The following is a 56,286-nucleotide window of genomic DNA, read 5'->3' as shown; positions in this document are numbered from 1 at the left end:
GCGTTGCGCAAGGCGTTGATCGCAAGGTTCGTCAGCAACGCGGCATTTATGCCTTCACCCATGCCGTTGCTCACGGTCACGAACAGGTCATCGGCCGACGCCGACCAGTCGAAGCAGTCACCGAAGATGGCGTACGCGGGCTCCAGCTGGGCGCCCAGGCTGTACTCCGGCCGGGCGCACGAGCGGCCGGGCAACAACTGCCACTGCATCTCAGCGGCCAGCGTCAGCCGCTCCGCCCGCCGCGCCTGCAGGAAGAGATCCGTGTCGCGCTCCGCGACGACCACCTCGTGCGCAAGCGCGCCGGCGCACTGCTGCAAGTCCTCCAGCACGGCCGGCGGCGGCTCGTCGCCTTCATCGGCCTGCAGGCTGACGCTGAGGATGCCCAGCCGGTCGCCCCGGACACTGACCGGCAGGTGCACCGTCAGCGTCGACGCCGAACGGTCGTACACACAGAGCGGCTCCTGGGCGCCGAACGCACGGCCCGGAGCGCTGTCGTGCACCGACACCGGTGGCCGGGTGTGCGGCAGCACCCCGACGGGCTGCAACCTCGTCATGGCGTAGTCGGCCAACAACAGATCCACCGCCAGGGCATGATGGCGTCGCACGATCGCGGAGCGGATCACATCGAAGACCTCATGAGGCGCGGCCTCGCGCAGAGAGCGCTCGACCGCGCTGCGTCTGTCCACTGGAACCAGACTCACTTTCTTTAGCAAATCTCCATAAAAGCGACTGTCGGCATCGACCTGCCCAAAGGGCAGGAAAGCCCAGTCTGGAGTGTCACATGCGCGAGGCCCCACACCCTGCCGACCCCTTGCGTCACCAGCCCGACGCCGGCGCCCGCGCAGGACCCGCGCGCCCTCACGTACAAGGTGGAGATCAGCCGCATGAGGGGCGGTCATCAGCGGTCTCCGTCCACAGGTCCGCCACGAGAAACTGCCTCCCCGGCTGAAAGGCCGCCACGGCGTGGCGATCCGGACCGCTGCCTCTGTCAGGAAAATCACGTGTCGGCAGACGACGGCATCCCTCAAGAGATCAGCACATCGGCACGGGCGCATCAGCTGCCGAGGACCAGGAAAGGGCCGAGAACGTCATGGGCCTCGCCACGCCTGCCAACACCCTCTGTTGCCGCATCCCGCCGGCCACACCCCCCTTTCGCCGGCCCCGAGGACGGCGCAGATGCCGTGCCCGTGCGAGGAGGTCCGAGCTGAAGAGGGACGCGGAAGCCGCGCCGGGGTGGCGGGCCGAGCGAACAGACGGGGCGGCGTCACCGACAGTCACGAGGAGAGGGCGTGGGTGTGCCGGTGTGTGCACGGCGAGAATCAACGCTCGGCCAGGAGCATCCGGGCACAGACGCACGCCATCCGCCCCCGCCGCAGCGCGCGGCTTCACCCGACCGCGGCTGTCATGGGCGAGCGTCGTAGGTGGTGTACTGGACTTCCAGCGCCGGAGGCCCTGCCGGCTGCTCGATCTTCTTCGCAAAGTGGACAGCGAACACCCTCACCTCCTGCTCGCCGGCGGAGTCGTCGGTCTCGTCAGTGATGACGCAGTACGTCTTCCCGATCACTTCCGCCACCCGCAAGTGCACGAGCCCCGCCGTATCGCCGGACTGCCCGCTACGGGCTGCGGCAGCGCAGGCCTTCTCATCGGTGGGGAGCGCGGCAGGCATCCCGTAGCCCCGCCGGACGGACAATTGCACACTGGCGATGGCGCAGCCTTCGTACTCGACCTGCGCGGTGTCGAACAGAGCGTAGTCGCGGGCTGTGGCCCCCTTGCCGCTGACAGCCTGCTGCACGGTCCCCTCCGGACCGATCAGATGGACCGTCGCTCTGGTTCCACCCGCGAGCTTTTCGCAGGTGGGGGGCGGCAGCGTCATGGTCTGCAGGCCCGGCACCCTCGTCTGCGGGGCCGCCGGCGCCGCGCTGGGACCGGGCTCCCCGGGCACAGGATCGCCATCCCCGCATCCGCTTGCCAGGAGTGCGGCAGCAACAAGGGCAAGGCAGCGAAGACGCATCAGTTCCCCTCAGGGCGGCAGCAAATTCAGGACCGGAGGACCCTGTCCACACTACTGACTCATCGTCACATGTACGCCAAAACAAGCCACTTACCGCCCTGCCGATAGCGCGGCGCAGTTGGAGGGCGCCTCTTCGTCGTGGTGCCGGACTCGCCCTCCCCCCTTGTACCCGTCAGGAGGCAGGATGAAGATCCGCCGCAACGACGTGACCTACGATGACGCGGTGAAGTTCGTGATGGTGCCAGGCGGCTGGCAAGGCGGATGGGTATTCGACTCGGTTGCTGCTGAGCTTCACCGAGAAGGTCACCACGTCGAGGCGGTGACCCTGGCGGGGCTGGAGTCGGGCGGCCCGGTCGATGCGGATCGTCCACCGAACCTCGACACCCATATCGACCAGGTAGCCGAGACCATTGAACGTGGCGACGGAACGCCCGTCGCGCTGTGCGGGCACAGTTACGGCGGGATGGTGATCGCGGGTGTCGCGGATCGGCTCAGCGACCGCATCGATCATCTCGTCTTCATCGACGCCTACGTCCCGGACGACGGGGATTCGTGTTGGTCCTTGACCAGCGACGGCTTCCGGGAGTTGTTCATAGCTGGTGCCCGCGCCGACGGTCGATGGGTCGCAGTCCCTGAAGGACTCGACCCTCGCGCGCGACCGCACCCACTGGCGAGCTTCGTCCAGTCGATCAAACTGAGCGGCAGCCCCAGCCGCTCACTCGGCCGAACGTTCATCAGCGGTGGCGCGTGGCCGGGCAGCCCGTTCATGACCTTGACCGAGCGGTTGCGCATCGACCCAGGCTGGCGGGTTCACGAGATCCCCGTCGGCCACAACATCGCCCGCCGCGACCCGCATGGCCTCGCAGCCGTTCTCGGCGCATTGCCGCCCGACTCCACCTGACACGCCGCCGCTGCCCCGTCCGGACAACCATTGCAGACAAACCCACACACAACGAGGGCTCGCGAAGGACCGAGGCGAGGGCGAGTGCCCCATCGTGTTGACTGCCCCCGGCAGGCAGTGCTGGAGTCGGCACGTGGACAGCATCCCCGCCAACCGGCGGCTATGGAACCGGATCAGCAGCGCCTACCAGCACAAGCACGACCCGCAAATCGGCGCCACACCCCGGCTGTGGGGCATGTACTCCATCCCCGACGCGCACCTGCACGCCCTGGGCGACGTCACCGGCAAGCGCGTCCTCGAACTCGGCTGCGGCGCCGGCCAGTGGTCCAGGGCGCTCGCCGCCGAGGGCGCCGACGTGGTCGGGCTCGACCTGTCCGAAACCCAACTCGCCGCAGCGGAAAGCGCAATGGGAGCAGCTCGCTACCCGCTGGTGCAGGGCGCCGCCGAACAACTCCCCTTCGCCGCCGACAGCTTCGACTTGGTGTTCTGCGATTTCGGTGGGCTCAGCTGGGCGCCCCCGCACCTGGCCGTCCCCCAGGTCGCACGCGTCCTGGGCCGAGGCGGGCGCCTGGTGTTCAACGTCGCCAGCCCATGGTTCGAAGCCTGCTACGACGAAGCCGCCGGCCGCGTGACCACGACACTCCGACAGGACTACTTCGGGCTGAACACCATCGCCGAAGGCGACGGCGCGACCAGCTACCAGCTCACCTACGGCGACTGGGTCAGGGTCCTGCGCGGCGCGGGTCTCATCATCGACGACCTCATCGAGCCACGGCCCGCACTCGGAACACCCAACGGCTACAACGAAACCGACCCACCCGACTGGGCACACCGCTGGCCGGCGGAACTGCTCTGGGTAGCCCACAAACCGTAAGTTCCCCCGGGCCGAGACGTGAAGGCATCCCTTCGCCACCGGCCCAGGCCTGCCCGGCTCATCGCGGGCGGAGCCAGAGGCGGATCGAGGCAAAGTGTCACGTCTGTACGGGTCCGGCGCGATGAAATGCGCCGTTGCCGGCCCGGACGGGCGGGGCCGGCCGGGGCTCCGACGCGTGGGCGGCAGATCTTCAGTCGAAACGGGCGGGCAGTGCGGTCAGCCCCCGCAGCAGGGTGCCGGTCCGCCAGTTCAGGTGCGCGGTGTCGGTGGCGAAGGTCATCGCCGGGCGCTGTTCCATGAGCAGACGAAGGGCGATCGCGGCTTCCGCGCGGGCCAGTGGGGCGCCCAGGCAGTGATGCAGGCCGTGGCCGAAGGCGGCGTGGCCCGATGTGCGGCGCGTGATGTCGAAGCGGTCGGGGTCCGGAAAGTGGTGCGGATCGCGGGAAGCCGCGGCGAGGGAGACCTGTACCGCTTCACCGGCGCGGATGTGAGTGCCGGCGAGGTCCAGGGGCTCGGCTGCGAAGCGGAAAGCCGAGGCGTGGACCGGGGAGTTGTATCGCAGCGACTCTTCCACGGCAGCGGGGACCAGACTCAGGTCAGCCTGTAGCAGCGCGAGTTGCTCAGGGTCGGCGAGCAGGGCGTGCAGTGTTCCCGAGATCAGGTTGACCGTCGTCTCGTGGCCGGCGACCAGGAGCAGGAAGGCCATGCCGAGGAGTTCCTCGGCGGTGAGGCCGGACGCGTCGGCCGCGAGGTCGCTGAGCAGGGTGCCGTCCGGGGCGGCGGCCTTACGTGCGGTCAGGTCGGTGAGGTAGCCGGTCAGGCCGGCGGCCGCAGAACCTGCCGCCTGTGACGAGGTGGGCGCTACCAACTCGTTCGACCAGGCGTGGAAGGCGGGGCGATCCGTCGCCGGAACTCCCAGCAGGTCACAGATCACCGTGATGGGCAGCGGCAGCGCATACTCGCTCACCAGGTCGGCAGTCCCCTGCCGGGGCAGCGCTGCAAGCAGCTCCGCAGCGACCGCTTCGATCCCCGGCCGCAGGGCGGCGATCCGTCCCGGCGTGAAGTGTTCCGCCACCAGCCCGCGCAGGCGGGTATGGAGCGGCGGGTCGCTCTGGAGCATGTTGCGGCCGAGGGCGTGGCCACCGTCGGTTCGCCAGGACGAGGAGTGGCGTATGTCGTTGCGCAGCCGCGGGTCCGTGAGCGCGGCCCTGGCGGTGTCACGCGTCACGACCAGCCAGCACTCCCCGCTGCCCGGAACGAGCACGCGGTGCACGGGGCCCATGGCCCGCAGGGCCGCGTAGGCGGGGTACGGGTCCCTCGCCAGGTCGTTGCCGGGGGGCGCCAGTTCTTCCAGGGTGGGTGCCTGCATGCTGTGGCCTTTCGGTGATGTACGTATCCGGGAATCAGCCGTGCCATACGTCCGCCGCGCCGGCTGCCAGCGCCGTTGCGCGGGCGTATCCGGCGCGGGCGGCGGCGGGGACGCGGGCGTTCGCCGTCATGTCGCGGCCCATCGCGCGGCGGTCCGTACGGCTGGGGCACAGCAGGGACACGGCAGTTCCCCCGGCGGCCAGTTCGGCTGCCTGCTGCTGGGCGGTGGGGTGTGGGCCGACGGCATTGGGGATGGGGACGACTGCCAGCACCCGGTCGTATCCGCGGGCCAGTTGGATGTTGGCGGTGGAGCGGCTGCCGCCGTCGATCCAGCGCCGGCCATCGAGCACGGCAGGCGGCCAGACCATGGGTACCGCGCAGCTCGCGGCCACCGCGTCGACGAGGCCGGCCTTCATGTCCGCGTCGAAGGTCCCCACCTCTCCGCTCACCGCGTCGACCGCGGCGATCCGCAGGGCCTGTGCGGGCCAGTCCGTTGCTCCGCACAGCAGGGTCCGCACGGCGTCGTACATCTCGGACGCGGGTGGGGTGGATGCTGCCAGGGCGGCGCGGCCGAGGCGTCGTACGGAGCGCTCGGGATCGCGGGAACCGAGGGCCGCCCAGAGGAAGCGGAGTGTCTGGGCGGTGGTGACGTCGAGATCGATGCGGTCGTCGCCGGCCAGCTGGCGTTCGTACAGCTCGCGGGGCGGCTGGCCGCAGGCGAGACGGGAACCGAAGATCGCGCCCGCCGAGGTACCGATGACCACATCGGCGCGGTGGAGGTCGATGCCCGCATCCGCGAGGCCGGCGAGCACCCCCGTCAGCCATGCACCGCCGACCGGGCCTCCGCCGCCGAGTACGAGTGCGGTCTTGCTACTGCTTCCGCTCACGCCGATCCCTCCCGAGCGCAACGAACGAACGTAATCGGGGGTGGCCCCTCTCCTACAGGGACCCCCGCTAAGTGGGGAGTAGTCCCCACTTCACGGTCAGACGATAGCATCAGTACCGGGGAGAGCTCCCCACTTCCTTCGGAGGGTGATCACCATCGGCACAGGTGAGGCAACGGCCCCGCAGCGACGCGACGCGCGCCGCAACCGGCAGCTCCTGGTGGAGGCGGGCCACGAGGTGTTCACCGAGCAGGGGTTGCAGGCACCGCTGGACGTGATCGCCCGTCGGGCGGGCGTGGGCAACGCGACGCTCTACCGGCACTTCCCCACCCGTGCAGCCCTCGTCGAGGCAGTATTCCGTGACCAGTTGACCGGCACCACGGAGGCGGGCGAGCGGGCCCGGGCGGCCGCGGATGCGTGGGCGGGACTGAACGACTACCTCCGGGCCGTCTTCGACGCGCTCGCCGCCGACCGCGGCACCAACGACCTCATGACCACGCACGTCGAGGGCATCGAGGCGCTGGACGCCGTGCACACGCACAACCGTGAAACGATCGAACTCCTGCTGGAGCGAGGGCGGCAGCAGGGCGCGATCCGCCCGGACGTCACCACCGAGGACGTCCTGTTCGCGCTGGCAGCTCTGGGCCGCGCCGTCCCGGCCCTTACGGCCGCGACCACACCGGACGCCTGGCACCGTCCCCTCGCCCTGCTCCTGGACGGGCTGCGCCCGGCGCCCGTCCCCTTGCCGGCCCCCGCCCTGACCACCGTCCAGCTCGGCGACGTCCTGAGGGAACTGGGACCGCACCGGGCGCCCGTGCAGGGTTCGAACGCCGAGTGAAGGGCTCCGCCCGCCCGGGCAGGTCGGCCCGGCGTCCGAGAACGAATCCCTGGCGCCGTGGTCGAAGGGACGGGAGCTGCGAGTCCTCACCTCCGGCTTCCGCCGGGAACCGCAGACTCCGATGCTGCTTGATGCCGACTCCGGTGTTGCTCGATACGGCGCAAAGCCACGCCTGTCGGCGACGAAGCACTCGGGGCCGCTCGCGGGGCAGCACGGTGAGGTCATGGTCGGCGTCGGAGGAACTGGTTTGGGGAAGGACCCCCGGTTCGACGGCCGCGCGGGTGGTACGTCGCCGTGCGCCGACGGAGATCGTACGTAAGGTTGCGAGCCGGCGGGCGGCGGGCCGACCGGTCTACGCCAAGCCCGCAGGTAAGCACTGACCTGTCCGCTCCGACCGTGCGTACCCGCAGATCCTGAGCGCCTTGGAGGCCGCGTGACCGAGCAGCGCATCTCTACGGCGATCGTCGTCGACGGCGACCGGGTCCTCATGATCAGGCGGCGCCGGCGGGAGGGGAATCTTCTGTGGGCTTTCCCGGGCGGCGCCGTCGAGGCGGGGGAGACACCGGAGCAGGCCGCGGTCCGGGAGATGTCCGAGGAAGTCAGGCTGGAGGTCGAGGCGGTCTGCGTCCTGGGTGAGCGCGTACACCCGCATACGGGCCGGCACATGACGTATGTGGCGTGCGCGCCGGTCTCCGGAACCGCGGGTGTCGGTGACGCCGAGGAGATCGCGGAAATTGCCTGGGTGAGGCACGGGGAGATCGATGCGTTCGTACCGTACGGGCTGTTCGGGCCGGTGCACGCATACCTCGACGCGTCACTCCTGCACTGACACCGAACGCCAGTTGGGGCCCCACCAACTGCGGGGCCCTTGCGCGTTCCGGGCCTGCTACGGGCGCCCTCGGAGCTGCCGCCGCCGGCCCTCGCATCTCGGCAGCCTGCCGCTCCCCCGCTGCCGCGATGCCGGGGCCCATCCGCGGCGCCATGGCCTGCTGGGCTCGGGCTTCGACGGCACGGCGGTACCGTGCGGGTCGTCGCTCCGGCGGTACGGCAGGCTGCGCGAGCGGCCGGCGGCCACCGGGGGCCCTTCGCAGGTGCGGGTGAGAGGACATGCAGACACATGAATGTGCTCTCTCGACACCCGCTCGATGTCGGCCGCAAACAGGTTCGGGGCGCTCCGATGCAGTTGCCTGGACCCTGGGGCGCGGGGCAGCGGCCGGTCAGGCTAGTTTGCTCGTGTGAGTCTCCTTGATGATGTGGCCGAGCGCGATGGCTGGCGCTGCTGGGTGTGCGACGAACCGGTCGACCCCGACATGTCGGTGAACGACCCGAGAGGGCCGAGCGTCGACAGCCGAACCACCGACCGGAAGGCCAAGGTCGCCGAACGGCTCGCGCACCGCGGGTGCAACACCCGCAAGGGCGCGGTCAAAGTGGCCATCGCCTGGCCGGACCATCTGTACGTGGTCGAACCCGCACCGCTGATCACCGTTGCCGAAAGGCTGGAGCGCAAGGGGGGCCGCGAAATGGTGGGCCGTTGCCCGAACAGGAAGGACGCCCGAGAAGCTGCGGATTGGCTCGTGGACCGGTTCTCCCGACTGGTACCGGGCCTGCCGGTGACGGCCGACATCGAGCCGGGGGGCGGACAGTTCCTCGTCATCCTCGCCGCCGGCCGTCGCTGACCGGCAAGACAGCGAGAAGGTGCGATGCACCCCTCGCAGGCACGGGCCGGGGACTTCACGGTTTCCGGCCCCTGCGTTCTCGCCTGCACGCACGGCAGAGTGCCGATCTCCGCCGTCCGGCGGAAAGACGCACGGTCAGGCAACACCGGCGGAGGGCCGGCGGCCGCTGGCTGGGTGTTCCGGGTGAGGATGGCTGGTAGCCACACATGTACGAGGGAGCCGTACGATGCCTCCCGTGGATACCTCACGGGACGACTTGCGATGCGGGCTCTGTGGGCAGGTGGTGAATGCCCTGCACGAGCAGCACCACGAAGAATCGGTCGTCGGCGCGGGGAGGCGTGTGGAGTACGCAGTGATCGGACTGCGCGGCGCCAATGCCCTCTATCACGCTGCCGACGAGCCCTCTCGGACCCGCAAGACCGGTGCCGCCGACCTGGCGAAGGCACTGGGTGTTGAGCTGCCCGATCTTCCTGGCCGTCGTTACACGTGCTGGGAGGTTCCTGGGGAGTACGGCGGCGTCTTCCGGAGCGGCTTCGAGTTGGCCTGACATGGCGGCTACGCACCTGGACAGTCTCTGTCGGATCATCTCGCCGACCAGATGAAAATGGCAGTGAGGTGGAGTCCGGCCAGTGAACGCGATCGCGTCGATCACCTGCCGGTGATCACGCCACCGCCCACCCCGCCGAGGTGCCCGGTCCGGCAGCAACGGCTCGGCCGTCGCCCGCTGGGCGTCAGTCGATGACACACATCTACCAACGATCAGATGATCCGAAGGAAACGGCTTAGCGCGTGCCTCTCCGGTGGGTTGGTCAGTTGATCGGATATGTCTGTCCGATTAGTGATCACCGATGCGATGTGGGACCGGATCGAACCGTTGATGCCGATCGATCCGGCGCGTGGGCGGCGGTGGGCTGACCACCGCGGAGCGCAATGCCGTCGAGCGGTGCATCGCCCGACTCAAGCAGTGGCGTGGCCTGGCCCCGCGGACGGCCAAACTCACCATCGCCTACCAGGCCGCACTTCACATTGCGTCCATCCCTGTCTGGGCGCGTCAGTGACGTGGCTGCGGAAGCCAGCGGCCCAGACTCGAGACGAAGCCCGAGAAGGTAGGTGCCACAACCCGCCACTCGCACAGAAGGGGGTCCCTCCAGAAGTCACTGCCGACGACGCGGGGATCCGAGGGGTCGGGCCGGAAGTCGAGAGCCAAGGCGCCATCATCACCGGGGTTGCGAGTGGTGGCGATCAGCACTGCCTGTTCAATGTCAAGCCAAGGAAGTTCGAGTGGGGCGACGTTCCTGCTTCCGCGTGCCTGGCGAAAGAAGGCGGAGTGCGGATCATCGGCGAACATGTCCATCGATTGGGACGCGTACGCCATCTGCTCGGGGTTCGACACGAAGCCAAGTGGGTCCTTGAACCAAGGAATGGCCTTCGCCAGCACCACATCACCCGGGTGACGCCAGAGGTCGCGATCAATGAGCGACGTCAGCAGGGCGGGCAGAGCAAGTCCACGGACTGTCGAAGGCGCCATGGCGCACAGCTTCGCACGGCGGACAGCACCAAGGAGACACGCTCCAGGCCGCCCCGTGCCTCTGCCACGCCCACGTGCTCGTCGGCCGCCGACGGTGTCAGAGCCTGCGCCTAGGCTGCTGTCGTGGAGATTCGATCAGGGAGTTCGGCAGTGCGAATAGAGCGTCACCAGGTGGGCCGGGCGGTCGTGTCGGCTGCCCGTAAGGACTTCACCGACCGTATCGGGGGCCAGGTGCACTCCATGTCACGGGCCGGACGTATGGCCACCTACGAATGGCAATCCATCGCCGAGGAGTTCCTCGACTACTTGGGGGCGCTTTCCGTCGACACGCCCGACCTCGGTACGGCAGAGGCCCGGTCTGCGCTGAAGAACGCCTCGGAGGCCGCGGCCGGCGCCGTCGCCTACGCGGCGTACCACCCGCACTGCAGCTTTCAGGTCTTCCTGGACTACGTGAACTTCGGCATGTGCTACGACCCAGGTGAGGACGCCCCCGAGGAGGCCGTCACGCCCGGGGATTGGATCGACGCCCTCTGCCTGGCAGTGCTCAGGGACAAGGCCAGGTTTCACGGCGAGGCCTTCCACTTCGCCCGGCAGAAGTTCACCGCACGGGCACACGGCACGCCCGCCGGGGAGCTCGCCACGGGATTGATGGCCGTGGTCCTGGACGACACCGGCAACGACGAGGAGTACCCGCCGAGCGCGCAGGCCAAGGTCGCGGCCGTCGACGCGGCCCTGGACCGCGTCCGTACCCGCGCGGACGAGAGGGGCGAACTCCTCCTGGACCGGCCGGACAGCGCCGCGCTGCGCACGCTGCACGCCCTGGCCGCCGAGGACCGGGAGGCTTTCGACGCCTCGCTCGCCGACCTCTTGGCCCGCCATGCCGCGGCACACGGCCCGGCGGCCTCCCCCAAGTCCCTTCTGCCGCTCGTCCCCCTCGCCCTTGCCGCGTTCGCCTACCGAACTCTGGGCTGGGCACCCGCCGTCGACACCGAGTACCTGCCGCACGCGCTGGTCACCGGATTCGAGACGCGAGGCCCCCGGGTCGCGGGGTTCGGCCGAAACCGCCGGCCGGACGCGGTCACGGCGCTCGCCGCGGGCCCCGTGGTGGTGGAGCGGCCTGCCTGTGAGAGGACCGTGGGCGCGCAGGTCACGGCCGTGTACCAGGAACACCTCGACAAGGCGTTCACCCCGGTCGGCAACGAGCCTCTCGCCCTGTGGCGGCTCGGCAGCGTCATGGGCGACCAGGAGCGCCTCTTCAAGTGGCGCGCCGGGGACCCCGGCTCCGGCGCCGACACGCAGCTCGCGACCCTCAGGCTGGCCTCCCAGGTGGGCGCGGCGCTGTTCCGCATCGGCCTCGCAGAGCCTGGCGCATTGGCCGAGGTGAGCGTCGACGGACGCATGCTCACCTACCCGGCCCAGCGGGGCGAGGAGATCGGTGCCGGCAATTGGCAGCGGGCAGTTTCCTACGCTCTGATCACCGGCGCACGCGAGGACCTCGCGCCTCTCGTCCTCACCGGCCCCGCTTTCGCCCGCCCGGACGGCTCCGCGTTCAGCGCGTACCGCGAGGCCCTCCACGCCTACCTGAGAGGCGCCGATCCAGAAGCGGCCGCGCAGCGGGCCTTGGAGCAGGCCGAACGGGCCAAGGACTGGGGGTTCGCCATGCCGCCGGCCGTCCTGCTCTCGCAACTGGTCGAGGGGGACGAAGAGAGTTTCAACCTGGCTCTCGCCGACGCGCTGGAAGCCCACCGCGACTACTACCGGGTCGCCGACCGCGCCGACGACCCGGATGCCTCGGTCAACCTCGACATCCTCGCGCTGGCCTGCCACGCCCGACGCCGGGGCTGGGCCATCCGCGTCGAATCCCCCTACCTCCCGCAGGACCTGGTGCGGTCCGCCGAACCCTTCTGACGTGTGGGGGAAGAGAGCTGGGATTCTTGTTCACTCCTCACGGGCTGCACAGTTGACCGGGAGACGGGACCGAAGTCCAGCCGGGGGCTGACGCGCCACGAACTGCACGGGTAACCGATGCACGGGCGTCCCACGGCCGGCCGCTACCCCGCCCACGGTGGTACCAGGGGTGGGGTAGCGGCCGGCCCGACGGCTGGGGGGTCAGCCGCCGATTCCCGAGTCCTGCGCGGCAGCAACGATCGCCGCCGCGTCCTCCGGGAGCAGGTATCCGGCGTCGACGGACATCTGCGCTGCCGTGCGTACCTTGCCCACATAGCCGGCGTGGGTCGGGTAGAGCCGGCTGAGCACCGGCTCCGCCGTGGCCGGGAAGGACGGGTCGGACGGATCGCCGTCGTCGTGCCGGTCCCAGCCGTCGGCGTCGCCGTTCCACGGGTCGCGGGCGCCGTACAGACCGCAGAAGACTCCGCTGTCGGTGGTGTCGCGCGACCCTGTGAGCGTACGGGTGGGCACAGTGACGTCCGGCAGGCGGACACCGCCGGTGGCCAGGCCGGTGGCCGGGTCGCGCAGGACGGTGCTCAGTGGCTGGCCGCTCGGCGGCCGCGCGCCTCCTCGCGCCCAGACGGCCAGATGGCGCAGCGCGGCGTTCATCGCCCAGTGGCCCGGCCCGTCGTTGAACGGGGCCGACCCGGCGGCACAGTCGGTCGACGGCGCTGCAGAGCCCGCAGACTTCTGCACCGTCGGGTCGCCGAGGTCGAAGGCCCACTGGTCGCCGTGTGCGGTGCCGGCCAACTCCCAGTGCACGATGCTGGTGGTGTCCGGCTGCCGCGCGGTGGCAGCGCCCGGCACATCGGTCTCCGTGAGCACGACGAACGTCGGCGCTGCCAGGTCGCTTCTGATCCGCGACGGGTTCGGCATCAGCAAGGTGTCGGCGAGCACGCCGCTGATGGGCGAGGCGATCGCGCTGTTGCTGTGCACCATGAAGCCGTCGTAGACCCTGGACACCGGCTGGACAGCGTTGACGTACGTCGTCATGAACCCCGCCGACTGCGACTCGCCGTCGGCGAGCAACGTCCGGACCGTGAGGCCGCCGAGCGGGTTCAGCCCGTTCGGGGCGCGTAGCGCCTGGCCCGCCTGCGAGAAGATGTCGTAGGCGAAGGCATCCCCGGGGTGAACCAGACTGCCGTACCGGGCCGGGTCCCAGCCCTTGAGGCCCTTGATCTCACCACGCCCGCCGTTGACCCCGACGGCCTGTGCCGAGACGCCGACCCAGGCGTAGCCCTCACGCAGCAGCTCGTCCCGCTCGAACCAGTAGTCCGGAGAGAGGTCGAGCTGGCCGCTGACGTTGAGCCACTCCACGACCACCGTGCCGTTGAACTTCGCCGGATCGGCAGGGCGGCGCACCAGCAGGCGAGTCTTGTAGGCAGCGGTGCCCGACGCTCGGACGTTCCACCGGCCGTCCGACGTCCACAGGCCCGACTTGGCGTAGGACGTGGCGGCTCCCGAGATGAAGTACTCGCTCTCGGTGTAGCCGAACGAGCCGAGGTCCTCCGCCGCCGCGAGGAACGGGAAGCCGTGCGTGCCGACGGGCGGAGCAGTGACCGTTGGGCTCGCAGCCGGAGCGGCGGAAGCTGCGGCCGGGGCGGCCGGGGCGGCCGGCGGGGCGACGGCGAGGAGCGCGCCGCACAGCAGCGCCCCCAGCGCGGTGGCGGTGACGGACCTCCGGGATAATCGAGCAAGCATGCGCATGATCGCCTCCGTGAGTGCATGTCCCAATGGGTTGAGACCGCAGTCTCGACCGAGCAGGAGGGGCTGGCATCGGCGAATCCACCAGCGTCCCGATACCGGTGACCGCTCACCGGTCTTCGGTGCATCGTTCTTCGGAGACCTGTCTCCAGCGCACCTCCCTGTACCTCACTGCCTCAACTCTCGTGACTGCCTCAACTCTCGTGCCAGGACCAAGCGATGTGGACACCTGAAGATCTACCGGCCGTCACCCGGGTCCGACACAATCACCCATATGACGATCAGCGCGGGCACGCCGCCCACGAGCGCACCGCCCACAGGCACCACCCCCGGCGCCGTCGTCCTGGGCTTCCTGACGGGTGGAGTGACCGGGACTTCGCTGGCCGCTTTCGTCGTCGGCTGCGTCCTCGAGAACCTGCCACTGTGCCTCACGGGGGTGGGCCTGCCCGCCGCCTACGGCCTGCTCCTCTTCCTCGCCGGTGCGCCGCGGCGCGCACGTGAGGCTGCCGTCGCACCCCGCACTGCGCTCGCGATGATCGAGAGCCTGCACGCCGTCGGGGGTGAGGCGACGAGTGACGTGGCGGTGCGGTTCGACCTCACCGTCGCACCGGACGACGCGTCGGCGCACCGCATCGAGGTCACGCAGAACATCAACCTCGCCGACCTGCCCGACTACCGGCCCCGCGGCATCGTAGTGGTGCAGTACCCCCCGGACCGGCCGTGGCGAGTGAGGATCGTGAAGCGGCCGACACCGGAGTGGGAGGACCGTGCGGCCGGGGCGCGCATCGACTCGGCGCCCGGGCCGGCCCGGGTGAGCGAGCCCTCCAAGGGGTGTGCGGTCGTCCTCGTCGCCCTCCTCGGCCTACTGCTCGGCGCAGCCTGCGTGATCCTGCCGGTCCGCGACGACCTGTTCGACCAGGGCACCACCGCGCGCTCCCCCTCCTCCGTCGCGCCCTCCGTCTCCTCCACGTCGTCGACCACGGTCGTGTCGTCCGGATCCGCCACCGTCACGCTCGGCCCGCACCAGTCGTTCCTCGACGAGAACGACCTGCGCCGGGCCTTCGACTCGCTCACCGAAGGCAAGGACAGGGAGGAACGCCAGGCGCTCACCGTGGTCGTACAGGAACGCGTGCTGTCGGTTGTGTACGCTCCCGCCGGCACCCACGCCTCAGGGTTCGACCTGCGCTCTCTGCCCTATGAACGCTTCCCCGCCCTGGTCCGGACGGCACGAACCACCCTCGGTGTCCACTCCCCACGGACCTGGCAGATCACCGCCGAAGGCCTCACCGGCTCACTCACGATCAGAACCGGCGTGAGCGGCTCCGACGGCGCGGCCTCCTTGGAAGCGGACAGCAAGGGCAAGATCGTGCGACGTACCCCGGCACGCTGACCGTGAGGGCGGGCCGTTCCTCGGACCGTCAGCAGGACCGCAGGCGGCGAAGCGGCAGAACGGCCCTGGGCAAGGCCGCACTTGAAGCGACAGGAGAAGACACGTGGACTGGCTCGATGTTCTGGCGCTGTGGTGCGGGGTGTTCGCGATACTGGCGCTGATCGGGTACGCGCGTTCGCTGGCCGGGGTGACCCGGGCCCAGCGGAAGGTCCGGGTCATGGGACGGATCGAGCGGGTCCAGCAGCCCAGGCACGGAAGCTCCGGGAGGGACGGGATAGGCGTCGTGGTCTCCTTCCAAGATCCTTCCACGGGGCAGGAGTTCACCGTCACGAACGACGGTGAGTGCGGCGAGAGGATCAGCACCGCCTGGACGGGCCGGGACATCGGCGTCCTCTATCCGCCCGGGAGACCTCACGCCGTCGAGTTCACCAGCGATCTCTCGGCAGGCCGCAACGGACTCGCCTGGCCGAACTTCGCGGTCTTCCTGGTCTACGTCGGGCTGGTGGCCGTCGCCGCGATCGAGTGGGGCTGGCCGTGGGCCGTGCTCGGGACCGGCGGGCCCTGGACCGTCCTCGGCGTGTGCTACCTGCCCGGCATCGCGCGCCAGGCGAGCCGCCGAATCGAGGCTCTGACCGCCCTGGACCCCGTTCCGGGCCGGGTCATCGCCGTGCTCAAGGACGTCAGCACCGACGAGGACGGCCACACCAGCACCACCCATACGCCGGTCATCGCCTTCACCACCCACGATGGCAACGCCGTAACCGCCTTCCGCACCTCGGGTCTGCCGGACCCGGTCGGCTCGTACGGCCGCGATGTCACCATCCACTACACACCCGCCGACCCGGCCGTCTTCACCCCGGACCTCTCGGCCGAACACAGGTCCCGGAAATCCGAGATCGCGTCCGGTCTCGTGGCCCTTCTCCTCGGAGTGGCGGCGGTCACCGTGGGGGCGGTCGCACTCACCCCGTGACGTCCGGCAGGCGGTGTCCCTGCTGGGCGCACGGCGCGGAACCGGGCGCGGAGGACGGTCACTTCCGGGGCCAGTGCGGATCTTGATGGACTGTGCCTCACTACGGGCTACCAGGCCGGCGTGGTCATTGCTCCAGCGCGGGGAGCCGGGCGAGGCCGGTGTCGTGCATGATGCGGTCGACAGTGTCCGCCAGGGTGCTGTCGGCGCCGATGACGATCTCGACGCTGCCGGGGAGGAGATCGAGCGGCCGGAACCACTCGCGCAACTGGTCTTCGCTCACCTCGCCCACGATCGGTTTCGTCTCATGCCTGGCCAGGGTTTCCGGGAAGGGAACGTCCAGGTAGTAGCAGTGGGTGTGCCCGCGATGGTCGGCACGCAGTTGCTGGAGCATCTGCCCGTAGCGGTCGGCGTTCAGGATTCCTTCGAGGACGACGTGGTACCCGGCATCGAGGCTGTAGCGGGCGACGGTGTCGATGAGACCGATGTTCGCGCCGCCGGGGCGGTCGCGTTCGCGCAGAACGATCCGGCGGAGGTTGTCCTGGCCGACCAGGGCGAGGCCGCGACCGAAGCGCTCCCGGATACCTGCCGCGACCGACGACTTGCCCGACGCACTGTTCCCGCGCAGGAGAACGAGCCTGGTCTCTGCCGTGCCCACCATCATCCGCACCACGTTACCGGCGGCCACTGGCTCACCCGTCGGCTTCGGCCGAGCCTGCGAGGCGGTAGGCGGCACACGCGCCGGCTGTCAGCACTGCGGGGCCACTGCCTTCGCGCTGCGGTAGGTGGAGATCCCCAGGGCCAGCAGCCAATAGCTGAGGATCGCCCCCATCAGGGCGGTGGTGCCCCAGCCGTTCGCCGCGTAGAAGTGCGCAGGCGTGTTGCCGAAGAACAGGGAGGGCACGAAAGCCAGGTTGACTCCGGCCAGAACGTAGGCCGACCCACTGGTCCAGCGCGGCAGGAGTTTCGTGCGGGAGACGACGTAGCCAAGCGCGGTCAGGAAGAACGCCAGCATCAGGCGGGAAATCGACCCGTAGAGGATGTACGTGCCGCTGACGTCGATCGTCGGGTCGATCGGATGGTCGGCGGCGATGACCGCCCCGGCTTCCAGGCCGCTGGAGACCAGCGTGATCGTCGAGTAGACCAGCCCCGCCGTGAACGCCAGCGAGCCGGCCCACTCGTACTTCGGGCTCACGCTCTTCACCAATTCACGGAACGCAGTCACGAAGACGAGCAGGAACGCCAGCGCGACGATCCCGACCAGCAACCTGGTCAGCACATTGGCGTCCGGCGGCGGTCCCGAATAGATGAAGTACAGGGGCACTTCGACGATGAGAGCGACGGCGGCGGCAATTCCCGCGCCGCCCGTCAGGCGCCTGGCCGACATTTCGTTCATGGGGTCCCCCGGATTCTCCGCGTGGTGGATTCGGTACGCCATGAATCCTGCCGCCGACGACGCTGACGGTCCCTGGGCCTGAACACCGAATCGGGGGTGGCCCTACCGACACCCCCAAAGGGGACACGCGGAGTTCGCGCGACTGCACACCCTGAGGACTGTCCGTCAGGGTGTGCGGCGGATCGCTCCTCGGGGGTCCGCGCTTTAGCCGCGCAAAGAAGTGCGCGTGTCCAGGGGCCCCCACGCAACCGGCTGAATGCCGTTGGGGGTGGCCGGAGCATTTCAGGATCTCGGTTCAGGCACCGGCGCCGCCGTCCACCGGCACGATCGCGCCGGTCACCATCGAGGCACGGTCGCTGAGCAGCCACGCGGCCACCTCGGCCACCTCGCGGGGCTCGAGCATGCGGCCGGCCGGGATCCTTGTCGTCAGCTCGTCGACGATGCCGGGTGTCGCCGCCTCCCAGGCGTTGATCATCTCGGTGGCGGTGCCACCGGGGGTGATCCCGTTCACTCGGATCCCCTCCCGGGCCCAGGTCACGGCTGCGGTCTCGGTGATGCTGTTGAGCGCCCGCTTCATCGCGCCGTACGCGGGCAGCGCGGGGTTCGCGCGACGGCTGCCGATGCTGGAGGTGTTGACGATCGCGCCGCCACCACCTCGGCGCATGAGTGCGGCCTCGGCGGTCATGGCGGTCCAGTGCGAGCGGAAGTTCACGGCGAACTGTTCGTCGATGTCCTCGTCGCTCGTGGTGTCCAGCGGTCCGGGCTGCTGGATCACGGCGCCGTTGTTGAAGGCGCCGTCGAGCCGGCCGTGCAGCTCCTCGACACGGTCTACGGCCGCGCGGATACGCGCGGGGTCGGCGAGGTCCAGGGTGATGGCATCGGCGACGCCTCCGCCGGCGCGGACGTCGCTGACGACACGGTCGAGGGCGTCCGTGCTGCGTGCGGCGAGCACGACGGCGGCGCCCTCGGAGGCGAAGAGCCGGGCTGCGGCCGCCCCGATGCCGCGGCTGGCGCCGGTGATGAACACGACTTTGCCGGTGAGCAGGCCGATGGGTGGGATGGCGATGTCGCTGTTGTTCCTCATGACGTCAGTGTCAGTAGGGCCTGCCGGCGGATACAGGCACAGGCAGTACCAGGATGCGGCGCCGAGCAGCGCGCAGACTGGGGGTATGAACAAGCAGGAGCTCGGGTCGTTCCTCCGCAGCCGTCGCGAGCGGCTCCGGCCGCAGGACGTCGGCCTCCCCTCCGGCCCGCGACGCCGCACACCGGGTCTGCGCCGCGAGGAGGCCGCGGTCCTCGCGCACATCTCCACGGAGTACTACGTCCGGCTCGAGCAGGGGCGGGCGCCGCGGCCGTCGGGAGAAGTTCTCGCCGGGATAGCGGGCGCGCTGCGGCTCACGGATGCCGAGTCCGACCACCTCCACGTCCTCGCGGGAACCGCGCCGACCCGTCGTCGCGCACACCGACGGGACGTACGCCCCAGCGTCCTCGCACTCCTCGAGCGGCTGCCGCAGACGGCCGCTTTCGTGACTTCCGCCGTGTTCGAGGTGCTCGCGTGGAACGACCTCGCGGCCGCGCTCATGGAGAACTTCGCCGGGCTGGCCCCGAAGGACCGCAACCTTGCTCGCCGGGCGTTCCTCGGGACGGATCCTGGGAGTATGCCGCTGTACGGGGTCTCCGATGCCGCGGAATTCCGCCACCACGTCGTCACGGGTTTGCGATCCACCGTCGCCCGGTACCCGTCCGACCCCGCAGTGAGCGAACTCGTCAAGGAACTACGCGACGCCAGCCCCGAGTTCGCCCGGCTCTGGGAGCGGCACGACGTGCAGGGCGCGCCGATGCTCACGAAGACCTTCCACCACCCGGTCGTCGGGGAGGTCACCGTCGACTGCGACACGTTCACGCTCACGGACCGCGACCAGCACCTCGTGCTCTACAGCGCGCCGCCCAGATCCCCCGGCGCCGAGGCACTGGCTCTTCTGCAGGTGGTCGGAACCGAGACCGCTGCCCATCTGCGGTGACGCCACAGCCGACGCAGGCAACGCGCCTCGGCGCCTGTGCGCTCGCGTCGCGACGACTGATCCGGCAAGTGGCTCAGCCCACGGATGCGAAGCATTCGTAAGCGCCCTCAGCCCTCGGTGCGGCGGAGGGGCAGCGGGGCGTCTCCTGCTTCCCGCCGGGCAAGTGCGGAGACCGACGCGCGTTCCGGTGGCGCCTTCTCGGGGTGACGGCGTTGCCAGTAGGGGTTGTCGTGAGACAACTTGCTGGAGACGCGGCCGTACATACCGAACGTGGCGATGACCAGCCCCATGACGAAACTGAAGATCACGTTGGTCATGCCGAAGTCGAGGACGTTGGCCGGACGGTCCAGGACGAAGATGTGGGCGAAGCCGCTCAGCACGAAGAGCACGCCGACCGTCATGTTGAGGACGGAGGCGAAGTTTCCGCCGATCACCGCCCCGGCGAGCAGCGCCATACCGACGACGGTGGAGATGGCGCTGAGCGCGACGTTGGTGCTCATGCCGACGATCGTGTCGCCACCCGTATCGAAGGGGCTCAGGGCGTCGGCGAAACCGAGACCTGCGAAGACCAGCAGGACGAGGCCGCAGAAGCCGGCACCGTAGCGGTAGACAGTGGCCAGATGGTGATCGACGGGCAGTTCATCTTTTAGCCTCATGCCCGCATTTCGACTGATGTGCCCGCTATGGATGCACGGTGGTGCAACTGGTCCTCCCGCGTGGCCGGCAGGGCGGGGCCAGTGGCGGGCGACCAATGAAGCGCGGTGGGCGGGCCGGGGTGGCCGTCGAGATGCCGACGCACTTCCGTGCACGTGCCACGTTCCCTGGGCTCCCACCCGCCCGGCTCATGCGCGCCCGGCCGGGCGCTTCACCCGACTGCCCGTACAGCGAATGCCGACGGCTCGCGGGTAACGGCCCGTCCTCTCCGCGGGGCCGCTCGCCCCACGGGGGGCGCCTGCCAGGCAGCTGACGCGAACGGTCCGACCGGTTGTGTGATCGGCAGCCTGTTGGTGCATCCGCCGCAGCTGTTGAGCGTGAAGTAGAGGGTGACGACCAAGCGCGGGTGGCCTGCGCCGCCTGGCCCTGCGGCCAGGAGACGCTCATGAACGATGTGGTGCCGGATCAGGCGTTCGACGCGCCGGAACCGGACGGTTCCCGGCTCCTCGTCACGGTGGCCGGCCACCTCCGCCGCGACGGGCACGGTCATGTCGTGGGGTCCATGATCGGTCGAGAGGGCACGGTGGCGCGGACGAGCCGGGAGAAGGGAATGCGGCGATGAACGGACAACGGAACGGGGAGCCTTTGCTCTGCCTGGTGACCGGCGCGTCCGGGTACATCGGCGGGCGCTTGGTGCCGGAGCTGCTGAGGGCCGGCCATCGGGTGCGGTGTCTGGTCCGCTCCCCCGCCAAACTCCGGGACCAGCCCTGGGCGTCCGACGTCGAAAGCGTCCAGGGGGACGTCACCGACCCGGATTCGGTCGCCCAGGCGATGGGCGGCGTCGACGTCGCCTACTACCTGGTGCACGCCCTCTCATCGGGTGCCGACTTCGAGGACACCGACCGCCGCGCGGCACACATCTTCGCCCGGCAGGCCCACGCGGCAGGCATCCGAAGGATTGTCTACCTCGGCGGTCTCACTCCGCGAAACGTCCCCGAACAGTCGCTCTCCCCGCATCTGCGTTCCCGCGCCGAGGTGGGCCACATCTTCCTCGATTCCCCGGTTCCAGCCACTGTGCTGCGGGCCGCGGTCGTCATCGGCTCGGGGTCCGCCTCGTTCGAGATGCTGCGCTACCTGACCGAACGGCTGCCCGTCATGGTGACGCCCAGTTGGGTGCACACCCGCACCCAGCCCATCGGGGTCCGCGACGTGTTGCGATACCTGGTCGGAGCGGCCACCATGCCGGACGACGTGAACCGGGCGTTCGACGTCGGCGGTCCGGACGTGCTCACCTACCGCGAGATGATGCGCCGATATGCCGCCGTCGCCGGGCTTAGAAAGCGGATCATCGTACCGGTACCGGTGCTCACCCCGAGGTTGTCCAGCCACTGGGTCGGTCTGGTGACTCCCGTCCCGGCCTCCATCGCCCGTCCCCTGACGGAGTCACTTCGTCACGAGGTCGTTTGCCAGGAACACGACATCGCCCAGTACGTCCCCGACCCTCCGGGCCGGCCCCTGCCGTTCGACGAGGCCCTGGCCCTGGCCCTGCGGCGGGTCCGAGAGGCACAGGTCGCCACTCGCTGGTCGTCCGCCTCCGTCCCGGGAGCCCCCAGCGATCCCCTCCCCACCGACCCGGACTGGGCCGGCGGCAGCCTGTACCAGGACGAGAGGCAGCTCTCCGTCAACGCGTCACCCCAAGCGCTGTGGAAGGTGGTGGAGGGAATCGGCGGTGACAACGGCTGGTACTCCCTGCCACTGGCGTGGGCCGTCCGCGGCTGGCTGGACCGGTTCGTCGGCGGTGTCGGTCTGCGCCGCGGACGGCGGGACGCGGAACGCCTGCGGGTCGGCGACTCACTGGATTTCTGGCGAGTCGAGGAGATCGAGCCGGGGCGACTGCTACGACTGCGCGCGGAGATGCGGCTGCCGGGACTGGCCTGGCTGGAGATGTACGTCGAGACGGACGATGCAGGGAGCACCCGATACCGGCAGCGTGCCCTCTTCCACCCGCGCGGACTCCTCGGTCACGCCTACTGGTGGGCCGTCTCCCCCTTCCACGCCGTCGTCTTCGGCGGCATGGCCCGCAACATCACCCAGGCCGCCGCCAAGGGCCTGACCGCCCGCAAGGGTGATCGGCGCATCCGCCGCCGCCACCGCCGACGAAGTGCGCAGCACCAGGCATCCGTTCACGTACCACCGCCAGGAGTGAAGCCATGACCGTCGCGGTCGTCCTGTTCACCTCGGACCTGCGTCTGCACGACCATCCGCCGCTGCACGCGGCGCTCAAGGCGGCGGACGAGGTGGTGCCGTTGTTCGTCCTCGATTCCGGGATCCACGCGGCAGGGTTCGACGCTCCCAACCGGCGGGCCTTCCTCGCCGACTGCCTCAACGACCTCGACGCCTCGCTGCGCCGCCGCGGTGGCCGCCTCGTGGTCCGCGCGGGCCCGGTCGTCCGGGAAGTCCGCGCGGTCGCCGCCGAGTGCGAGGCCGTCGAGGTACACATGGCCGCCGGAGTCACCGCGTACGCCCACCGCCGGGAGGAACAGCTACGCGAAGCCCTCGCCGACACCGGTGTGGCCCTGCGCGTGCACGAGACGGTCGTCACCGTGGTCGCCCCGGGAACGGTGACGCCCTCGGGTTCCGACCACTTCGCTGTCTTCACCCCCTACTCCCGCCGCTGGTCCCAGGAGTCGCTGCGGGCCCCCTTCTCCGCGCCGCGGTCCGTGCGCGTCCCGGACGGGGCACGCGGCGAGCCGCTGCCGGAACGGGCCGATGTGGCCGGCGTCTCGCCCGGGCTTCTGCCTGGAGGAGAGACGTCCGGCCGTGACCGGTTCTCGCGATGGTCGCGTTCGCTGCTGTCCCGGTACGAGGACCGCCATGACGACCTCGCGGGTGACGCCACTTCCAAACTGTCGCCGTATCTCCACTTCGGAGCCCTCTCTCCCGTGGAGCTCGTCCACCGGGCCCGCAAGCACGGCGGTGCCGGTGCGGACGCGTTCGTACGTCAGGTGTGCTGGCGGGACTTCCACCACCAGGTGATGGCGGCCCGGCCCGAGGCATCCGGCAAGGACTACCGCACCCACCACGACCAGTGGCGGAACGAGGACGACGCAGCCGAGGACATCGCCGCATGGCGGGACGGACGTACGGGATACCCGATCGTCGACGCGGCCATGCGACAGCTGCGGCACGAGGGCTGGATGCACAACCGTGCGCGCCTGCTGGCAGCGAGCTTCCTGACCAAGACGCTGTACGTCGACTGGCGGATCGGCGCGCGGCACTTCCTGGACCTCCTCGTGGACGGCGACATCGTCAACAACCAGCTCAACTGGCAGTGGGTCGCCGGCACCGGCACCGACACCCGGCCCCATCGCGTACTCAACCCACTCCTCCAGGCGAAGCGGTTCGATCCGGACGGCACCTACGTACGCCGCTGGGTCCCCGAGCTCACGGACCTGGAGGGTAAGAAGGTGCACGAACCCTGGCGGCTCCCGGCGGAGCAACGCGGTCGACTCGACTACCCGGCCCCACTCATCGACCTGGCCGACGGGCTCGCGCGCTTCAGGCACGCTCGCGGCCGCGACTGAGGAGGCACCCCTCGTGCACTGGCTCTTCGGCGACCAGCTGGGCCCTCACTTCCTCACCCCGGGCGAAGAGGGACCCGGGCGCGACACTCCCCTGCTCATGATCGAGGCGCGCTCCGTCTTCCGGCGGCGCCGGTTCCACCGGGCCAAGGCCCACCTCGTGCTGTCCGCGATGCGCCACCGCGCGGCCGAACTCGGCGACCGCGTCACGTACGTACGTGCCGACACCTACCGGCAGGGGGTGGACCGGGCCGCGCGAGGACGCCCGGTCAGCGTCCACCACCCCACCTCGCACGCCGCCCTCCGCCTGATGCGTACCCTCCCCCAGGTGACGGTGGGCCCCGCCCGCGGTTTCCTCGTACCGACCGCCGATTTCGCCGCCTGGGCCGACGGTCACGGCGGGAAGCGCCTGCGGCAGGAGGACTTCTACCACTGGGTGCGCCGCGAGCACGATCTGCTGATGGACGGCGACCGGCCCGCGGCAGGCCGGTGGAATCTCGACCACGACAACCGGGAGCCGCCGCCCCGCGACACCGCCACCCTCCAGGTCCCCCGCCCCTACCGGCCCCGTGAGGACGACATCGATGAGGAGGTCCGGCACGACCTCGACCGATGGCAGAGTGACGGCGACGTCTCCTTCGTCGGACGGGACGGCCCGCGCCTGTTCCCTGCGACCCGCACGGAGGCACTGCGGGCCCTGCAACGCTTCGTCGAGCACCGGCTCGCCACGTTCGGACCCTACGAGGACGCCGTCCTCGCCTCCGATCCCGTCATGAGCCACAGCCTGCTGTCCTCCTCCCTCAACCTCGGTCTGCTCGACCCCGCCGAATGCGTCGAGCGGGCCGAAGCGGCGTGGCGCGAAGGCCTGGCACCGCTGAACAGCGTGGAAGGTTTCGTGCGCCAGATCGCCGGCTGGCGCGAGTACGTCTGGCAGCTGTACTGGTACTTCGGCGAGGATTACCGGCACTCCAACGAGCTCCGGCACACCGCCTCGCTGCCCGACTGGTGGAACGACCTGGACGCGGATGCCGTCCGGGCCAACTGCCTGCGTACCGTCCTGGCCCAGGTACGCGACACGGGATGGACGCACCACATCCCCCGGCTGATGATCCTCGGAAGTCACGCGCTCCAGCGGGGCTGGGACCCCGCCGCCGTCACGGACTGGTTCCACCGGTGCTTCGTGGACGGCTACGACTGGGTGATGCTCCCCAACGTCGTCGGCATGTCCCAGTACGCCGACGGCGGCCGGATGACGACCAAGCCCTACACATCGGGGGGCGCGTACGTCAATCGCATGAGCGACCTCTGCGGTCCTTGCGTCTACCGGCCGGGCGACCGGACCGGCGAACACGCGTGCCCGTACACCGCCGGCTACTGGGCATTCCTCGACCGGCACCGGAATCTGCTGGCCGGTAACCACCGCGTCGCCCAGCCTGTGCGGCAACTCGACCGGCTCGCCGACCTCGCGGAAGTACGCGAACAGGAGCACGCGCGGGGTGACACACCGCCATGAATCACCCGCCCACGGGCCGCCGAGGCAAATCCACCCGGCGCCGGCGCCGTTTCGGCAGGAGCCGGCGCATCCGCATCGAGGCATCCGGCGGAAGCACAGATGTGCGGATGACCGGGAGTGAGAAGGGGTTGTACATGCTTGGACTGCCGCCGATGGTGGCCCCACCGGCCGAACTCGTCGACGATCCCCTCGCCGCGGCCGCCGGCACGGACGCAGTCGGCAGCGTCCTCAGGCACGTCCTCGACGTACGCCTGCGTCATTCCCGTGCCGTCGATCCCGTCTTCGCCCGCGAGCTCGCCGACCGCCTGGCCGCGCTGGTCGAGCGGGGCGGCAAACGACTGCGCACGGCGTTCACCCAGTGCGGCTGGCGCGCCGGGGGCGGATCCGGTGACACCACCGCGGTCCTGCGCACAGGAGCCGCCCTGGAACTGCTCCAGGCGTGCGCCCTCGTGCACGACGACGTGATGGACGGATCGCTGCAACGCCGAGGTGCCCCGGCCATGCATGTGCAACTCGCCCGCAGGCATTGGGCGGCGGGCATGCACGGTTCCGCGGAGTCGTTCGGGACCTCGGCCGCCGTACTCGTCGGTGACCTGGCGCTGGCCTGGGCGGACGATCTGCTCACCGAGACGGCCCTCGGTACGCCTCACGGTGTGCGCCTGCACGAGGAGTGGCGGGCGATGCGCACCGAGATGGTCGCCGGACAGTACCGCGACCTGCACGCCCAGGCCGCTCGTTCGTCCGGTGTCGACGAGGCCCTGGCCATTGCCACGTTGAAGAGCGCCCTGTACACGGTCGCCCGGCCCCTCGCACTCGGCGCTTCTCTGGCCGGGGCAGATGATCACGTGCTGGACACACTGCGGGCGGCAGGCCGATGCGCCGGGCTGGCCTTCCAGCTCCGAGACGACCTCCTGGGCGCCTTCGGCGACCCCGCGCTGACCGGCAAACCGGCCGACGACGACCTGCGGTCCCGCAAGCTCACCTACCTGCTCGCCGTCGCCGTGCAGCTCGCGGACGCCGCCGACGATCATCAGGCCGCCGCCGCGTTGGCTCCGGACTCGGACCCGAGGTCCGAGTACGCCGTGCGGCAAGTCCGGGCGGCGCTGGAGCGCACCGACGCACGGGACCTGGTGGAGAAGAAGATCGAGGAGCTGACCGCGATGAGTCTCGAGCACTTCGGGCGTACCGGCGCGCACCCGGCCCTGCGCCGCGAGTTCGCCGCGCTGGTCGGAAGCGCGACGGGCGCGCGACCGCGGCGTGCTCAGGAGACGGCGTGAAAAGGCTCCCGGGGCCGACCGACCACGTCGTCGTGGTGGGTGCCGGGCTGTCCGGTCTGGCGTGTGCGCTGCACCTGCTGGGTGCGGGGCGCCGGGTCACCGTCGTCGAACGCGACGACGGCCCCGGCGGCCGGGCCGGCCGGCTGCGCGTCGGCGGATACGAGATGGACACGGGCCCCACGGTGCTGACCATGCCGCATCTGGCCGAGGAGGCGTTCGCCGCCGTCGGTGACAGCCTCCACCGCCGCGTCGAACTGATGGCTCTGGACCCGGCCTACCGGGCCTGCTTCGCGGACGGGTCCTCACTGGACGTGCACACCGACGGCGACGCGATGGAGGCGGAGGTACGGCGGTTCGCCGGACCCGCGGCGGCGGCCGGCTACCGCGATCTGCGGCAGTGGCTGGAGCGGCTGTACCGGGTGCAGATGCGGCGCTTCATCGATACGAACTTCGACTCCCCCTTCCAGTTGCTGCACCCGGATCTGGCCCGGCTGGCGGCGATGGGCGGGTTCGGCCGGCTGGACGGCCGCATCAGCCGCTTCATCGCCGACGACCGCCTGCGTCGCGTCTTCTCCTTCCAGGCGCTGTACGCCGGTGTGGCCCCGGCCCGCGCACTCGCGGCCTATGCCGTGATCGCGTACATGGACACCGTGGCCGGCGTCTGGTTCCCGAAAGGCGGCATGCACGCACTCCCCCGCGCCATGGCCGACGCGGCTGCGGACGCGGGTGCCGAGCTGCGCTGGAGCTCCGAAGTGAGCACGTTGGAGCGCTCGACGGGACGGGTACGCGCCGTTCGCCTGACCTCCGGCGAGCGCATCCCCTGCGATGCTGTGGTGCTGACCTGTGAGCTGCCCACTGCCTACGAGCTGCTGGGACGCCGGCCTCTGCGTCCGGCAGGGCTGCGTCACTCGCCGTCCGCCGTGATCCTGCACGCGGGCACCGACCGCACCTGGCCGCAGCTCGCGCACCACACCATCTCCTTCGGGGGCGCATGGGAGCGTACGTTCGACGAGTTGACCCGTACGGGCGAGCTGATGAGCGACCCCTCTCTGCTGATCACCCGACCGACCACCAACGATCCCTCCCTGGCGCCGCCGGGACGCCATCTCCACTACGTTCTGGCCCCCTGCCCCAACACCACGGTCGGTCCCCCGGCCGCCGCGTGGCGAGACCTCGGCCCGCGCTACCGCGAACGCCTCGTCGGCGAGCTCGAACGCCGTGGGCTGGACGGGTTCGCCGGCAGCGTCCAGGAAGAGGTCCTGGTCACCCCCCTCGACTGGGCGGCTCAGGGCCATGCCGCCGGCAGTCCCTTCTCGGTGTCCCACACCTTCGCCCAGACCGGACCGTTCCGCCCGCGCAACCTCGTACGAGGCGTGGAGAACGTGGTGCTCGCGGGGTGCGGGACCACTCCGGGCGTCGGCGTTCCGACCGTGCTCATCAGCGGCAAACTCGCGGCCGCGCGCGTCACCGGCGGCAGGCCCGGCCCCCGGTCCGCACGACCGCGACCGCTGCCGGCCACGGCCGACGTGTCCACCGTCCCGACCCCGGCAGGTACTGATGACCCGTCATGAACTGGACGCGGCGGGGATCACCGATCCCGCGCTGCGCGCCGCCTACACCCAGTGCCGACGGCTCAACGCCCGCCACGGCAAGACCTACTTCCTGGCCACGCGTCTGCTGCCGCTGGAACGCCGCTCCGCCGTGCACGCTCTGTACGGCTTCGCCCGCTGGGCGGACGACATCGTCGACGACATCGACCGGCACCGGACGCCCGAGGAGCGCGACCGGCTGCTGCACCTTCTGGAGAGGGACCTCGCCGACGGGCTGCGCACCGGCGCCGGCGACGAACCGGTGGTCCGAGCCGTCGCCGACACCGCCGACCGGTACGGCATCGGGCATGTGCTCTTCGCCGATTTCCTGGCCTCGATGCGCGCCGACCTGACCGTCACGGACTATCCGACCTACGCCGATCTGCAGAAATACGTCCACGGTTCGGCGGAGGTGATCGGCCTGCAGATGCTGCCGGTCCTCGGCACGGTCACACCCCGGGAGGAAGCGGCACCGCACGCGGCGGCGCTCGGTGTGGCGTTCCAGCTCACCAACTTCCTGCGGGACGTGGGCGAGGACCTCGACCGAGGCCGTGTCTACCTGCCCGGCGATCTGCTCGCAGCCCACGGTGTGGACCGGCCGCTGCTCGAGTGGAGCCGGCGCACCGGGCACCGGGACGCGCGAGTCCGGGCGGCTCTGGTGGACGCGGCAGCCATGACGCGGGACGTGTACCGCACGGCGGAGCCGGGCATCGCCATGCTCGATCCGCGGGTGCGCCCCTGTATCCGCGTCGCGTTCACCCTCTACGGCGGGATCCTCGACGCGATCGCCGAGCAGGACTACACCGTGCTGCATCGTCGTGCGGTGGTGTGCCGTCGGCGTCGCGCGGCCACCGCCGCGGCCGGTGTGCTGCGCGTGGCCGGTGCCCGGTGGCGCGCACGCGCCCAGCACCGCGCGGCCGGGGAAGGCGCGGTCGGGGCAGGCGGTCAAGCAGTCAAGCGGAAGGGACCGGTGCGGTGAGCGAACCAAGCAACGGGAAGCGCTGGTCACCGCCCTTGCGCCGCAGGCGCTCCGGCCCGGACTGGGCGACGCAGGCCCCGACCTGGCGTCAGGCACGGCCGGCGCTCATCGCCGAGGCGCTGAAACGGGCATCCGCCCGTCCTTCCGGCAACTGGTACGTGGTCGGCGCCTCCCGGGACGTACGTCCGGGCCGACGCCCGTACGGCACGTCGGTCGGTGGTGCGGAGGTGGTGTTGTGGCGCTCGGACGACGGCGAACCGCACGCGGGACCGGGCATCTGCCCGCACCTCGGCGCTCCGCTGCGCGACAGCCGGGTGGTGTGCGGCACGCTGGTGTGCCACTGGCACGGCCTTGCGCTGGACGGTTCCCCCACCGCCGGCTGGCAGCCGTTCCCCGTGCACGACGACGGCGTACTGATCTGGGCACGGCTGGACGATGTGGGCGGGGAGGAGCCCACGGAGCGCCCCCTGGTGCCCCTGCGGCCCTCGACGGGCAGGGGGGTGGACGCGGTGTTCACGGCGGTGGGCCGGTGCGAACCGCAGGACGTGGTGGCCAACCGGCTCGACCCGTGGCACGGCTCGTGGTTCCACCCGTACTCGTTCGTCGACCTGTCGGTGGTGCGGGAGCCGCAGGGCGACGAGGACGACGCGTTCGTCGTCGACGTCTCCTTCCGGGTCGCCGGGCGCATGGTGGTCCCGGTGCGGGCCGAGTTCACCGCTCCGGAGCCTCGCACGGTCGTCATGCGCATCACCGAGGGCGAGGGGACGACGTCCGTGGTGGAAACGCACGCGACGCCACTGACCGGACCGGACCACGAACGTCCGCGCACCGCCGTGGTCGAGGCGACGGTCGCCGCGTCGAACCGCTCCGGCTTCGCCCTCGCCCGGGCCGCCGCTCCGGTACTGCGCCCGCTGATGCGCCGTACGGCCGGGCGCCTGTGGCGTGACGACCTGGCCTACGCCGAACGCCGCTGGGCGCTGCGCAGTACCGGGCGCTTTCCCGGCTGATCGACGACCGCAGGCCTCCCGCGCCCCGGCACGCGGGAGGCCTGCGGTCAAGGGGACGGGCGACGCCCCACGATCGCGCCGAGTGCCCGGAGCGCGGCTGAACGGCCCGCCCTGGGGACCGTCCACAGCACTTGTCCACGAATCCCCCGGTCGGCGAGCAGGGCGTTCGCCGCCAGGAAACCGGTGGTCGCGGCGCGTTCCATGAGGGCGACGGGCAGGTCGCAGCGGATCGCGTCACCCGCCAGGGTCAGCCAGGAGTGGGGAGTGCGCACGGTGGGGCGCCGGCGGTGGGAGCCGATCGCGAAGTGCGGGCAGTCCGAGCGCCACTCGTGCCGGGCATCGACGATGCGCGCCTCCCGGGTCTCCGGGTACACCTCGTGCAGCTGGTCGACGAGCCCGTCCTGCACGTCCTTTCGTTCGGCCGAGGGATCGGCGGCGTAGGCGTGCAGTTCCACGACCGAGCCCCCGGTGCGCGCGGCCCAGCGGGCGGCCTCGCCCTCGTACCGCTCCAGGGTGCTGATGTTGTCCAGCCCGCCGTAGCCGCTGGTGCCGAGGAAGCCGGGCCGGTCGGCGCGGACGGGCCGGTCGAGCCAGAGCCGTGAGACGAGGAAGGGTGGTGCGGTACGCAGGGCCGCGATGCTGTCACGCCAGGCGGATGTGCCCAGGCCGGGTGACGCGGCGACGGTCTGCCGCAGACCACCGGTGTCGAGCGCGAGCACCACGGCCTCGTGGCGGTCGGTTCCGGCCTCGGTACGCACCTCCGCTCCCCCGCCGTCGCGGGGAAGGACCTCGTGGACGGGGGTGCCGGTGCGCACGAGCGCGCCCAGGCGCTGGAGGTAGTCGCCGAGCGGATCCCAGAGTGCCTGGGGGAACGGCTCGCCCGGCACGTCGAAGAGCAGGCCCTCGGACGATCCGAGGAAGTAGATGTGGAACATCAGCAGCAGTTCGGCGGCGGACAGCTCGCGCGGGTCGGCGAAGAAGCTGCGCGAGAACACCTCGAAGGCCAGGTGGTGCGCGGCTTCCGGGAAGCGCACGCTCTCCAGGAAGCCGGTGGCGCTCATGTCGTCGAAGCGTTCGTACACCTCGGGTACGCGCACGTCGAGGAGCGGGAGCGCGGCCCGGGCGTCCATGGCTGCCAGGTCACGCCAGCCGAAAGTGGGGCTGAGGGCGACGAATCCGAGCGCGCTGAAGGGCGGGGTCCTCGGGACGCGGGCGAAACTGTCGGTCAGGCCGCCGCTGTGCCGCAGGGGGTAGTCGGGCAGCGGTGTGAGTCGCGACAGGGCCGGGTCCGTACGGCGGAGCAGGCCGCGAAGGTTGTAGTACTGGCGGAAGAAGGCGTGGAACCCGCGGGTCATGGTGACCGGAGAACCGTCCGTCAGTGTGGTGCGCCGGCCGGAGAGCCTGCCGCCGAGTGCGCCGTCCCTCTCGTACAGGGTCACGCGGGCGCCGCGTTCGGCCAGCAGGGTGGCAGCGGCCAGACCGGCGATTCCGCCACCGATCACGGCGACGGACGGTTCTTCCCCGCGCCGGAAACGCTCCGCGCCGGGTGCGGGGAACAGAATCTCGGCCTTGCGGTCGCGGCCCCGGCCGGCGGCATCGGTCCTGTGGGCTGTCACTGTGTGCGCTCCCTTGTCGTGGTCGAGCCACCGTTGCCTGCGAGAAAGGTGTGCACGATGCCCTTCTGCCATCCGGCGACGGGGACGGTCTGCACGGAGGTCAGGCCGGCTCGCCTCAGCCGGCCGGCGAAGGCGGGGGCGGTGTCGAAGGCGACGACGCTGTGCCAGAGGTGGCGGTACAGGACACGGTCACCGGTCAACGTGCCCGCGGGGATGACGACTCCGTGGCAGACCGCGGTCCACAGCGCCCGGTGCACCCGCGAGCCGCTGAGGCTGTACTCGTGGACGGCCAGACGTCCGCCAGGCCGAAGCAGAGTCCGCACGCTCCGCAGGACCGCGTCCGGGTCGGTGACGTTGCGGAACAGGTAGGCCGCGAAGACCGCGTCGAAGGGGCCCTCGCCGGCCGTCGCGAGTTCCTCGGCGGTCAGGTGGAGGAAGCGCACACGCGCGGGCCACGGCTTGGCCAGTGCGTGGCGCAGCATGCCCGCGGAGGCGTCCACGGCGGTGATCCGGGCCCGGGGCGCAACTCTGAGCAGGGCTCGGGTGGAGGCGCCGGTGCCGCATCCGAGGTCGAGCAGATGCAATCCGGCTCCGCCGTCGGGAAGGCGGAGCCGGCGGGCAGAGCGCAGGAGGCCGGTGCGGTAGCCGGGGTTGAGGGCGGTGAGGCTGTCGTAGGTGCGCGAGGCGTGGTCGAAGGCGCGGGCCAGGTCGTGGTCGCGCAGGAGGCTCATCGGTGGCTCTCTCCGCTTCTTGCGATGGGCCGGGAACGGCGGGGCAGGAAAGGCAGTTCGGCCGCCGTGAGGAGCATCGGCCGCACGGGGGTGCGCAGCCCGATGCCCCACTCCTCCCGCAGGGAGGTGGTGCCGTCGAGGAACCGCAGAAGGCGCTCGGCCGGGACGTTGCGGAACAGGTCGCTGAAGAAGTCCGGGCCGTTGATGCGCCCGGTGTCCAGAGCACGCAGCAGTATCGCGTCCATGGCCAGCGCGCGCCGCCCGTACGGTGCGGGGAAGGTCCCGTGCCCGTCCCGCAGGGCGGCGGCGATGGATCTGCTCTGTCGTTGTGCCGCGGCGAAGGTGTAGCCGGTGGCGGGGCGGGTGGTGCCGCCCGCTGTCCCGATCCGGAACACGCCGGCCCCGGCCCGTCGCGGAAAGCGGGCGTCGGTCATGGGGATGACTCCCTGTTCCGTGTTCTCCGGTGTGAACGCGCCGAGGCCGAGGATGTCGCGGCAGTAGTGACCGAGCGCCGCATCGTAGGCCTCGGTGGTCAGCGTGTTGCGGGAGAACTCGGTGTACTCGACGAGCGCGCGGTCCGGCGCCAGGGGCAGGACGTAGCCGAAGGCGAGCCCGTGGGCCGGCTGGGGAACCCGGAAGTCCATGAGATCCGCCACCGCGGGATCGAACCGGGCGGTGTCGGTGTGTACGAACCAGCCGCGGAAGTGCTGCAGCAACTGCGTGCGAGCCGGCGGCAGGGCGGTCAGCGGCCGCGAGTCGAACACGTGGCGGGCGCGCAGGGTCCGGGACGGGCCCTCGGGCAGCCTGCACCGGACCTCCGCGCCTCCGGCCACGCTGTGCACCGATTCCGCTGTCGCGCGCAGGACACGTCCGCCCTCCGACCGGGCCAGGTGGCCGTGGACCAGGCCTTCGAAATCGGTGGAGCGCACCATGCGGTAGGTGAAGGGGGCGGGTTCGACGGTGATCGGGCGGCCGTCGGCGCCGTACACCCGCACCACCTTCCATGACGCGCTGACGACCCCTTCGAGACCATCGGCTCCCGCGTCCCAGTAGCACCAGGTCCGTTCCGCAGGGCGTAGCGGACCGTCCGGCGGCTCGATCACGGTCACCGTGGCGGAGCTGGTCTCCACCAGCCGGTGCGCAAGGCTGAGACCAGCTGCACCGCCACCGACGACGACCACGTCGGACCTGTCGGCGGAGGAGGACTTCACCGGGATCGCCGTTCCACGACGGGCGTTCCGTCGGGGCGCGTGCGCAGCAGCTCGGCGTCCGCCGCCAGTGCGTCCGCGACGGCAGCGGCCAACTGTCGTGGGTCGCCGCCACCGGGCAGGGGCGGCGCGGTACCCGCTACCGGACGCTGGGCGAAGCCGGTGTCGAGGTGCCCCGGCCGGATCTCCAGCACCCCGACACCCGCGCTCCGCGCTTCGCGGCGTACGGCGTCCAGCCAGGCCCTCAACGCGGCTTTGGAGGCGCTGTAGTCGGCCATCCGGGGCTGCGGCCGCTCGGCCACCACCCCGGTGACGGCGGCGACCACGGAACCGGGACGCAGGATGCCGAGCGCGGCACGGAAGAAGGCCGCGGGCGCGAGGTGGTTGACCGCCATCAGGTGCTCCGCGACCTCGTCGCCGACCTCCTGCGCCGCGCCGAAGGCCACCGTCCCGAACGCGATGACGACGGCGTCCAGCCCCTGGAGGGCGGCCGCCGTGTCATGTACGGCGCGAGCGCACGACGCGGGGTCGTAGGCATCGAAGCGAGCGGTCGGGGCGCCAGGGTAGGACCGGGCTGCATGGGCCAGGCGGCTCGGGTCGCGTCCGGCGAGGGCCACGAGCGCACCCCGGCCTGCGACTTCGGCGGTGATCGCGCCGCCGAGAACTCCGGTGGCACCGGCCACCATGACACGGGCACCGCTCAGTTCCACGCTTCACTCCTGGATACGGATCCGACGAGGTGTTCCGGTCGGTCAGTACTACGGGTCGTGGGCCTTCCACGGATGCGGCCGGCCACGACATGGTCCCGTGTCATCCCTGCCGCCCCGGGCCGACGGGCGCCTCCCGGGCAACCGCTGCTCCAGCGGACCACGTTCCGCCGGCCGATGCCAGGCGCCACGACCAAGTGACCGGGACGACGAGACGTCACCGACCGGTCAGCGACTCCAGGGCGGTGACGGCCTCGGCAAGTCCCACCGGGCGCACCGTGCCGGCCGGCGCCCGACCTGCCCAGCCCGGTCCGAGGGCCAGGACGACCGGCCTGCGTCGGGCCCCGCGCACGCCCCACTCCATACCGGCCACGTGCTGGGCCAGCGGCCGGCTGGCGGTGGTCCGGGACTGTGCCCACAGCCCCACGGCGGCCGGTCCGGTCCTGCGCACTGCGGAGACGAGCGACTCGACGGGCAGCGCGCCCCCGAACATGCGCACCGGCACGCCCCTCTCCGTCAACGCGGCGGACAGCACCTCCAGCGGCAGTGTGTGCATCTCCCCCGGTACGCAGGCGAGCACCGTCGTGGCGCCACGACGGTCGGGAGCCGTATGGGGCGCGGCGCGGCGCAACGCACCGGAAACGTGCCAGGAAAGGAAGTGCTCGACCTCGACGTACTTCTCGCCCGAGGTCTCCCACTTGCGACCGACGGCCTGGAGCGTCGGCATGATCACCTCGGTCCAGGCTGCGACGAGTCCGTGCTCCGTGATCGCCGTGAGCAGCAGCTGGTCCAGTGCGGCGGCGTCGAGGCGCAGGGCGGCCCGGGCCACTCCCTTGCACTCCTGACGCACGTCGCCGAGTCGCAGACCGCTCCCCGCCCGGCTGCGACCACCTTCCGGAGGCTGCGGCGCCCTTGCGGCCGTCCGTCGGGGCGGGGCCGCCGTCAGCGGCTGCTCCGTGCGCGCCAGGTGCGCCGCCTCGGCCGGCGGCAGTCCGGTCGCCGTCCATGCGCACATCCGCTCCAGCCGGGCCACGTCCCGCACGGTCCAGCGCCTGTGCCGGCCGCCGGTGTGCGCCTCGGGGCCGAGCCCGTACCGGCGGTCCCACGTACGGATCGTGGTGGGGGCCACCCCCAGACGCCGGGCCACCTCGCCGGTGGTCAGCCCGCCGACCTCCGGGCCGCCTTCGCCTTCCTGATCCTCACCGCTACCCGTCGTGACGTCCATGCCTCCACTGTACGACGCACAAACGACGCATGTTGCTTGCGTCGTTTGTGCGTCCAAGACTGGAAATCGCACGGCGGCCATGTACGGCCGACCGGCGAACTTGCCGTTCGGCGCAGGACCTTCCGTCCCCGCATCACACACGGCAGGAGGGATCAGGCCATGAACACGAGCACGCGACCGATCACCGTTCCCGTCCCGGCCATGGAGGGGACGCGGTACGAGGAGGACCTGGCCCGGGGCCTCGTCGCCGCCGACGAGGAAGCGTTCGCCGCCATCTACCGGCACTGGGGTTCGCTCGTCCACACCATGGCCGCCCGCTCCCTCGGAGACGCCCACGAGGCCGAGGACGTGACCCAGCAGGTCTTCGTCGGTGCCTGGCGCGGACGGCACGGATTCCGGCCGGAGCGGGGCGCGCTCGGTGCCTGGCTGGTCGGCATCACCCGCCGCAAGATCATCGACGCGCTGGCTGCCAGGACACGGCGCATGGCCGTTGTCGACTCGGCCACGCACGACGCCACCCCCGCCCGCCCTGCCGAGCCCGCACCGGACGCCGTACTGGACCGTGTGCTGCTCGTCGACGCCCTGCACCAACTGCCGCGCACTCAGCGCGAGGTACTGTGCCTGGCCTTCTACGAGGACCTGACACAAGTCCAGATCGCGGAACGCACCGGGGTGCCGCTGGGGACGGTCAAGAGTCACACCCGCCGCGGTCTGCACCGGCTGCGTCTGATGATCGACCAGCCAGGCACGCACGGCACGGCCGCCCTGACGGGAAGCTGAACCCGAGGACCACGGGGCCGGGTACGTCTTCGCCCCGGCGCCCTGCCCCACGCGCCCACCGCTCGCGGCGGCCCTGTCCCAGGTTCCGGCGGCCGTGCCGTTGCCGGTATTCGCGCTCGCCTCGCCGGCGAGGCCCGCGATCCGACCGCGGCCGGGCCGCCACGCCGGGCCGGCAACCCTCCCCCGCAAGGACGCCTGGGGCCGGTAGACCGGGCGGACCGAGGGAAAGGCAGGCGGATGGACGACGACACGACCGGGGCGGCGACGGGCCGTCCCGTGCGACTGCTGCTCGTCTCGGACACCCATGTGCCCCGGCGCGCAAGGCGGCTCCCCGACGAATTGCTGCACGAGGCGGACCTGGCGGACGTCGTCGTCCATGCCGGGGACTGGGTCGACGTGGCCACCCTGGACCTGCTCGAAGGTCGCGCGCGTCGTCTGGTCGGCGTGTACGGCAACAACGACGGCCCGGAACTGCGGGCCCGCCTGCCGGAGGTGGCGCGCTTCCAATTGGACGGCCTGCGGTTCGGCGTCGTCCACGAGACCGGGGCGGCCCGCGGGCGGGAGGAGCGCTGCGCCGCGCTCCATCCGGGCCTGGACGTCCTGGTCTTCGGCCACAGCCACATCCCGTGGAACACCGAGGCGCCGGGCGGCCTGCGCCTGCTGAACCCCGGCTCGCCGACGGACCGCAGACGGCAGCCGTACTGCACGTACATGACCTGCACGGTGGCCGGGGGGATCCTCGGCGACGTCGTCCTCCACCGCCTGCCGAGGCGCTGAGACCCATCCGCCGGGACCAGCGGGAAGAGGGCACCGGCAGGGAGCTCCCCCAGGCGCACCGAGGAGGCCTGTGCTCAGGGTGCCGTCGTGGTGCCCGAACCGCTCCGGGACCAGTGGGCGGCAGGGGCACCGCACCCGGGCTACGATGCGCCTCGCCGTCGGCCGGCGACCGGCCGCGGATCAGCATCTGTCAGAGGCGCGCCCTGATCTCTGGCGATTCACCCGGGGCTGAGAAGGGATTCGTCTGTGTTTGACGAGCGGTTGGAGGAGTTCTGCCGGGAGCGGTTGGGCGGACGCCCCGTGCCGGAGGATCTACGGCTCCTGGCGACAGCACAGTGGGAGGGAAGCGGCCACCCCTTCGAGCAGTTCGGCATCACCGTTCTGGACCCCGGTGCGCAGCACCCGCTGACCGACACCAGCTATCTCAACGAGAAGGAGCGCGCGAACCCTGACGTCATGGCCAATTGTGCGGCGTCCAGGCAGATGGCCAAGTGGCTGGCGGCCGTGGCCCAGGAGGAGGACGGCAGCTTCTACGGGTACTGGCTGCACCCGCAGCAGCGGAGGGACCGGCAGGTGCCTTCGGTCATCAAGGTCGACACGGAGTTGACCTACTGGGATCTGGGCGAGTGCACCCTCTCCGAAGCTTGCTTGTACGACATCGCCTTCGACGATGACGAGCTGTTCGAGCGGGTGGCCGCAGAGCTCGCGCAGCTGCACATTTCCGTTCCTGTCAGGTCCCGCGTGGACCTGGACGTGCTGTCCGCCGTCCCTGACCCGGGAGACATGCACCAGCAGCTCTACTACGCCGAACGGAAGAGACTCAGGATGACGGATCGCCTTGATCCTTGACCGGTGGGGCGGGTTCTTCAGCGGGCAGGAAAGGCGGGTCGCCGAATCTCGCGCCTCGGAATGTCCTCCCCGGCACTGTCGGGGCACGGCATCATCGCCGACATGCTGATCGAACACGAGGGCATCTCGCCCACTGTCCACCCGTCGGCCTATATCGCCCCTACCGCGACCCTGTGCGGTGACGTGCGGGTCGGACCCGGCTGCCGGGTGCTCTTCGGCGCGGTGCTGACCGCCGAGGGCGGGCCGGTCGAGCTGGGCGCCGGCAGCATCGTGATGGAGAACGCCGTGCTGCGCGGAACCCGGCGCGACCCCCTGCACCTGGGGCACCAGGTCCTGGTAGGACCCCAGTCCTACCTCACCGGCTGCACGGTGGAGGACGATGTGTTCCTGGCCACCGGTTGCCGGGTCTTCAACGGCGCCCGCATCGGCGTGCGCGCCGAGGTCCGCATCAACGCGGTCGTGCACCTGCGCACCGTCCTGCCGGCTGACGCGATGGTGCCGATCGGCTGGGTCGCAGTCGGTGACCCGGCCCGAATCCTGCCGCCCGACCAGCACGAGGCCATCTGGGCGGTCCAGAAGGACCTGGACTTCCCCGGCTACGTCTTCGGCCTGGACCGCCCCGCCGACGGTCAAAGCCTCATGCCGGCCCTGACTGAACGCTTCGGCCGCGCGCTGGGCCGTCACGGCGCCGATCGCGCCGCTGAAGAACCCTCAGCGGCAGAGGGTGGGTCCTCGCCGTCATAGGTGGCGGGTGGGCGAACGACTCAGAACGCGCCGTGGGTCACCTTGAGATGCCCGCATCTCGCCCACTGGTCTCCGCCCACACCGCCGTGGTCGGGGAACTCCGTCCGGCAGGGATCCTCGCCACCCGAGCCCCGGTAGCGTCGGCAGCGGCACCAGTGCGGGGTCGGCGGAGGCGACAGCTCTCCGGAACACCTGAATTCGAGCGAGTTCCGCTCCGCGGAGCTCAGCTCCAACCCCGACTCGCGGATCATCGCCGCGGCCTTGTCCTGCGCTTCGATGAGCAGCGCAGCGGCCTCAGCCAGCATCCGCGACTGCGCATCGGTCCTCTCGTTCCGCTTCGACTCGGGCATCTGCGTCCTCCTCATGGGTCAGATCTGGGCGTGCTCGGATTCCGTGTGCTCGCAGGTCCTGGTGGGCGATCCATGGCCGAAGTCCGGGCCGGTGAAGTCGGTCCAGGTGTTCAGGCAGGGTTCTTCGCCGCCCGAGCCGCCGTACTCTCCGCAGCCGCAGAAGTGCGGGGTCGGCGGGGGGTCCAGTGCGGCCATGCAGGGGCGGCCGACCCAGTCGCGTTCCTCGGGGGACAGGTCCGCGCCCGAGGCGCGTACGAGTTCCGCGGCCTTGCGGCGCGCTTCGATGAGCAGGGCCCCGGCCCCGGCCAGGGTCTGGTTCTGCGGTTTCGTTCTGTCGTTCCAGGTCACGGCTGCCGTCCTACCAGGGATCGCGGACCGAACCCTCGTGGCGCGCCCGCGAGGTTCCTCCCGCCCATCCGAAAGGGGGCCAGGAGAACGAACAGCGGGTGGACCGTGCCCTGCTGGTGGCGGTCATACGAGCGGACGAACCTGACGCTGCAACAGCTCGCGTCACTGTGCCGGGTATCCAAGTCAGCGGCGGACCGGAGAGCGAGCGTGAAATCAGCGGCATTCAGCTCGCGACACCAAGGCCCGGCCAACGTCCGTCGTCCCATGCTGCCCGGCAGAACCACGCCGACGAGCGACCCCGAAGGGCCGTCCGGCAGAGGTTCTTAGGCCGTTCCGTCCAAACTTGCCGCCAGAAAGCAACAAAATCTGACGTCATCATTGTGTCGGTTGTGTTCCCTTTCTAGGGTGGGCACGTTTCAACAGGTGTCACCCGTCACACCAGTTGCACGTCCTGGCGCACTAGGAAGGCCCTGTCATGGCCCACCCGAACTCGTCCCCCCACTCTCGCCCCCATCACGGATACGTGAGCCGTCGCCGCCTCCTCGAAGCGAGCGCCGCCGTGCTCGGCGGCCTCGTTCTGGCCGGGGCACCCCCGGTCTCCCGCGCATTCGGCGCCGACGGCGACGTCCCGGCCGCCGGCGACGAGTGGAACGGGCACATCGACCTCTTCCGGCTCGGCACCGAGCCGGCGCACGCCACGCTCATGCCGTACGCGAATCTCAAGCAGGCCCTCACCGCCGACCGCACCACGTCCCCGTGGCGTCGGAGCCTCGACGGGACATGGAAGTTCGCCTATGTGGACCGCCCCGCCGACAAGAAGGCCGACTTCTACCGGACCGACCTCGACGACTCCGCCTGGGAGAACACCCCGGTCCCCTCCGCCTGGCAGTTGCACGGTCACGATTATCCGATCTACGTCAACATCACCTACCCGTGGTGGGGGCCCAACGGCCTCGGCGAGGACGCCCAGCCGCCGGCCGCGCCGACCCGGTACAACCCCGTCGGCCAGTACCGTCGCACCTTCACCGTGCCGAAGGGCTGGGCCGGTCGGCGCACGTTCCTGCACTTCGAGGGAGTCAAGGCGGCCCACTACGTGTGGATCAACGGCCACTTGACCGGCTACCACGAGGACTCGTACACCCCGGCCGAGTACGACATCACCCCGTACCTGAAGGACGGCACCAACCAGATCGCCGTCGAGGTCTACCGCTACTCCGACGGCGACTGGCTCCAGGACCAGGACATGATCCGGCTGAGCGGCATCTTCCGGTCGGTTTACCTGTACTCGACGCCCGGCGTCCACGTGCGGGACTTCAAGATCGACACCCCCCTCGGGGACGGGTTCACGAGTGCCGACCTGTCCGTCACCGCGCATGTACGGGACTACACGGGAAACGCGGACGCAGCGGCCTACTCGGTCGAGACGCAGCTGTACGACGCCGAGGGGCACGCGGTGTGGTCGCGTCCGCTCGCCGGGCGCCCCTCACCGGCCGAGGGCGAGGCCATCAGCAAGGCCGTCAGGTCCGTTCCCTCACCGCGCCTGTGGTCCGCCGAGGACCCGTATCTGTACACCGCCGTCATCCAGCTCCGCGATCCCTCCGGCAGGATCGTGGAGATACTCTCGCACCGGATCGGTCTGCGCGAGTTCGCGCTCACGGACGGGCTGATGCGTATCAACGGCCGGCCGGTCACCTTCCGTGGAACCAACCGTCACGAGATGCATCCGGAGCGCGGTTCAGCTCTCAGCCGCGCCGACCTGGTCGACGACATCACGCTGATCAAGCGGCTGAACATCAACTCGGTCCGCACCTCCCACTACCCCAACAACCCGCTCTGGCTCGAACTCGCCGACGAGTACGGTCTCTATCTCGTCGGCGAGACCAACCTGGAGACGCACGGCATCCGCGACCAGTACCCGGCCGACCGGGCCGACTGGACCGAGGCATGTGTGGACCGTGCGCAGAACATGGTGCACCGCGACAAGAACCATGCCTGCGTCGTCATCTGGTCGTTGGGCAACGAGGCCGGCTCGGGCTCCTCCTTCCGCGCCATGCACGACTGGATCCGCTCCTACGATCCGACCCGCGTCATCCAGTACGAGGGCGACGACGGCCCCGCCACCAGCGACATCCGCTCCAGGATGTACGAATCACCCAGCCGGGTGGAGGCCAGGGCGAAGGACACGTCCGACACCCGGCCCTACGTGATGATCGAGTACGCCCACTCGATGGGGAACTCGACAGGCAACTTCAAGGAGTACTGGGACGTCATCCGCCGCTATGACGTCCTGCAGGGCGGCTGGATCTGGGACTTCGTCGACCAGGCACTCACCTGGCCCACCCCGACGCGCAAGATGCTCATCGAGACCGGTCCGGCGGGCCTGAAGGGCGAGGTCATCAATCCGTCCGGCTCGTTCAGCCATGAGCACGGTGTGAGCGGCGCGACCGTCTTCGCGCGTGACGACCGGCTCGACCTGACCGGCTCGCTCACCCTGGAGGCCTGGCTGACCCCGCGCGTCCGCGGCTTCCACCAGCCGATCCTGGCGAAGGGGGACACCCAGTACGCGCTGAAACAGGCCGACAAGGGCCTGGAGTTCTACATCTACGCGAGCGGGCAGTGGATCGCTGTTTCCTGGACGACTCCGGACGACGGCTGGACGGGCAAGGAACATCACGTCGCGGGCGTCTTCGATGCGGACGCGGGAACGCTGACCCTGTACGTGGATGGTGAGGCCAAGGCCACGAGGAGCACCGCCCAGAGGCCCAGCAGCAATACCGCACCGCTTTCGCTCGCCGGAGAAGTCGACAACCCGACCCGGGAGTTCAGCGGCACGATCCGCCGGGCCCGTGTCTACGCGCGTGCCCTGAAGAGCGCCGAACTCGCTGACGCCGGGCGGGGCCCCGGCGACGACGGCGTGCGCTTCTGGTTCGACGCGCGGACTGTTCGGTACGAGCAGAAGAAGGCCCGGGCGAAGACCTTCCACGCCTACGGTGGCGACTGGGGCGACAACCCCAACGACGGCGCCTTCGCCGGCGATGGCATCGTATTGCCCGACCGCCGCCACACCGGCAAGGCGGCCGAGGTCAAACGGATCTACCAGACCATCCATGCGGCCCGCGCAGACGACGCCGCGCCCGGTGAGATCACCCTCACGAACGAGAACCTCTTCACCAACCTGCGTGCCTACAACGGTACGTGGGAACTGTCCGCCGACGGCGAGACGGTGCGGCAGGGCAGATTCAGCCGGGAGCAACTCGACGTGGCACCGATGACGGAGAAGACCATCACGCTGCCGGTGCGACTGCCCGACAGCGCTGACCCCGGAGTCGAATATTTCCTCCAGTTGTCCTTCACGACGAAGGAACGCACGCCATGGGCCGCCGAGGGCTTCGAGGTGGCACGGGTGCAGCTGCCCCTCGGCGGGGCCGGCCCCAGGACCGCGCCGGTGCCGTCCACCGACGTGCCGGAGCTGGCGTACGCGAGCGGTGACCGCGATGTCACCGTCACCGGCGCCGACTTCGAAGTGGTCATCGACAAGTCGACCGGGATCATCACATCTTACGAGGCAGCCGGTACGAAGCTCCTCGTCTCCGGGCCGGTCCCCAATTTCTGGCGTGCCCCGACCGACAACGACCACGGCAACGGTCAGCACACCCGCAACCAGACCTGGCGGGACGCGGGTGCCCGGCGCAAGGTGACCGATGTGACGGTGCGCGGACTCGATGGACGGGCGGTCGAAATCGCGGTGAGGGGGACGCTGCCGACGAGTACCGCCTCGGCTTACACCACGACCTTCACTGTCTTCGGCAACGGCGAGATCAAGGTCGACAACACCCTCGCCCCGGGCGCGCCGACCCTCCCCTACCTCCCCGAGGTCGGCACGATCCTGCGCCTTCCCGCGGCCCTGGAGCGGCTCGACTACTACGGTCGCGGCCCCGAGGAGAACCATTGGGACCGCAAGGACGGTACGGACGTGGGGCGTTGGTCAGGAACCGTCACCGGGCAGTGGAGCCCGTACCTGCGGCCGCAGGAGAACGGGAACAAGACCGACGTACGCTGGGCGGCGCTCACCGACCGGCATGGTCGCGGCCTGCTCGTCAGCGGCGACGGACTCCTGGAAGTGAACGCCTCCCACTTCACACCGGAGGACCTGTCCGTAGGAGCCCGCCACGACTACCAGCTGACACCCCGTGACGAGGTGATCCTGCGCGTCAACCACCGGCAGATGGGCGTCGGCGGCGACAACAGCTGGGGCGCCCATACGCACGACGCGTACAAGCTGCTCGCCGACCGGGACTACGCGTACACGTACCGGCTGCGCCCCCTCACGGATGTGCGGGACGCTTCGAGCCTGCCCCGCCGGGCCTCGGCAGTGGGCGGGCCGATGCGGTAGGTGCCGGGGCGGAGCCGTCCGCCACCGCCGGGCATCCGCGCCTGCCGCCCCGGCTCCAGGCGCGGATCACCCCGGGTGTGACCCGCCCAGGGGCGTCTCTCCCGCGGCGGTCCGCTCGGCCAGCTTCTGGAACTCACCGAGGTCGTAGTTGGCCAGGACCGAGTCCAGATTGGTGAGGGCACCCAGGTGCTCCACGAATCCCTGGGGGTCGTACTCGATCTGCAGCGTCAGCCGGCTCGTATCGTCGCCCAGCCGGTGGAAGGTGACGACGCCGGCGTGATGGACGCCCTCCGTCGTCTTCCAGGCGATCCGGTCCTGCGCCACGACTTCGGTGAGTTCAGCGACGAAATTCTTGTCGACCCCTGGCAGGGCGAGCTGCCAGGCGAACCGGCGTTCGTCCAGCGGATCGACCCGCTGGACATGGCTCAGGAATTCGGGCCACCGCGTCACATCACTCCACAGTGCCCAGCTGACGGCCACCGGGGCCTTCATATCTACGGTCTCGACGATCGAGGAGGACATGAGGACTCCTTCGTAGGTTCGCGTTCTCTTGATTCGTTCGTAGGTTCTGCGCGGGCTCGGAGAGGCTTGTCCCGCACAGCGTGCCCGGACGCCTACTGCCCGGGGCTCCTGTAGGGGGATCAGCCTGGTGTGGCCAGCGTGAAGGGGTGCCCGGCAGGATCGGAGTAGAGGCGCGCGTCACGGGCGCCCCCGTTGTTCTTCGTGTCCAGGGGACGTGCGCCGAGACCGACGACCTCGCGCTCCGCCTCGTCCATGTCCTCGCGGGCCACCAGAATCCGCAGATGAGCCTGCTGGGAATCATCGGGCCGCGGCCAACTGGGCGGCGCAAAACCGCGATCTCTGCGGATTGCGAGGTGCACCCCTCTGTTGCCGACGACCTCGACCAAGTCTGGCTCGTCACCGATATGGACTTCCGCGTTGAGCAACACGGCGTAGAAGTCGGCGAGTTCCTTCGGCTCCGCGCAGTCCAGGACCAGCACGCTCGTCTTCGGCACCGCCATGGCCATCCTCCTGTGGTTGCGGGCATCCGGGCTCGGGACGTCGTTCGCCTACCCGCGTCCGAAGGCAGCACACCCGGGCCCGGCCGAATGAAGTCGAGGGCCGGTGCGGTGCACCAGTGATCCGGGAGACCGTTTCGCGCCTCAGGAGCAGTTCGTCCGCCTCCACCTGCACCGTTGTGGACGGCAGCCGGTCGCCATGCGGCTGCGCCCAAGGGCTGTCCCGCACTTGCTGGTGGATCAGCGCGCGGCGTCGGATGCGGTGCATCGCAAGGCGGAGAGGCGCCCGCCTGCTGGACGCATTCGGGCGTTCCGACAACGCGGCGAGGTGCCGCAGCTGTCGTCGTGCGCCCGCCAGGAATTGCGGGGCAGCCCTTACAGGCCGAACTCGATGTGTTCTACGTCGGTGTACTGCACCAGGAGCCCGGATGCCCGGCGGCCGCCGTCCTTGAAATAGGTCTCCTGCAGTGCTTCGGCCGCGATGTGCTGGAGTTGCGCCTCGCCGGCCCCCTGGTCGCGTGCTTCGAAGAGGCGGGCGGCGTAGGCGGGAGGGAGGGCGACGGTGAGATGGCGTAGCCGGGCGTCATCGGTGGAGCCGGGGGCTGCGGTGTAGCCGAAGCGTGCACGGGTGTCGATGACGATGCCGTCGGTGGTGGCGGCCTTCCGCTTGGCCTGGGCGCGGATCTGGGGCTGCCATCGTGCGGCGACCTCGCGCTCCAGGCGCGTGGCAAGGTCTCTGCGCGGTGTTCTGATCTGGTCCTTCACGTATCGCTCGACCGTGCGCTGGCTGATCCCCAGCTGCCGGGCTGCGGCTCCGGTGGATTTGAGCTGCCTGACGAGGTAGCGCATGCGTGCCCCGGCCGACTTCGGGATCGGGCGGGTGAACGCTTCGTGGACGGCCTTGTCGAGTCCGTCGGCGAGCTTTCCCATCGGTTACTTCCCGTTGTCGGCGCGGGTGACGTGGCCGTCCTTGACATACCGCGCGATGTTCTCGTTGTGGCCGTGTTCCTCGTGGATGCTCTCGGCCCACAAGGTCGTCTGGGTGCCTTCGTGCTTGACCATGCCGGGACTTACGCCCAGGCGGAAGCCTCCAGGCAGCGGCTTGCCGTCTTCGTAGGGAAGGAAGTCGAGAGGGCTCGGGCCGTCACTGGCATAGACGGCACAGTCGGAGAGGACCGCGATCGGGTACTGGCCCGTGGCGTCGGCGACCTTACGCATCTTGCGGTGCATGTTGATGCGGGCCTTGGAGATGACCGCGGCGCGGATGTCGGGACGCCAGGTGGGCCGGGACAGGGCGCGCCACGGCTGACCGGGTTTCCAGCCCTCGCCCCGGGGGCGCTCGCGAAGCTTTCCGATGCCGCCCTTGACCGTGGCCTTCACCGCGGTCAGGACGATCGCCATCTGCGGGTCGCGCAGGCGGTAGCCGTCCATCGCCGTCAGGAAGTCGGCCGGGGAGAGGTCGGCGGTGACGCCGAGGTCGGCCATCGTCGCGACGTAGGCGTCGCGGAGGCGGTTGTACCAGCCGTCGAGGTAGCGGCCGTTCTCGTAGCGCAGGTAGGCCTCGGCCGGCGTGACCCGGTATCCGAGTTCGACGGCATAGGCGACGGTCGGCGTCGCGTACCACGCGGGCCCGGCGGGGCGTTCACCGCGGGGGGTGAAGGGCGAGGGAAGCCGGTCGCCGAGCTCGATGTGGGAGAGGTCGACGAGCCAGGACCCGGGCAGTTTCGGGTCGAAGGCGGGGCGACGGACGTAGGTGGGTGCTCCCAGGCCCACGGTGGTGCCGTTGGCGGCAGCGGCGAAGGCCATGTTGACGTCGATGCCGACCACGTACCGCCTGGTGCACTCTTCGTCGGTGAGCGGGCGCGCCCAGTCGTAGGCCTCCTCCATCAGCATCTGGTCCGGGGTGCGCTCGTGGAAGCGGGGCAGACCGGCCAGGAGCGGGTGCCCGTCAGGTGCTTCGCACGGGGCGCAGTCCACCGGATCCTTGCCCAGGGAGCCGGGGTTGTGTTCGCTGTGCCGCTTGCCTGCCTCGTCGGGGTCGCCTGCCCTGGTGGGCGGGTGCAGTGCGGTCATCAGCTCCAGACCGGTGACGGCCGTGGATCCGCGAGGTGTGATCACGCGGGTGGCGTAGGTGCCGAGCAGACGTGCGAGCTCGGGGGCCGGAAGCTGCCCGGCATCACCCCAGCTGCGTGCGTCGAGCGCGTTCCATGACGGGATGCACAGCTGGACGCAGGCACGCCTGCCGCCCTGGGCGGGTCGGTAGATACGGGCCCAGGGGCCGAAACCGCGGCGGGTGAGCTGCCAGTTCGCCTTGGACAACTGCTGGATCACCCTGTGGCCGTCCGGGAGCCGCCCTGCCAAGCGTTCCTCGTCACTGAGCTGAAGGGGCAGTCCGTAGCGTTCGCACGCGGCGCCGGTCAGGACGATCAGGGGGTCGGCGTCCTTGCCGTTGCGGCTCAGGCGGGGAGCCCCCAGCTTCGCCTCACGCAGCGCCCACTCGACGAGGGCGGGTACGGACTTGGCCGGCACGTCCAGGACGAGCCCGTCGACGCAGTACGCCGAAATGTGTCCGTCCTCGACGTCGATGACGGCCAGTGGACCGTTCTCGTAGCGCTGATCAGTCCCCGCCTGAGAGGGGGTGGTCCTCGCGGGTACGGAACGTCGTGGAACCGTATGCGTGGCCGTGGTGGGATCAGGGGCGGGCGGAGTGGTGGAGGAGACCGCGGCGCCGATGGCTTCGGCCGTGAGCGCCGCGCCGGAAGCATGGGCGGGAACGGCGGGAGTGGGCGGTCCGGCTGCCGGGGGCTCCAGAACAACCGGTGCCGCGTCGGGTTCGGGGGTGGAAGAAGGGGCGGCCGGGTACAGCTCGGCAAGCTTGTTCACCAGCCGGGCGTAAGCCTCACGTTGCGGCGGGCGGGGCTCCGTCCTGCCGTTCTCCCAGCTCACCACGGTCGCCCGCCGCACGCCCAGTGCGGCGGCGACCTGTTCCTGTGTCAGGCCGTGAGCCTTGCGCAGCCGCTCCCGTTCCTGTGGCGGCGGCAGGGGTGAGTGGTCCGCGATGAGAGCATCGACCGCGTCAAACAGTTCAGACACCAGAAACCTCCCCGATCACCCTTTGACGCTACCCCATAGAATCCACCAAGCGAACTTTCGCCGCACAATGTGCGGCCATTGCGCGTACTCGATCAGGAACGGGCGGCTTGTGGCAGAACACTTGTGCCGGACCCCGCCCTGCACAGGAAGCGCCTGGTGCCTCGGAGGACCGTGGTGCCCCTGATTCATCGGCTCGTGGCGGAGGGCACCACGCCGACCTCTCACTGCGCCGATGACGGGGTGGGCCTGGTGTACCGCGGAACGGACCTGGTGGAGGCGGTGGCAGAGGTCCCGGCCGCCGCCCTTCGTCGACGTCGTAGTGCACCCCGTTGCCGTTGGGCAGAAAATCCGAGAGCGTTCGTGCGCGGGCGCACTACCGGGCCGACGAGTCGGTCGCGCCTCCTCCGACCCAGCAGATGGATCCCGCGCCGACCCCGCTGAGCACGACGCCCTCCTGCCAGGCGACGAGGATGCTCACCGGGCATCATGCCCGCCCGGCCACAACCACCATCGACCTGGACGTCCTCGCTAGAGCGCCGCCGCGAAGGCGTCCACGCCCGTCAGCTCGGCCGACAGGGCCCAAAGGCGCGCGGCCTGCTCGGGGTCGGTCGCGTGTGAGTGCACGCCGCCTTCCGTGCCGTCGCCCGCCGGCTCGGCCACGTCGCAGTCCTCGCAGTACACGCCGCCCATGTCCACCAACTGGGGGGACGTCGCCGCCCATACCTGCGTCGCCGCGCCCTGCCCCGGTCTCTTGAAGGTGGGATCGGCCGGGGCGCCGTTCTCGTCGATCCAGCCCGCGTCGACCATCTCCGCCTTCGCGAGGTGACGCTGCAGAGGGGTGAGAATGCTGCCCGGGTGCACCGCGAACGCTCTCACTCCGGCGTCGCGGCCGAGCGCGTCGAGTTGCACCGCGAACAGCACATTCGCCGCCTTCGCCTGCCCGTACGCCTCCCATCGGTCGTAGCCTCGCTCGAAGTGCAGGTCGTCCCAGCGCACGCCCATGCCATGGGCGCCCGAGGACACGGCGACCACACGTGCGCCACCCCGGACGATCGCCGGCCAGAGGTGATTGATCAGCGCGTAGTGACCGAGGTGGTTGGTGGCGAACTGCGCCTCCCACCCCGGGCCGACCCTCGTCTCGGGGCAGGCCATGATCCCGGCACTGTTGATCACGATGTCGACCTCCCGGCCCGAGGCCAGGAAGCGCTCGGCGAATCCGCGGACGCTTGCGAGATCGGACAGGTCTAGGTCGTCGGTCTCGACGTTGCCGATGTCCTCGATTGCCTTCTGGGCGGCTGCCGGTCGCCGGGCGGGGACGATGACGCGAGCACCGGCAGCTGCCAGGGCACGGGTCGTCTCCAGGCCGAGTCCCGAGTAGCCACCCGTGACGATCGCTGTGCTGCCGGACAGGTCGATCCCGCTCAGGACGTCATCCGTGGTGCTCCGAGCGCCGAAACCCGATCCGATCTTGTGCTGAGGTGTCGTCATGAGGGTGACGCTAGGTGCTGGATCGCGCTCTAAGTCAAGAGCGTTCTGTGCGCTGGTTGTCTCTGCGGCCGGGCCCGGCTCTGCCCGGCAAGCGGGAGCGCGCGGCGGCTCAGCCGAACCAGACCACCATGCGGACGTTCTCGTCCCCGTGCTCAGCCGCCAGCGTGCACATCGATGCCCACACCGGTGCCCAGCTGCCGTCCGGCGGGACAAACATCCCGGCTGTGAGGACCACCGGCCGGTACACGGAGCCGTTCAGGCCGACCTCACCGCCCGGCGGCCAGCCGGACGGGGACAGGTCCTCGCCGAAGAGCTCCTCGGCCGCATCGAGCACTTCGATCGGCGCCCAGACGACGTCGTGCAGGACCATTTCGCCGTCCGGTCCCGGCCGCCACTCGCCCAAGCGGTTGTCGTCGGGGCCGTCGCAGAGCGGCGCGTCCCAGTCGACTGCCGCAACCTCGGCCCACGTCGCGTACGAGTGGCCATGGTTCAGTTCGTCGCATTTCTTCGGCACCTCGTCGCATGCGTCCTCCGGCCACCCCCGCAGGTCGAAGAGCGCCCTCTCCAACCCGAGGCCGGCGCTGTAGCCGAACAAGCACTCGCCGGCGTCTCGCGCCTTGCCGAGGCCGAAGTCGAGCAGATCGACCGCCATCTCCCATTCCCCGCCCGCAGGGCGTATCTCGATCAATCCGTCAAGGTGCGATCCCATGAACGCCGATACTACGGGTGCCCCATCGACGGGAGCGATCAGCTTGTGACGGCCCGCGGCGGGGGCCGCGTGCACATGGGGGGTGACCACTTCCCCGGCCGAGGGAGCGTGGGCGCGGAGTTCGGCTGATCTGTGCCGAGCGCTGCGACATGACACCGGCCGTACCCGAGCGTTCCGTCCGATGCCCTCGGGACCGGTGATCAGTCGTCGGAGAAACAGAGGCAGACCGCGGCAGTTTCGAAGGTCACCTGGTTCTGCGTATGACAATCCCCTTGTCGGGTGGCGACTTCGGCTCCGCAGCCACCGCACACGAGGTTCGTGCCGCCGCTTCCGGCCGGGCCCTGGCAGCAGCCGATCGAGCGCATGGGGTCGGGATGCCGTTCAGTACCGATGGCGTCGGTGGGGTGCACGATGAAGCCAGGTACATCGTCGCTGAACTCGCGCGGCTGCAGATTCGGGGCATAGGTTCCGCGGGCCACGCGCTCCGGACGCGTCCGGACGCCCGGGATGTCCGACATCGGGACCGGCGGCGGCGCTTTCACCTTGGTGACCGGGGCGGTGAGCGGACGTCGGCAATGATCACACAAGATGCGCGGCATGCCGCCTATTGTGCAGATCGAGGGCTCGTGTGACCCGCGCATTCGTCACGCGGATCCGGCGTCGGGCAAGGGCCCTGAACACCTGGCGGGCCGCCGGAGCGTGCTCCGACGGCCCGCGTCACCCTTGAGGTCAGGCGGACGTGATGTTCTCCGCCTGCGGGCCCTTCTGGCCCTGCGTGATGTCGAAGGTCACCGCCTGCCCCTCCTGGAGCTCACGGAAGCCGGTGGCGTTGATGTTCGAGTAGTGCGCGAAGACGTCCGGCCCGCCGCCGTCCTGCTGAATGAAGCCGAAACCCTTTTCGGCGTTGAACCACTTGACGGTTCCGCTGGCCATGCCGGTGCCTTTCGTTCGTTCCAGGATCCGCACCACACGGATCCGCGAATGCCCTGGCCCCGCACAGCAAAGCGCCCGCGGCGGAGCGCGGGCAGCTGGGGAACCACGGCATCTGGAAAAGACGCTACATGCCGAAGCCCGCTGCCACCAGAGATTGACGGAGTGTTGCCGAGGGTCGGGTGGCGGGATCACCGCGACAGCGTCCGGAAATGGGTCCGCCGTAGGGGCCGCGGGGCCGTACCGAGGGAGTCGGCACAGCGAGAACCGGGCGCCGTCGACCGGCTCGTGCTGGGGCGCGGGCGTGGCCTTCGCCGGCGCCTCGGGCGCCGGCGTGCCGCAGTCGGTTCCTGACCCGAAGACGCGGGGCGGGCCTGGGCCGACAGGCCACGTGGCCGGGCGCCGGCCTGGTGCGCGGTCGAGGGGTGGCGACGTCCGGCCCTGGCGGTGCTTGTGCCGCAGCTCTGAAGTACGGCGTCGGCATTCCTCGGGCGAAAACCCGGTGGCTGACCGCTTCCGGCTCTGCGTACGTTCGCACGCATGGCTGACGACTGCTTCGCCCATCCGCGACTCGCCGCACTCTACGATCTGCTCGACCCCGACCGCACGGATCTGGCCGAATACCTCAGGATCGCGGCAGAGGTCGGGGCGCACCGAGTACTGGACATCGGCTGCGGAACAGGGGTGTTCGCACTTCTCCTGGCCGGCCGCGGCGTCGAGGTCATCGGGGTCGATCCGGCCTTGGCATCCCTCGATATCGCCCGGGCCAAACCTGACGGTGAACGGGTGCGATGGATCCATGGTGATGCGACGAGCCTTCCCCCGATGCAGGTCGATCTCGCGACGATGACAGCGAACGTCGCCCAGGCCATCGCGGATCCGCACGCGTGGGAGAGGACGCTCCGAAAGACCTCCGAAGCGCTGCGCCCCGGCGGGCGCCTCGTATTCGAGACCCGGGACCCGGCCGCTCGCGCCTGGGAGGAGTGGACCCGGGAGAACTCCTACCGCGTGACGGAGACCCCGGCCGCCGGCCCGGTCGAGAGCTGGGTCGAGCTGGTCGAGGTCAGTGGGCCGCTGGTGACATTCCGCTGGACCTACGGGTTCCGGGCGGACGGGCAGGTGCTCATGTCGGATTCGACGTTGCGCTTCCGGGAGCGGGAGGAGGTCGAGCGGGACCTGGTCGCGCAGGGGTACGTGGTGGAGGCCGTCCGCGATGCCCCCGACCGGCCGGGACGGGAGTTCGTCTTCCTGGCCCGTCGGCCGTGATCATCGGTGCTGCGCCCCGGTAGTACTGCATCACGCTACCTGAGCTGCGGTTACGCCCCGTGCCCGTACGTAGCGACAGCTTCCTGCGCGACACATCCGCGGAAGGCCTCGCCCCGGACGTAAGAGTGGCGGGTCGACGGTCCGGGGCACGCGTTCGTGGGCCGGGCCATCGGGTGGCCGCGTCTACGAAAGTTCCTTGCGCATCAGCGTGCACATCGTTTCGTAGCGTCGCAGCGATCCGTCCGGCGCCTGTTCGTCCCACGAGTCCGGGCGGCGGTCGTACGCGACATAGCCGAGGCGCTCGTACAGCGATCGGGCCCGGGGATTGCTCTCTTCCACACCGAGCTCGGCGTGCAGCAGACCGCGGCTCCTCATCCGGAGTTCCGCGGCTTCGATGAGGAGTGTCCCGATCCCGCACGACTGCAACGCCGGATGGACTGCCAACTGCCAGAGGGTGCCCACTCCCGCCTTGGCCCGGTAGTCGACGCCCCCCTTTGCCACGGGAATGTCCGCGGGGGTACAGACCGCGAGGTAGTCGACCTCGCCCAGCCGGGCACGCTCCAACTGCTGTGCGACAACGGCCAAATGGTGCCCGGACCCCGACCACCCGCATGCCGCGAGGTCTGCGGGCACCAGATCGCGCACCGCCAGATTCAACACAACGCTGACCATCTTCATCGCCTCCGGCCAGCCAGCATCCATGGCGATCACACCGGATGCAACGCCGTTTCCGCCCGTGCTCGCGCCACAAGGTGCTCCCGGCCCCCTGGTTGTCGGCAGGCACGGCCACTCACCTCCGAGGGCCCGACCGAAATGGTCCACGACCCCGTCTCGGGCTCAAATAGCATGCTCTCGAGACCCTTTGACGTGACCAGCCGACCTCGCGGCCAAGGAGCCAAGAAACGTGACCGTCCTGGATCCTTTCACCGACGCCCTCGACTATCCCCTGTATGTCGTGACCGCCGAAGCAGCCGGTGAGCGAGCCGGATGCCTGGTCGGCTTCGCATCCCAGTGCTCGATCCGGCCGGCGCGGTTCATCGTGTGGCTGTCGAAGGCCAACCGGACCTATCGCGTCGCCGCCCGCGCAGATCGCGTCGCGGTCCACCTGCTGGGCCGTGATCAGGGCCACCTGGCCCGCCTCTTCGGCGGCGAGACCGGCGACAGGACCGACAAGTTCACGCGGACCGCCTGGCACCCGGGCCCGGGTGGGGTGCCGGTCCTCGACGAGGCACCCGCGTGGTTCGTCGGCCGCGTCGAGAGCCGGGTCGACGGCGGTGACCATGTCGGGTTCCTCCTCGTCCCGGAGACGGCGGAGCACCCCGGCGGAGACGACTTCCGCCTTCTGTCTCTGGCTGACGGCCTCGACATCGCTCCGGGGCACCCGGTGGACTGACCGGACGCCCCGGCCGCGTGGAGGGCTTTCGCCCTCGGGACGCTCTCGTTCCAGGTGCATGAGAAGACCCTTGTGCCCGTGCGAGGTGGCATCGACATGGACTTCGGTCTCGTCCGACGTCGGGGTGGTACGAGGCGCCACCCTGTACGCCCCATCCGGGACTCGGACGCCCGGTCCGTTGCGGCCCGGATCCGGCAGGATGGCGGAGCTCTCCCCCTGCAAGAACTTTCACGGGGATGAAAGTTTCCTTCCGGCGACCGGCATCGCCCCAGCTCCACCCTCCCCCGACTGGACTAGACCACAGAGGGCGACTCGTACCCCCTTTACGCGAGCGCCACCCGCGTGCGTCACTCATGACGTGTCCCCATCAAACAGCCTCTTCGTGCCGCATCGCGGCTGCGCCCGGGCTCACCCGAACAGCGCACCGGAGGCTCGCCCTCGGCGCACCGGGCAGCGAGCCTCACCGGGTTCGTAGCTCTGTACCGCAAGGCGTGAGGTCGGCACGCCGAAAACAGGTGCCGCACGGCTCCCCGAATTCTTCTGCGAAACGCGGGAGTATTCCGGAACAGCCGAAAGTTCGCAATCCAGGAACCACGGTGACGGTCGGCCCGCGTTGGCCTGCTACGCGAGTAGACCCACCCCCATCACCCAGGAGGAATGCGTTGTCGTCTCGAATTCACCACTCCAGACCCGCACGGAACAAGCTGATGGTCGCCGGCGTGTTCAGCCTCGTCCTGGCACTCCTCCCCGCGGTTTCGTCGGGCACAGCCGCTGCTGCGCCGAAGCCGCCCGGCAGCACCATTCCCCTCGGGGAGGGCTACATGGGCGCCGGATACCTGACGGACGGAAAGAACTTCGCGCCAGACACACGGCAGATCGAATCCGGCGCCGAGGGCAGCGTATCCACTCAGGCCACCCAGGCCGGCATCGACGTATCTCACTACCAGGGAACGATCAACTGGTCTTCGGTGAAGGCGGCAGGCATCAGTTTCGCCTACATCAAGGCCACGGAGTCGACCACGTACAAGGACCCCACATTCAGCGCCAACTACCTGCACGCCTACAACGCGAAGGTGATCCGCGGCGCCTATCACTTCGCGCGCCCGAGCCTCTCCAGCGGCGCAGCGCAGGCGAACTACTTCGCCGGCAACGGCGGAGCCTGGTCGCGGGACAACCTGACACTGCCCGGCATGCTCGACCTGGAAGGCGGCTGCTCCGGCAAGTCGACCTCGGCGATGCAGTCGTGGATCCTCGACTTCTACAACACGTACAAGGCCAGGACCGGGCGTGACGTCGTCATCTACACCAGCCCGAGCTGGTGGAACACCTGCACCGGCGGCTGGAGCGGCATGTCGGCCCGGAGTCCTCTGTTCGTCGCGCACTGGACCAGTGCGACCAGCCCTTCCATCCCGAGCGGCTTCCCCTACTGGACCTTCTGGCAGTACACCGATTCCGGCTCGGTGAGCGGGATCTCCGGCGCGGTGGACCGCGACCGGTTCAGCGGTGACAGCAGCCGTCTGCTGGCCCTGGCCAACAACACTCCCTGACGGCCTCCGGATTCCGCATCACCTCCCGCAGGAAACGCGGACGTTCCGGGGGGAATGGAGTCAGGAAGCCGGGGCACCTGAGGTCTCGGAGGTTGATACCCATGGTTCCCATCATTCTTGTTCTCCTGCTCGCCCTGCTTCTCTTCGGGGCCGGTTTCGCACTGAAGGCCTTGTGGTGGATAGCCGTCATCGTGCTGGTGGTATGGCTTCTCGGCTTCGTCATACGACCGGCAGCCGGCGGCGGCAAGCGGGGGCGCTGGTATCGCTGGTAGAGACAACTGAACACTCGATGAAATGGGGTGGGGCGCGGCGAATCGCCGTGCCCCACCCCATTTCACGTGCCCCGGCGCCGGGAGAAATGATGTCGGCGGCTCGGGGCATACGAACACAAGGCCGGAGGCGCGGCAGGAACCATGACCTCCAGTGCAGCGCCTCCGGCCCCTGCCGCTCACCGCGATTCACCCGGGTCATGGATGCGTGAGGCACTGGATGCAGGGCAGGCGCACTCTCGAGAGAGCGTCACCGCCACTGCCGGGGACGCCGGCATTCTCCACGGCCGCATCAGTGGAAAATGAAGAAATCTCTATGAAGGAGCCGTTCCATGAGTGACAGCATCTGGGGCTACCAGCCGGCCGCCAACTTCACCGCGGGCACCGACCTGACGGGTTACAGGGTCGAAGCCACCGACGGGAGTATCGGGAAGGTCGACAAGCACTCGGACGAGGTCAACTCCTCGTACCTCGTGGTGGACACCGGCCTCTGGATCTTCGGAAAGCACGTCCTGCTTCCGGCCGGCACCGTGGTCAGCGTCGAACCGGACGAGCGAAGGATCTTCGTCGACCTGACCAAGGACCAGATCAAGCATTCCCCCGAGTTCGACAAGGACAAGCACACAGGCGACGTCGGATATCACGCGCAGGTCGGTGACTACTACAACAGTCACCGCCACGCCTGACGTTCATCGCACCCCAGCGGGAAGTGGCCCGGCCGGAAACTCCCGCCGGGCCC

Annotated in this window: 54 protein-coding genes and 2 pseudogenes (1 of these 56 only partly in view); 30 read left to right on the top strand and 26 right to left on the bottom strand. The window is 70.0% G+C overall.

The annotated features are described in order from the left end of the window. Positions 1-686: the 5' portion of a PP2C family protein-serine/threonine phosphatase gene (locus ABZ434_RS20325; protein ID WP_359138454.1), read on the bottom strand. It extends 505 nt beyond the left edge of the window; only the first 686 of its 1,191 coding nucleotides appear in the window; it begins with the start codon at positions 684-686; its stop codon lies off the left edge, out of view. A 716-nt stretch (positions 687-1,402) separates the two neighbouring features. After that, complete coding sequence (locus ABZ434_RS20320; RefSeq protein WP_359138451.1) at positions 1,403-1,873, bottom strand: hypothetical protein; 471 nt, start codon at positions 1,871-1,873, stop codon at positions 1,403-1,405. Between the two features lie 322 nt (positions 1,874-2,195). On the opposite strand from ABZ434_RS20320, the gene ABZ434_RS20315 reads away from it, so the two are divergent. Further along, on the top strand, positions 2,196-2,912 hold the full coding sequence (locus ABZ434_RS20315) for an alpha/beta hydrolase (protein WP_359138448.1): 717 nt from the start codon (positions 2,196-2,198) through the stop codon (positions 2,910-2,912). Between the two features lie 133 nt (positions 2,913-3,045). Next, the gene (locus ABZ434_RS20310) at positions 3,046-3,786 is read left to right on the top strand and encodes a class I SAM-dependent methyltransferase (protein WP_359138445.1); all 741 of its coding nucleotides are present in this window, start codon (positions 3,046-3,048) and stop codon (positions 3,784-3,786) included. 190 nt (positions 3,787-3,976) lie between these two features. Here the strand turns inward: ABZ434_RS20310 and ABZ434_RS20305 are convergent, their stop codons facing one another. Both ABZ434_RS20305 and ABZ434_RS20300 read right to left on the bottom strand, forming a co-directional pair. Then, on the bottom strand, positions 3,977-5,155 hold the full coding sequence (locus tag ABZ434_RS20305) for a cytochrome P450 (protein WP_359138442.1): 1,179 nt from the start codon (positions 5,153-5,155) through the stop codon (positions 3,977-3,979). Positions 5,156-5,189: 34 nt separating this feature from the next. After that, positions 5,190-6,041 (bottom strand): patatin-like phospholipase family protein, encoded by an 852-nt coding sequence (locus ABZ434_RS20300; RefSeq protein ID WP_359138439.1) that lies wholly within the window; start codon positions 6,039-6,041, stop codon positions 5,190-5,192. Positions 6,042-6,189: 148 nt separating this feature from the next. Here ABZ434_RS20300 and ABZ434_RS20295 point away from each other — a divergent pair, with 148 nt between their 5' ends. The 5 genes and pseudogenes from ABZ434_RS20295 to ABZ434_RS20275 all read left to right on the top strand — a co-directional run. Then, positions 6,190-6,876, top strand: a complete 687-nt coding sequence (locus ABZ434_RS20295) for a TetR family transcriptional regulator (protein WP_359138593.1) — start codon at positions 6,190-6,192, stop codon at positions 6,874-6,876. 433 nt (positions 6,877-7,309) lie between these two features. After that, positions 7,310-7,705 carry an NUDIX domain-containing protein gene (locus tag ABZ434_RS20290; protein WP_359138436.1) on the top strand — a complete coding sequence of 132 codons (396 nt, stop codon included), beginning with the start codon at positions 7,310-7,312 and terminating at the stop codon, positions 7,703-7,705. Between the two features lie 406 nt (positions 7,706-8,111). After that, on the top strand, positions 8,112-8,552 hold the full coding sequence (locus ABZ434_RS20285) for a hypothetical protein (RefSeq protein ID WP_359138433.1): 441 nt from the start codon (positions 8,112-8,114) through the stop codon (positions 8,550-8,552). 235 nt (positions 8,553-8,787) lie between these two features. Next, positions 8,788-9,099 carry a hypothetical protein gene (locus ABZ434_RS20280; RefSeq protein ID WP_359138430.1) on the top strand — a complete coding sequence of 104 codons (312 nt, stop codon included), beginning with the start codon at positions 8,788-8,790 and terminating at the stop codon, positions 9,097-9,099. Positions 9,100-9,375: 276 nt separating this feature from the next. Next, positions 9,376-9,474 (top strand): annotated as a pseudogene (locus tag ABZ434_RS20275) (IS5/IS1182 family transposase); the annotation flags it as partial. A gap of 129 nt (positions 9,475-9,603) precedes the next feature. Here the strand turns inward: ABZ434_RS20275 and ABZ434_RS20270 are convergent. After that, positions 9,604-10,080 (bottom strand): hypothetical protein, encoded by a 477-nt coding sequence (locus tag ABZ434_RS20270; protein WP_359138600.1) that lies wholly within the window; start codon positions 10,078-10,080, stop codon positions 9,604-9,606. A gap of 171 nt (positions 10,081-10,251) precedes the next feature. Between ABZ434_RS20270 and ABZ434_RS20265 the strand changes: the two genes are divergently transcribed. Further along, a complete protein-coding gene (locus ABZ434_RS20265) occupies positions 10,252-11,988 on the top strand; it encodes an Imm49 family immunity protein (protein ID WP_359138591.1) in 1,737 nt (578 codons plus the stop codon). Between the two features lie 201 nt (positions 11,989-12,189). On the opposite strand, the gene ABZ434_RS20260 is transcribed toward ABZ434_RS20265, so the two are convergent. Next, positions 12,190-13,734 carry an alpha/beta hydrolase domain-containing protein gene (locus tag ABZ434_RS20260; protein WP_359138427.1) on the bottom strand — a complete coding sequence of 515 codons (1,545 nt, stop codon included), beginning with the start codon at positions 13,732-13,734 and terminating at the stop codon, positions 12,190-12,192. Between the two features lie 271 nt (positions 13,735-14,005). Here ABZ434_RS20260 and ABZ434_RS20255 point away from each other — a divergent pair, with 271 nt between their 5' ends. Together ABZ434_RS20255 and ABZ434_RS20250 are read left to right on the top strand one after the other, a co-directional pair. Continuing rightward, complete coding sequence (locus ABZ434_RS20255; protein ID WP_359138424.1) at positions 14,006-15,121, top strand: hypothetical protein; 1,116 nt, start codon at positions 14,006-14,008, stop codon at positions 15,119-15,121. Between the two features lie 103 nt (positions 15,122-15,224). After that, positions 15,225-16,091 (top strand): DUF3592 domain-containing protein, encoded by an 867-nt coding sequence (locus ABZ434_RS20250; protein WP_359138421.1) that lies wholly within the window; start codon positions 15,225-15,227, stop codon positions 16,089-16,091. 124 nt (positions 16,092-16,215) lie between these two features. Here the strand turns inward: ABZ434_RS20250 and ABZ434_RS20245 are convergent, their stop codons facing one another. The 3 genes from ABZ434_RS20245 to ABZ434_RS20235 form a co-directional block, all read right to left on the bottom strand. Then, positions 16,216-16,749 (bottom strand): kinase, encoded by a 534-nt coding sequence (locus tag ABZ434_RS20245; protein ID WP_359138588.1) that lies wholly within the window; start codon positions 16,747-16,749, stop codon positions 16,216-16,218. An 87-nt stretch (positions 16,750-16,836) separates the two neighbouring features. Then, positions 16,837-17,484: a hypothetical protein gene (locus ABZ434_RS20240; RefSeq protein WP_359138418.1), complete on the bottom strand. Its 648-nt coding sequence runs from the start codon at positions 17,482-17,484 to the stop codon at positions 16,837-16,839. 295 nt (positions 17,485-17,779) lie between these two features. Further along, positions 17,780-18,568 (bottom strand): SDR family oxidoreductase, encoded by a 789-nt coding sequence (locus tag ABZ434_RS20235; protein ID WP_359138415.1) that lies wholly within the window; start codon positions 18,566-18,568, stop codon positions 17,780-17,782. Positions 18,569-18,653: 85 nt separating this feature from the next. Here ABZ434_RS20235 and ABZ434_RS20230 point away from each other — a divergent pair, with 85 nt between their 5' ends. Continuing rightward, a complete protein-coding gene (locus ABZ434_RS20230) occupies positions 18,654-19,505 on the top strand; it encodes a helix-turn-helix transcriptional regulator (RefSeq protein ID WP_359138412.1) in 852 nt (283 codons plus the stop codon). Positions 19,506-19,612: 107 nt separating this feature from the next. On the opposite strand, the gene ABZ434_RS20225 is transcribed toward ABZ434_RS20230, so the two are convergent. Next, a complete protein-coding gene (locus tag ABZ434_RS20225) occupies positions 19,613-20,161 on the bottom strand; it encodes a DUF4383 domain-containing protein (RefSeq protein WP_359138409.1) in 549 nt (182 codons plus the stop codon). A gap of 443 nt (positions 20,162-20,604) precedes the next feature. Between ABZ434_RS20225 and ABZ434_RS20220 the strand changes: the two genes are divergently transcribed. The 8 genes from ABZ434_RS20220 to ABZ434_RS20185 all read left to right on the top strand — a co-directional run bounded on the left by ABZ434_RS20220 (position 20,605) and on the right by ABZ434_RS20185 (position 30,105). Then, a complete protein-coding gene (locus ABZ434_RS20220; protein ID WP_359138406.1) occupies positions 20,605-20,781 on the top strand; it encodes a hypothetical protein in 177 nt (58 codons plus the stop codon). Further along, positions 20,778-22,373: an SDR family oxidoreductase gene (locus tag ABZ434_RS20215; protein WP_359138403.1), complete on the top strand. Its 1,596-nt coding sequence runs from the start codon at positions 20,778-20,780 to the stop codon at positions 22,371-22,373. Before ABZ434_RS20220 ends, ABZ434_RS20215 begins: the two co-directional genes overlap by 4 nt. Further along, entirely contained in the window at positions 22,370-23,743 is a 1,374-nt protein-coding gene (locus ABZ434_RS20210) for a deoxyribodipyrimidine photo-lyase (RefSeq protein WP_359138400.1), read from the top strand. Before ABZ434_RS20215 ends, ABZ434_RS20210 begins: the two co-directional genes overlap by 4 nt. Positions 23,744-23,756: 13 nt before the next feature. Then, positions 23,757-25,253: a cryptochrome/photolyase family protein gene (locus ABZ434_RS20205; protein WP_359138397.1), complete on the top strand. Its 1,497-nt coding sequence runs from the start codon at positions 23,757-23,759 to the stop codon at positions 25,251-25,253. A 134-nt stretch (positions 25,254-25,387) separates the two neighbouring features. Next, positions 25,388-26,530, top strand: coding sequence for a polyprenyl synthetase family protein (locus tag ABZ434_RS20200; protein ID WP_359138394.1), 1,143 nt, complete (start codon positions 25,388-25,390; stop codon positions 26,528-26,530). After that, complete coding sequence (locus ABZ434_RS20195) at positions 26,527-28,101, top strand: phytoene desaturase (RefSeq protein ID WP_359138391.1); 1,575 nt, start codon at positions 26,527-26,529, stop codon at positions 28,099-28,101. Before ABZ434_RS20200 ends, ABZ434_RS20195 begins: the two co-directional genes overlap by 4 nt. Next, positions 28,088-29,098, top strand: coding sequence for a phytoene/squalene synthase family protein (locus tag ABZ434_RS20190; RefSeq protein ID WP_359138389.1), 1,011 nt, complete (start codon positions 28,088-28,090; stop codon positions 29,096-29,098). The genes ABZ434_RS20195 and ABZ434_RS20190 overlap by 14 nt, the downstream gene beginning before the upstream one ends. Beyond that, complete coding sequence (locus ABZ434_RS20185; protein WP_359138386.1) at positions 29,095-30,105, top strand: DUF5914 domain-containing protein; 1,011 nt, start codon at positions 29,095-29,097, stop codon at positions 30,103-30,105. Before ABZ434_RS20190 ends, ABZ434_RS20185 begins: the two co-directional genes overlap by 4 nt. A gap of 47 nt (positions 30,106-30,152) precedes the next feature. Here the strand turns inward: ABZ434_RS20185 and ABZ434_RS20180 are convergent, their stop codons facing one another. From ABZ434_RS20180 to ABZ434_RS20160, 5 genes are all read right to left on the bottom strand, one after another. Then, positions 30,153-31,721, bottom strand: a complete 1,569-nt coding sequence (locus ABZ434_RS20180; RefSeq protein WP_359138383.1) for an FAD-dependent oxidoreductase — start codon at positions 31,719-31,721, stop codon at positions 30,153-30,155. After that, a complete protein-coding gene (locus tag ABZ434_RS20175; protein ID WP_359138380.1) occupies positions 31,718-32,452 on the bottom strand; it encodes a class I SAM-dependent methyltransferase in 735 nt (244 codons plus the stop codon). The genes ABZ434_RS20180 and ABZ434_RS20175 overlap by 4 nt, the downstream gene beginning before the upstream one ends. Further along, the gene (locus ABZ434_RS20170; protein WP_359138377.1) at positions 32,449-33,663 is read right to left on the bottom strand and encodes a lycopene cyclase family protein; all 1,215 of its coding nucleotides are present in this window, start codon (positions 33,661-33,663) and stop codon (positions 32,449-32,451) included. The genes ABZ434_RS20175 and ABZ434_RS20170 overlap by 4 nt, the downstream gene beginning before the upstream one ends. Then, positions 33,660-34,370 carry an SDR family oxidoreductase gene (locus ABZ434_RS20165; protein ID WP_359138374.1) on the bottom strand — a complete coding sequence of 237 codons (711 nt, stop codon included), beginning with the start codon at positions 34,368-34,370 and terminating at the stop codon, positions 33,660-33,662. Before ABZ434_RS20165 ends, ABZ434_RS20170 begins: the two co-directional genes overlap by 4 nt. Positions 34,371-34,584: 214 nt before the next feature. Next, a complete protein-coding gene (locus ABZ434_RS20160) occupies positions 34,585-35,592 on the bottom strand; it encodes a MerR family transcriptional regulator (RefSeq protein WP_359138371.1) in 1,008 nt (335 codons plus the stop codon). A 159-nt stretch (positions 35,593-35,751) separates the two neighbouring features. Here ABZ434_RS20160 and ABZ434_RS20155 point away from each other — a divergent pair, with 159 nt between their 5' ends. The 4 genes from ABZ434_RS20155 to ABZ434_RS20140 all read left to right on the top strand — a co-directional run bounded on the left by ABZ434_RS20155 (position 35,752) and on the right by ABZ434_RS20140 (position 38,742). After that, positions 35,752-36,372 carry a sigma-70 family RNA polymerase sigma factor gene (locus tag ABZ434_RS20155; RefSeq protein WP_359138368.1) on the top strand — a complete coding sequence of 207 codons (621 nt, stop codon included), beginning with the start codon at positions 35,752-35,754 and terminating at the stop codon, positions 36,370-36,372. Positions 36,373-36,648: 276 nt separating this feature from the next. Further along, positions 36,649-37,149 carry a metallophosphoesterase gene (locus ABZ434_RS20150; RefSeq protein ID WP_359138585.1) on the top strand — a complete coding sequence of 167 codons (501 nt, stop codon included), beginning with the start codon at positions 36,649-36,651 and terminating at the stop codon, positions 37,147-37,149. Positions 37,150-37,395: 246 nt separating this feature from the next. After that, positions 37,396-37,998 carry a hypothetical protein gene (locus ABZ434_RS20145; RefSeq protein WP_359138365.1) on the top strand — a complete coding sequence of 201 codons (603 nt, stop codon included), beginning with the start codon at positions 37,396-37,398 and terminating at the stop codon, positions 37,996-37,998. A gap of 102 nt (positions 37,999-38,100) precedes the next feature. Continuing rightward, complete coding sequence (locus ABZ434_RS20140; RefSeq protein ID WP_359138362.1) at positions 38,101-38,742, top strand: gamma carbonic anhydrase family protein; 642 nt, start codon at positions 38,101-38,103, stop codon at positions 38,740-38,742. 20 nt (positions 38,743-38,762) lie between these two features. Here ABZ434_RS20140 and ABZ434_RS20135 read toward each other — a convergent pair whose 3' ends face one another. Together ABZ434_RS20135 and ABZ434_RS20130 are read right to left on the bottom strand one after the other, a co-directional pair. Further along, positions 38,763-39,092: a hypothetical protein gene (locus ABZ434_RS20135; RefSeq protein ID WP_359138359.1), complete on the bottom strand. Its 330-nt coding sequence runs from the start codon at positions 39,090-39,092 to the stop codon at positions 38,763-38,765. Positions 39,093-39,110: 18 nt separating this feature from the next. Beyond that, on the bottom strand, positions 39,111-39,440 hold the full coding sequence (locus ABZ434_RS20130) for a DUF6422 family protein (RefSeq protein ID WP_359138356.1): 330 nt from the start codon (positions 39,438-39,440) through the stop codon (positions 39,111-39,113). Between the two features lie 475 nt (positions 39,441-39,915). Here ABZ434_RS20130 and ABZ434_RS20125 point away from each other — a divergent pair, with 475 nt between their 5' ends. After that, positions 39,916-43,833 (top strand): glycoside hydrolase family 2 TIM barrel-domain containing protein, encoded by a 3,918-nt coding sequence (locus tag ABZ434_RS20125; protein WP_359138354.1) that lies wholly within the window; start codon positions 39,916-39,918, stop codon positions 43,831-43,833. Between the two features lie 66 nt (positions 43,834-43,899). Here ABZ434_RS20125 and ABZ434_RS20120 read toward each other — a convergent pair whose 3' ends face one another. From ABZ434_RS20120 to ABZ434_RS20105, 4 genes are all read right to left on the bottom strand, one after another. Continuing rightward, on the bottom strand, positions 43,900-44,355 hold the full coding sequence (locus ABZ434_RS20120) for an SRPBCC family protein (protein ID WP_359138351.1): 456 nt from the start codon (positions 44,353-44,355) through the stop codon (positions 43,900-43,902). 119 nt (positions 44,356-44,474) lie between these two features. Further along, complete coding sequence (locus tag ABZ434_RS20115) at positions 44,475-44,855, bottom strand: VOC family protein (RefSeq protein WP_359138348.1); 381 nt, start codon at positions 44,853-44,855, stop codon at positions 44,475-44,477. A gap of 372 nt (positions 44,856-45,227) precedes the next feature. Further along, a complete protein-coding gene (locus ABZ434_RS20110) occupies positions 45,228-45,782 on the bottom strand; it encodes an XRE family transcriptional regulator (RefSeq protein WP_359138345.1) in 555 nt (184 codons plus the stop codon). A 3-nt stretch (positions 45,783-45,785) separates the two neighbouring features. Beyond that, the gene (locus tag ABZ434_RS20105) at positions 45,786-47,945 is read right to left on the bottom strand and encodes a helix-turn-helix transcriptional regulator (protein ID WP_359138342.1); all 2,160 of its coding nucleotides are present in this window, start codon (positions 47,943-47,945) and stop codon (positions 45,786-45,788) included. A 177-nt stretch (positions 47,946-48,122) separates the two neighbouring features. Here ABZ434_RS20105 and ABZ434_RS20100 point away from each other — a divergent pair. Then, positions 48,123-48,239 (top strand): annotated as a pseudogene (locus ABZ434_RS20100) (peptidase E); the annotation flags it as partial. Between the two features lie 234 nt (positions 48,240-48,473). On the opposite strand, the gene ABZ434_RS20095 reads toward ABZ434_RS20100, so the two are convergent. The 4 genes from ABZ434_RS20095 to ABZ434_RS20080 form a co-directional block, all read right to left on the bottom strand. Then, positions 48,474-49,433, bottom strand: coding sequence for an SDR family NAD(P)-dependent oxidoreductase (locus ABZ434_RS20095; protein WP_359138338.1), 960 nt, complete (start codon positions 49,431-49,433; stop codon positions 48,474-48,476). 109 nt (positions 49,434-49,542) lie between these two features. Continuing rightward, positions 49,543-50,142, bottom strand: a complete 600-nt coding sequence (locus tag ABZ434_RS20090) for a hypothetical protein (RefSeq protein WP_359138335.1) — start codon at positions 50,140-50,142, stop codon at positions 49,543-49,545. Positions 50,143-50,342: 200 nt separating this feature from the next. Further along, positions 50,343-50,741, bottom strand: a complete 399-nt coding sequence (locus ABZ434_RS20085) for a hypothetical protein (RefSeq protein WP_359138332.1) — start codon at positions 50,739-50,741, stop codon at positions 50,343-50,345. 130 nt (positions 50,742-50,871) lie between these two features. Further along, on the bottom strand, positions 50,872-51,075 hold the full coding sequence (locus ABZ434_RS20080; protein WP_136326921.1) for a cold-shock protein: 204 nt from the start codon (positions 51,073-51,075) through the stop codon (positions 50,872-50,874). Positions 51,076-51,612: 537 nt separating this feature from the next. Here ABZ434_RS20080 and ABZ434_RS20075 point away from each other — a divergent pair. After that, a complete protein-coding gene (locus tag ABZ434_RS20075; protein ID WP_359138329.1) occupies positions 51,613-52,338 on the top strand; it encodes a class I SAM-dependent methyltransferase in 726 nt (241 codons plus the stop codon). A 183-nt stretch (positions 52,339-52,521) separates the two neighbouring features. Here the strand turns inward: ABZ434_RS20075 and ABZ434_RS20070 are convergent, their stop codons facing one another. Next, a complete protein-coding gene (locus ABZ434_RS20070) occupies positions 52,522-53,040 on the bottom strand; it encodes an N-acetyltransferase (RefSeq protein ID WP_359138582.1) in 519 nt (172 codons plus the stop codon). Positions 53,041-53,242: 202 nt separating this feature from the next. Here ABZ434_RS20070 and ABZ434_RS20065 point away from each other — a divergent pair, with 202 nt between their 5' ends. The 4 genes from ABZ434_RS20065 (at position 53,243) to ABZ434_RS20050 (ending at position 56,233) form a co-directional block, all read left to right on the top strand. Further along, entirely contained in the window at positions 53,243-53,731 is a 489-nt protein-coding gene (locus ABZ434_RS20065) for a flavin reductase family protein (RefSeq protein ID WP_359138326.1), read from the top strand. 707 nt (positions 53,732-54,438) lie between these two features. After that, on the top strand, positions 54,439-55,278 hold the full coding sequence (locus tag ABZ434_RS20060) for a GH25 family lysozyme (RefSeq protein WP_359138580.1): 840 nt from the start codon (positions 54,439-54,441) through the stop codon (positions 55,276-55,278). 101 nt (positions 55,279-55,379) lie between these two features. After that, on the top strand, positions 55,380-55,550 hold the full coding sequence (locus ABZ434_RS20055) for a hydrophobic protein (protein ID WP_352126917.1): 171 nt from the start codon (positions 55,380-55,382) through the stop codon (positions 55,548-55,550). Between the two features lie 329 nt (positions 55,551-55,879). Beyond that, positions 55,880-56,233, top strand: a complete 354-nt coding sequence (locus ABZ434_RS20050) for a PRC-barrel domain-containing protein (protein ID WP_359138321.1) — start codon at positions 55,880-55,882, stop codon at positions 56,231-56,233. Positions 56,234-56,286: the final 53 nt, after the last annotated feature.

Origin of the sequence: Streptomyces sp. NPDC005761 (assembly GCF_040630635.1) — a bacterium.
GTDB lineage: Bacteria > Actinomycetota > Actinomycetes > Streptomycetales > Streptomycetaceae > Streptomyces.
This window is presented reverse-complemented; position numbering and strand designations above follow the sequence as displayed.

Excerpts from the sequence above, each read along its gene's own strand:
- ABZ434_RS20320 (WP_359138451.1), bottom strand. The coding sequence starts at position 1,873 with ATGACGCTGCCGCCCCCCACCTGCGAAAAGCTCGCGGGTGGAACCAGA.
- ABZ434_RS20315 (WP_359138448.1), top strand. The coding sequence starts at position 2,196 with ATGAAGATCCGCCGCAACGACGTGACCTACGATGACGCGGTGAAGTTC.
- ABZ434_RS20305 (WP_359138442.1), bottom strand. The coding sequence starts at position 5,155 with ATGCAGGCACCCACCCTGGAAGAACTGGCGCCCCCCGGCAACGACCTG.
- ABZ434_RS20270 (WP_359138600.1), bottom strand. The coding sequence starts at position 10,080 with ATGGCGCCTTCGACAGTCCGTGGACTTGCTCTGCCCGCCCTGCTGACG.
- ABZ434_RS20260 (WP_359138427.1), bottom strand. The coding sequence starts at position 13,734 with ATGCGCATGCTTGCTCGATTATCCCGGAGGTCCGTCACCGCCACCGCG.
- ABZ434_RS20255 (WP_359138424.1), top strand. The coding sequence starts at position 14,006 with ATGACGATCAGCGCGGGCACGCCGCCCACGAGCGCACCGCCCACAGGC.
- ABZ434_RS20245 (WP_359138588.1), bottom strand. The coding sequence starts at position 16,749 with ATGGTGGGCACGGCAGAGACCAGGCTCGTTCTCCTGCGCGGGAACAGT.
- ABZ434_RS20240 (WP_359138418.1), bottom strand. The coding sequence starts at position 17,484 with ATGAACGAAATGTCGGCCAGGCGCCTGACGGGCGGCGCGGGAATTGCC.
- ABZ434_RS20235 (WP_359138415.1), bottom strand. The coding sequence starts at position 18,568 with ATGAGGAACAACAGCGACATCGCCATCCCACCCATCGGCCTGCTCACC.
- ABZ434_RS20230 (WP_359138412.1), top strand. The coding sequence starts at position 18,654 with ATGAACAAGCAGGAGCTCGGGTCGTTCCTCCGCAGCCGTCGCGAGCGG.
- ABZ434_RS20225 (WP_359138409.1), bottom strand. The coding sequence starts at position 20,161 with ATGAGGCTAAAAGATGAACTGCCCGTCGATCACCATCTGGCCACTGTC.
- ABZ434_RS20220 (WP_359138406.1), top strand. The coding sequence starts at position 20,605 with ATGAACGATGTGGTGCCGGATCAGGCGTTCGACGCGCCGGAACCGGAC.
- ABZ434_RS20215 (WP_359138403.1), top strand. The coding sequence starts at position 20,778 with ATGAACGGACAACGGAACGGGGAGCCTTTGCTCTGCCTGGTGACCGGC.
- ABZ434_RS20210 (WP_359138400.1), top strand. The coding sequence starts at position 22,370 with ATGACCGTCGCGGTCGTCCTGTTCACCTCGGACCTGCGTCTGCACGAC.
- ABZ434_RS20200 (WP_359138394.1), top strand. The coding sequence starts at position 25,388 with ATGCTTGGACTGCCGCCGATGGTGGCCCCACCGGCCGAACTCGTCGAC.
- ABZ434_RS20190 (WP_359138389.1), top strand. The coding sequence starts at position 28,088 with ATGACCCGTCATGAACTGGACGCGGCGGGGATCACCGATCCCGCGCTG.
- ABZ434_RS20175 (WP_359138380.1), bottom strand. The coding sequence starts at position 32,452 with ATGAGCCTCCTGCGCGACCACGACCTGGCCCGCGCCTTCGACCACGCC.
- ABZ434_RS20160 (WP_359138371.1), bottom strand. The coding sequence starts at position 35,592 with ATGGACGTCACGACGGGTAGCGGTGAGGATCAGGAAGGCGAAGGCGGC.
- ABZ434_RS20155 (WP_359138368.1), top strand. The coding sequence starts at position 35,752 with ATGAACACGAGCACGCGACCGATCACCGTTCCCGTCCCGGCCATGGAG.
- ABZ434_RS20140 (WP_359138362.1), top strand. The coding sequence starts at position 38,101 with ATGCTGATCGAACACGAGGGCATCTCGCCCACTGTCCACCCGTCGGCC.
- ABZ434_RS20135 (WP_359138359.1), bottom strand. The coding sequence starts at position 39,092 with ATGCCCGAGTCGAAGCGGAACGAGAGGACCGATGCGCAGTCGCGGATG.
- ABZ434_RS20125 (WP_359138354.1), top strand. The coding sequence starts at position 39,916 with ATGGCCCACCCGAACTCGTCCCCCCACTCTCGCCCCCATCACGGATAC.
- ABZ434_RS20120 (WP_359138351.1), bottom strand. The coding sequence starts at position 44,355 with ATGTCCTCCTCGATCGTCGAGACCGTAGATATGAAGGCCCCGGTGGCC.
- ABZ434_RS20115 (WP_359138348.1), bottom strand. The coding sequence starts at position 44,855 with ATGGCGGTGCCGAAGACGAGCGTGCTGGTCCTGGACTGCGCGGAGCCG.
- ABZ434_RS20110 (WP_359138345.1), bottom strand. The coding sequence starts at position 45,782 with ATGGGAAAGCTCGCCGACGGACTCGACAAGGCCGTCCACGAAGCGTTC.
- ABZ434_RS20095 (WP_359138338.1), bottom strand. The coding sequence starts at position 49,433 with ATGACGACACCTCAGCACAAGATCGGATCGGGTTTCGGCGCTCGGAGC.
- ABZ434_RS20090 (WP_359138335.1), bottom strand. The coding sequence starts at position 50,142 with ATGGGATCGCACCTTGACGGATTGATCGAGATACGCCCTGCGGGCGGG.
- ABZ434_RS20085 (WP_359138332.1), bottom strand. The coding sequence starts at position 50,741 with ATGCCGCGCATCTTGTGTGATCATTGCCGACGTCCGCTCACCGCCCCG.
- ABZ434_RS20080 (WP_136326921.1), bottom strand. The coding sequence starts at position 51,075 with ATGGCCAGCGGAACCGTCAAGTGGTTCAACGCCGAAAAGGGTTTCGGC.
- ABZ434_RS20075 (WP_359138329.1), top strand. The coding sequence starts at position 51,613 with ATGGCTGACGACTGCTTCGCCCATCCGCGACTCGCCGCACTCTACGAT.
- ABZ434_RS20070 (WP_359138582.1), bottom strand. The coding sequence starts at position 53,040 with ATGGATGCTGGCTGGCCGGAGGCGATGAAGATGGTCAGCGTTGTGTTG.
- ABZ434_RS20060 (WP_359138580.1), top strand. The coding sequence starts at position 54,439 with ATGGTCGCCGGCGTGTTCAGCCTCGTCCTGGCACTCCTCCCCGCGGTT.
- ABZ434_RS20055 (WP_352126917.1), top strand. The coding sequence starts at position 55,380 with ATGGTTCCCATCATTCTTGTTCTCCTGCTCGCCCTGCTTCTCTTCGGG.
- ABZ434_RS20050 (WP_359138321.1), top strand. The coding sequence starts at position 55,880 with ATGAGTGACAGCATCTGGGGCTACCAGCCGGCCGCCAACTTCACCGCG.